Raw genomic sequence first — 57279 nt, forward strand, 5'->3', positions numbered from 1 at the left:
CTGACTCGCTCCGGGATCGGATTCGCCCGAAATTCCGCCGTCACCCGCGCGCAAATCCGCCTCGCGGCATGAAGTCGAGTTCTTGCCCTGCCTCGCTGCTCATCGCGCCGGGGTCGTCATTGGGCGGCGCCCGCCCGAAGGCGTCGGTGCGCGAGTCCGACGGCCATCTCGCGATCGCCAAGTTCGCGCATCGCGACGACAGCATCGACATCGTCCTGTGGGAAGCCGTGGCGCTCGGCCTCGCCGCGCGGGCCGGCGTGACCGTGCCGGGCTGGCGCGTCGTGCCCGTCGGCGACAAGGCCGCGCTCCTGCTCCGGCGGTTCGATCGGACAGCGGGCGGGCGCATCCCGTTCGTCTCCGCGATGAGCATGCTGGGCGCCGCCGACAACGAGCCGCACAGCTATCTCGAGATCGCCGAGGCGCTTCGCCGCAACGGCGCCGCGCCCAAGGCGGATCTCGTTCAGCTCTGGCGCCGGATCGTGCTCAATGTGCTGATCTCCAACACCGACGATCACCTTCGCAACCACGGCTTCCTCTACGAGGGGCCGAAGGGCTGGCGCTTGTCGCCCGCCTACGACATGAACCCGGTGCCCGTGGACATTCGTCCGCGCGTGCTCGCCACCTCCATCGATCCCGACGACCCGAGCGCCTCGCTTCAACTCGCCATGGACCATGCCGCGTATTTCGGGCTGAAGGCCGGGGAGGCGAGGACGATCGCCGCGGAGGTGGCCGCGGCGGTTCGTGAATGGCGGCAGGTCGCCGAGCGTATGGGGCTGGCGCAGGCGGCCATCGACCGGATGGCGTCCGCTTTCGATCACGACGACCTCCGTCTCGCGAAGGCCGGCGGATAGCCCGTGTGCATCCTCACGGGACGACGAAGCCCGTTCGTCCGCCGCGGCGCGCCGCGGGCGCGCTCCTCACCCGCCGCCCGCGGTGCCCCGGCGCAGGCGCTGGACCAGGGACATCACCAGCGGGCTTTCCTTGGCGCGGCGCCTGGCGGCGGCGGCGGACGACAGGGCGAGGGCGGCGGCGCGGCCGCGCCACGACACGCCGATCACGCTGTCGAACAGGTTCTCCGGCTCGCGGCAGAAGAAGCTCTTGTAGCCGGCGGCGCCGGGGCCGAGGTCGAAGCCGGCGAGGCCGCGCTCGGCGCAGTCGCGCAGGATGTGGGTGATCAGGATCAGGCCCGGGCTCCAGCGGCCGTTCTCGCTCGTCGTGTACGAGTTGAACATGCAGGAGAAGCGGTGGCCGTCGGCGACGCCGCCCATCACGGCGATCACCTCGTCGTCGCATTCGAGCGCGTGCAGGGCGACGGCGGGCCAGCCCTCGGCGAGGCCGGCCCGGCAGCTCTCGCGCAGGAAGGCGGCGACGCCCGGCGCGGCGAACACGTCGCGGATGCCCTGGGCGGCGAAATGCGCCGCCTTCTGGGCCAGGAAGGCGTCGAGCACCCGCTCGGCCTCGGCCTCGCTGGCGACCCGCCGGTAGCGGTAGCCGGCGAGCTTCTCCAGCTTGCGCTCCTTGGTGCGCAGCCGGCCGCGCATGTCGCGCGTCACCACCGCCTTCATGACGTCGTCGACGCCGCCGGTCGGGAAGGTCACGGCGGGCACGTCGTCGACCGAGGGCTGGTGCGGCAGCAGCGCGAACGGGTTGGCGAGGCCGCGCCAGCGCGGCGGCTGGCGGGTGAGGGCGAAGACGTCGATGCCGTGGCGCCGGCCGGTGCGCGAGAGCAGGTCGGACAGCGTCGCGGCCGTCATGGCGGCGGCGGCGTCGGGCCGCCACAGGCCGATGTTGAGCCCGGCATGGGCGCCGCCCGGGAAGCGGGCGACCGTGACGGCGCCGCGGGTCGCCACGAACGGCCACAGGAAGCAGGGCGCCCCGGCGCGGTCGCGGCCGATGGCGATCACCGGGCGGGCGCCCTCGCGGTCGCCGACATGGCGCTGCCAGGCGTCGATCCAGTCGGCGCGCTGGAACGCGGTGGCGACGGCGCCGCCGTCGGCGAGCGCCCGCCACGCCGGCAGGGCGGCGGCGATGCCGTCCGCGAAGGCGATCCCGGCCACCGGCCCGGCGGCGTCGCCGCACGGCTCGGCCAGGGCCGGCCCGGAGCCGGTCTCGTGGGCGGCGGACAGCGCGACGACGCTCATGCGGGACCCGTCCGGTTTTCTGGAACGTTGCTGCCGCGACCCTGGCAAAGAAAAATCAACAAAGCGTTGGTATAGCCGCAATGGGGGATCACGACGGTCGCACCTCTCGCCGGGGCGGGCGGCCGGTCGGCGCCCTCGGTGGTTTGATACCGCAGGACGGGCCTGCCGGCAGGAGGCCGGCCGGTCCGGCGGAGCGTCGTCGCTGGGTCGGTTCGCCGCACCCGCTTGGCGCCGCCCCGCACTCTCGCGCATCATGGTAACGCATGACGCGAAGCCTTGGCCTCGACGGACGCAGGACGTGCACCAGTTGAAGCGAGCCATCATACGGTCGGGTCTCGAGGCTCTGTACTTTTCCGGCGCGCATCGGCTGATGCGGCCGTTCCTCGGCGGCGTCGGCGCCATCCTGATGCTGCACCACGTGCGCCCGGCGCGGCCGGACGGCTTCCAGCCCAACCAGCTGCTGGAGATCACGCCGGACTTCCTGGAGCGCGTCGTCGCCCGGCTCGCCCGCATGAACGTCGACTTCGTCAGCCTCGACGAGGTGCACCGGCGGCTGACCGCGCGCGACTTCGGCCGCCGCTTCGTCGCCTTCACGTTCGACGACGGCTACCGCGACAACAAGGAGTTCGCCTATCCGATCCTCCGGCGGCACGGCATCCCGTTCTGCATCTACGTGCCGACCAGCTTTCCGGACCGGCTCGGCGAACTGTGGTGGGCCGCGCTCGAGGCGGTGATCGCGCAGAACGACGCCATCGTGCTCGAGATGGACGGCCGCGACTGCAAGGTCGACTGCGCCGGCACGGCGGCGAAGACCGGGGCGTTCCGGCTGCTCTACGCCTGGCTGCGGGCGATGCCGAGCGACGCGCAGATGCTCGACGCGGTGCGCGAGCTGACCACCCGCTACCGGGTCGACACCGCCGCGATCTGCGACTCCCTGTGCATGAGCTGGGACGAGATCCGCGCCATCGCGGCCGACCCGCTGGTCACCATCGGGGCCCACACGGTCAACCACGTGATGCTGGCCAAGGCCTGCGACACGGTCGCCCGCTCCGAGCTGAAGATGGGCTGCGCCGTGCTCGAGGCGGCGCTCGGCGTGATGCCGCGCCATCTCGCCTATCCGTACGGCGACCCGACCGCGGCGGGCCCGCGCGAGTTCGCCATCGCGGCCGAGCTCGGCTTCGCCACCGCGGTGACGACCCGGCCGGGCGTGCTGTTCCCCGAGCACGCCGAGACGCTGACGGCGCTGCCGCGCATCTCGATCAACGGCGAGTTCCAGCGCGGCCGCTATGTCGACGTGCTCGTCTCCGGCGCCGGCACGGCGCTGTGGAACGGCCTGCGCAAGCTGCGGGCGGCGTAGCGGGCGGCGTAGCCGCCGGCGGCCTCAGTCCGGCTTCGCCATGAAGGTGACGATCGGCAGCGCGAAGGGCAGCCAGCCGGCGCCGGCGATGGCGTAATAGGCCATCCTCACCCCCCAGCTGTCCGAGCCGAGAAAGAAGTACCCGGCGCCGACGGCGAAGAAGCCCCAGACCAGGAGCAGGGTGACGAGGCCGAACAGCCCGAGGATGCGGCGCGTGCGGCGTTTCATGGCGGTCCCTCGATCCATCGCGCGGGTCGCCGGTCGGTCGGACCGCGCCCCGGCCGCGAACCGTGTCGGCGCTCTCCGGCGCGCCCGGGCGCCGGCGGCGGGGAGCCCGACATTGGCCGCCCGCGACCGAGGGTCTATATGGTCGGTGCGGGCTCGCGCAAGCGGCCGTCCGGTTCGGACTCGCGTCATTCGCACCGACGTTCCGCCTCGGGGCGGTGAGCGGCCGCAGGCCGTCCCGGGACGAGGCGGGCGCGGTCACGGGCGCGGTCCGATCCGCCGGCCTGCCGTGGCGTGACCGTTGTGCCGTCTCCAACCCCCGGGATCCCGACGTGCCGTATCGCTCCTCTGCTGCGCTCCGTCTGTGGCTGTTCGCCGTCGCGGGGCTCGTGTTTCTCACCGTGATCGTCGGCGGGGCGACCCGGCTGACCGAGTCCGGCCTGTCGATCGTCGAGTGGAAGCCGGTCACCGGCGCGCTGCCGCCGCTCTCGGAGGCCGCGTGGCAGGCCGAGTTCGACAAGTACAAGACCATCCCGCAATACGAGATCCTCAACCGCGGCATGGGCCTGCACGACTTCAAGGTGATCTACTGGTGGGAGTGGGGCCACCGCAACGTCGCGCGGCTGACCGGCTTCGTCTTCCTGCTGCCGTTCCTCTGGTTCCTGTGGCGCGGCGCGCTGAGCCGCGGCCTCAAGCTCGGCCTCGCCGGCATCTTCGGGCTCGGCGCCGTGCAGGCCGGGGTGGGGTGGTGGATGGTGTCGTCCGGGCTCGCCGACCGCATCTTCGTCTCGCACTACCGGCTCGCCTTCCATCTGACGCTCGCCTGCGTGATCTTTTCCGCGCTGGTGTTCACCGCGGCCCGGCTGGGGGCCCGGCCCGGAGAGGCGGCGCCCTGGCGGCTGCGCGCCGGCGCGATCGTGCTGGTCGGCCTGGTGCTGGTGCAGATCTATTTCGGCGCGCTGGTCGCCGGCATGCGGGCCGGGCTCGTCCACAACACCTGGCCGCTGATCGACGGCGCGCTGATCCCGAGCGCCCGCGACCTGTTCTTCGCCGACCCGCTGTGGATCAACTTCTTCGAGAACACGCTGACCATCCAGTTCACCCACCGCATGGTCGGCTACACGCTGGCCCTGGTCGCGGTGCTGCATCTCGCCGACGCGCTGCTCTCGGCCGGAGCGCAGCGCGGCGTGCGGGCCGGCGCGCTGGCGCTCGCCGCCGCGATCGTCGTCCAGATCGCGATCGGCGTGATGACGCTGCTCGCCCGCGTGCCGCTCGACCTCGCGATCCTGCACCAGGGCACGGCGCTGGTCGTGCTGGGGCTCGCGACCCTGCACGCCGAACGCCTCACCCGTCCGGGAACCGCCACAGCCCCGGCGCCGGACCTGGTGCTGGCGGCGCGGTGAGGGTGGCGCGCGCGGAGCCTGCTACCGCGCCCGCTCCGACAGCACCGACAGCTTGGAGATCGCCGTGTCGGTGTAGCGGGTGCCGCGATAGGTGCGGTCGATGACGAACTGCACCCAGTGGGCCCGGACCGGGCGGTCGAGCGTCACGGTCTGCGGGCCGAGGCGGTCCTGCAGGGTCACGCTGCGCGTCTCGCCGCCGGAGAACACCAGCCGCAGGGTCTGCACGCGGCCGTTCTTGACGTAGAGGTCGGCGCTCTTCTCGTAGCCGTTGTTGACGACGAGGCCGCGCACCAGCCGCTCGGCGTCGAACGCCACCGTCACCCACTCGCCGGTGCCGTCGCCGCTCGCGCCTTCGACCCAGGCGGCGCCGGGATCGCCGGCGAACAGGTTGCGCACCTCGTAGCTGCTGCCGAACTGCGGGGCGAGCACCGAGCTGGCGCAGTAGAGGTCGGTGCCCGCCGGTGCCGTCAGGCTGGCGCAGCTCTCCCGCGGCGAGCGGGGGCGGGGCGGCACGCCGGCGCCGGGGTCGAGCGCCGTCACCTTGGTGCGGCCGTCGTCGGCCGGCCGGCCGGCGCGGCTCTCGATCTCGCGGATGCGCAGATGCGCCAGCGCCACGAAGGTGCCGTCGGGGAAGGCGGCGACGTAGCTCTTCAGCTGGGCGATGTCGCCGGTGTCCTTCACCGAGGTCCAGTAGGCGATGTCGGCGTCGCGGCCGCGCTCGGCGCCGGGCGACGGCGTCGCGGCCGGGCCGGGCGACGGGGGTGGCGGCGGCGCCACCACCGGCGTGGACGTGGCGACCGGGCCGGGACCGGCGGCGGGTGGCGTCGCCGCCGGCACCAGCACGACGTCGCCGATCAGCGAGGAGTGGTCCCACGGCACCTGGCGCGAGCGGGTCGCGGCGACGACGTCGGAGCGGATGCGCCGCATCGTCACCGCGATGTCGAGGCCCGGCGTCGGCAGGTGCTTGAGCAGCGCCGTCGTGAACGGGCTGTTGCGGCCGTCGCCGTCGAGCGCGACGTTGTCGGGCTGGGTGGCGTAGGCGATCATGGTGCCGACCGCGCTCTGGATCGAGGCGAGGCCGGTGCCGACCGAGGCGGAGCGGGTGCCGAGCGAGCGCGCCAGCGTGCGGGCCAGCGGATTGTCCCGGCAGGCGTCGAGGAAGACGAGGTTCACCCGCGCCTCGGCCTCCATCTGGCCGAGCACCTGGCCGACCTCGACGGTCTCGAAGGAGAGGTCGCCGGGGCGCTCCAGCTTGGCGTCGACCGGCACCAGATAGTTCTTGCCGGCGACCTGGAGGCCGTGCCCCGCATAGAAGAACAACGCCGTCGAGGCGCGGTCGAGCGCCCGGCCGAAGGCGCGGATCCGGTCCTCCAGGCCGTGCTTGTCGAGGTCGCGGCCCTCGATCACGGTGAAGCCGATCCGCCGCAGCGCCGCGGCGACGTCGGCGGCGTCGTTCGGCGGGTTGGGGAGCGGGGTGGCATGGCGATAGGCGCCGTTGCCGACCACCAGGGCGACGCGCTCCTGCGCCGAGGCATGGCAGGGCGGCAGCACGAGCATGGCGGCGGCGAGGAGCGCGAGGAGCAGGAATCGCATGGGCACCCCCGGACGAGAAGCCGGGGCAGAATAGAGCATGAAGCGCGAAAGGGGATCCCGGTTCGCGCCCGGCCCGGGCGCGCGCCGGACGGCCGCCGCGGTTTCCCTCCGGAGACCGGAAAAGCTCGAAAGTGCTGGCGAAAATGCGTTAAACTTGCTCGTGTTCTCGCGACGTTTCGATAAGGGAAGCGAAATCATCGGCGCCTAGAACACCGCGATGATGTCGTGGAATTCCCTGTCTGCGCGGATTCGTTCGGTGTTGTCCCGTCCGGCGCTGCGCTGCCTGCTCCAGCCGGCGACCGCGCTCGGGGTCTTGACCATCGCCCTGCTGTGGCTCGGCATCGGCTACCAGCTCGCGCTCGAGCGCGACAAGCTGCAGGCCGTCGCGGTGCAGACCACCCGCAATCTCGCCCGCGTGGTGGAGGAGCACGTGGTGCGGGCGTTCACCGGGTCGGACCAGATCCTGCGGCTCGCCCGCGCCGAGATCCTGCGAAACCCCGACACGTTCGATCTCGTCGCCTTCGCCCGCGAGGCGGTGCCGCCCGGCGGCGTGGCGGTGCAGCTCTCGGTGATCGGTGCCGACGGCCGGCTGCGGATGAACAGCCGCGCCTCACCGGCGGCGCCGGTCGACCTCTCCGACCGCCGTCACTTCCAGATCCACCGCGATCGGGCCGGCGATGCGCTCGACATCAGCCCGCCGGTGTTCGGGCGGGTCTCGGGCCGCTGGACGCTACAGCTGTCGCGGCCGCTGCGCGGTCCCGACGGCGCCTTCCTGGGGGTCGTCGTCGCCTCGCTGGACGCCGACTACTTCTCGCAGTTCTACGCCTCGATCGACGTCGGCAAGGGCGGCTCGATCATCCTGGTCGGCACCGACGGGGTGGTGCGGGCCGGCGCCGGGGCGGCCGCCCCGCTGATCGGCCGCAAGGGCGACCGGCCGTGGCCGACGATCGAGAACATCGGCCGGGTGCCGGTCGGCAGCGTGGTCGGGCCGAGCCTGATCGACGGGGTCGTCCGTTTCATCTCGTTCCGCCGCGTCGAGGGCCTGCCGCTGGTCGTCTACGCCTCGATCTCGGCGGCCGACGCGCTCGCCGACAACGCCCGGTACGTCAAGGTCTACTCGGCGCTCGCCGCGATGCTGACCCTGGTGGTGCTGGCGGCGGTCGCCTTCGCGGTGCGCCAGCGCATGGCGCTCGAGCGCACCGCCGCGGCCCTGCACGCCAGCGAGGCGGTGGCGCGGCGCACCTCGCAGGAGCTCGCCGCCACGCTCGACAACATCTCGCAGGGCATCGTCATGGTCGACCCGGCCGGCCGCCTCGCGGTGGTCAACCGGCGTGCCGCCGACCTGCTCGGCGTGCCGGAGGAGACGCTGGCGGGCCGCCCGCCCTTCGCCGACGTGGTCGCCGAGATGGCGCGCCGCGGCGAGCTCGGCTCGGCGCGCGAGTGCAGCCACCGGCTGGTGAGCGGCAGCGCCGCCGAGGTATCGGACGCCGGACCGGTGGTGTTCGAGCGCACCCGGCCGAACGGCCAGACCATCGAGGTGTCCTGCGTGCCGATGCCGGACGGCGGCATGGTGCGGACCTACACGGACGTCACCGAGCGGCGCGCCAGCGAGCGGCGCATAGCCTACATGGCGCTGCACGATCCGCTCACCGGCCTCGCCAACCGCACCCTGTTCCGCACCCGCCTGGAGGAGGGGGTCCGCGCCCTGCGCGAGCGCGGCGCGCCGTTCGCCGTGGTCAGCATCGACCTCGACCGGTTCAAGGAGGTCAACGACGCGTTCGGCCATCCGGCCGGCGACGCGCTGCTGCAGCGGGTGGCGCACCGGCTGCGGCGCTGCCTGCGCGACGGCGACCTGGCGGCCCGCCTCGGCGGCGACGAGCTCGCCGTGCTGGCGGTGCGCGACGGCCACGCCGACGGCCGCGAGTCGCTCGCTGCCATGATCCTGGAGGCGCTCACCGCGCCGTACCGGATCGACGGGCAGGTCGTGGAGATCGGCGCCAGCCTCGGCCTCGCGCTGGCGCCCGAGGACGGCGACGGCATGGAGGCGCTGCTGCGCGCCGCCGACCAGGCCATGTACCGGGTGAAGGGCCACGGCCGCAACGGCGTCTGCTGGGCCGGCCGTGCTCCGCGCTTCGCCGGCCCGTCGCGCCGGGAGCCGGGCGCGACCTGTACCGACGCGGCGTGAGGCCGTCCGCTCGCCGCGCTCAGGCTGCGGCCGCGCCGGCACGGTCCGCCAGTGCCGCCCGCACCGCGGCGAGAACCTCGCTCCAGTCGCCCGGCCGGTGCTGCCGGACGAGCCGCAGGCTCGGATACCACGGGCTGTCGGCGCGGTGGCGGAACCAGCGCCAGTCGGCGGCGAACGGCAGCATCACCAGGGTCGGCCGTGCGAGCGCGCCGGCGAGATGCGCGGTCGAGTTGTCGATCGTCACCACGAGGTCCATGGCGGCGACCTGGGCCGCGAAGCCGTCGAGATCGGCGCGCTGGTCGAGGTCGCGGTCGACGACCGCGAGCCCGCCCGTCTCGGCCTCGAGGGTCGCCGGATCGCCGTACTGGAGCGAGACGAAGCGGACGTCCGGCGTATCGAGGAGGCTCCGCAGCTGCGCCGGGTCGAGCGACCGCTGCCGACCGGTGCGCTGGTTCGAGGTCCGCCACGCGATGCCGACCAGCGGCCGGCCGTCGCCGTAGCGCCGCCGCAGCGTCTCGCGGGCCGCCGGATCCGCCGTCAGGAACCCGGCCGGCAGCCACGGGCCCGGCCGGCGGTCGGGCCGCAGCAGGCCGGGCAGGTCGCCGCACGGCACCAGGGCGACCAGGTCGTCCGGCACCTGCGTCACCCCGGTCCGCGGCAGCAGCGCGACGTCCGCGAAGGAGCGCGCGAACAGCGGGATCAGCCGGCGGTCGCATTGCAGGGCGCAGCGGATGCCGCCGTCGCGCAGCCGCGGCACCAGCCCGGCGAACATGATCTCGTCGCCGATGCCCTGCTCGCCGAGCACCAGCACGCGGCCCGGCGTCGGCCCGCCGTCCCAGGCCGGCAGCTTGTGGTCGCTCGGCGTCCAGCCGAGGCCGGTGGTCTGCCAGCGCGACCGGTAGCCGGACCAGCCGGCGTCGAGGTCGCCGAGGCTGATTCGGATGAGGGCGAGGTTCAGCCGGGTCGCCGGATCGTCGGGATCGAGCGCCAGCGCCTCCTCCAGCACGGCGAGGCTCGCCGGGTCGTCGCCCGTCGCCTGCAGCGTGACGGCGAGATTGGCGCGGGCCGTGGCCGAGGCCGGGGCGAGCGCGACGGCGCGGCGGTGGACGGTCAGCGCCTCGTCGAGCGCGCCGAGGTCCTTCAGGGCGCTGCCGAGATGGCCGAGCGCCGGGACGTGGCCGGGATCCACGGCGAGCGCCGCGCGGGCCGCCGCCACGGCCTCCTCGAAGCGGCCGAGCCGGCACAGGATCGCGGCCTGGAGGGTGCGGACGGTGACGTGGCCGGGGCGCAGCGCGACGGCGCGCTCGACCTCGGCGAGGGCGTCGGCGGCACGGCCGCGGGCGTCGAGCAGCCGGGCCCGGTCGTAGGCGGCATCGACATCGGCGGGGGCCGCGGCGACCGCCCGGTCGTAGGCGGCGAGCGCCTCGTCGGCGCGGCCGAGATCGGCGAGGGCGTTGCCGAGATTGACCAGCGCCGGGCCGTGCCCGGGCTGCCGCTCGAGGGCCGCCCGGGCCGCCGCGGCGGCCTCCTCGAAGCGGCCCGTGGCGTGCAGGAGGGCGCTGCGCAGGGTGAGGGCCGGCACGTGCCGCGGATCGGCCGCGAGGGCGCGGTCGACGCCGGCGAGGGCGTCGTCGGAGCGGCCGAGGCCGGCCAGCAGCCGGGCCCGGTTGAACTGGTCGTCGGCGCTCCGGGCACCCGCGGCGACGGCGCGGTCGAAGGCCGAAAGCGCCTGTTCGGGATCCGTCTCGGCGAGCGCGGCGGCGAGCAGCGCCCAGGCGCGGCCGTGGTTCGGGGCGCGCGCCACGGCGGCCCGGAAGGCGGCGACGGCCTCGTCGCGCCGGCCGAGGGCGGCGAGCGTGAGGCCGAGATCGGCCAGCAGGTCGGCGCCCCCGGCGCCGGCGGCGAGCGCCGCCCGGTAGGCCTCGACCGCCTCGGCGAGGTGCCCGGCGCGGGCCAGCGCCACCGCCTGCTTGGCCCGCAGCCGGCCGTCGCCGGGGCGCAGGCGCGCCGCCCGGTCGAAGGTCGCGGCCGCCGCGGCGTCGCGGCTCAGCGCCGTCTGGGCGTCGCCCTGCACCTCGAGGGCCTGCAGGTTGTCGGGCTTCACCGACAGCACCCGGGACGTCAGGGCGAGGCCGTCCTCGATCCGCCCGGTCCGGCAGCACAGCACGGCGAGCAGGTTCAGCGCGTCGACGTGCTTCGGCTGCCGGCCGACGACGCGCCGGCACAGCGTTTCCGCCTGCGCGAGCCGCCCGGCCGAATAGTGCCCGACCGCGGCGCGCAGATCCGTCTCGATGCTCATCCCGTCCGATCCCCCGATGGTCCCGATGGTTTGAACGGCCGGGGAGGTGGGTTCGGGCCGAAGAGAAGCGTCGATGCGCCGCGAAGCAGAGCAGCGCGTTCGGCACTTGTGTCGTCAGGTGGCTTGCAACCGAACGGGGTTGTTTCTACAGTTCTGTAGACTTCAACAGTTGTGTCGAGTGCGCTACCGTCGTGAACGCACAGGAGCTCAAGAAGTGGCTGGCGGCCCAAGGCTGCACCTTCGAGACCAAGAAAGGCGGCTCCGGTCACATCATCGTCAGGCGCGGTGACCGGAAATCCGAGCTCCCGATGCACGGCGGCCGCAAGGAGCTCGGCACGGGCCTCGTGAACGCCATCAAGAAACAGCTCGGGCTGAAGTGATGCTCGCCTACCGGATCGAACTGACTCCCGACGACAACGGTACGGTTCTCGTCTCGTGTCCGCAGCTTCCGATCGTCGCGACCTTCGGCGACACCGAGGAGGAGGCGCGTCGCCACGCCGTCGACGCGATCGAGACGGCGCTCGCCAGCATGATCGGAGACAACGAGAACATCCCGGCGCCCGACGACGCGACCGGGCCGACGGTACGGCTGCCGATGATGACCTCGCTCAAGGTGCATCTGTACTGGGCCCTGAGGGCCGCCGGCATCACCCGGGCCGAGCTGGCGCGGCGGCTCGGCTGGAACCGCGAGTCGGTCGACCGGCTGTTCCGGCTTGATCACCGCTCCCGGCTCGAGCAGATCGAGGCCGCGTTCGCGGCGCTCGGCGTCGAGATCGACATCGCCGTGCACCGGGCGGCGTGACGGGCGACGAGGACTTCGGATCGCCCGGCCTCGTCCTGGCCGCGCTCGTCGCCGCCATCCACGACCTCGATCATTGCGACGTAAGGGCGTGGATGGCCGGGACGAGCCGGGCCAGGACGTGTTCAGTCCAGACCTCTCGACGAAACGCGGCTCACTCCGCCAGGGCCTGCTCCAGGTCGGCGATGATGTCGGCCTTGTCCTCGATGCCGATGGAGAGGCGGACCACGTCGGGGCCGGCGCCGGCCTGCACCTTCTGGGCGTCGGAGAGCTGGCGGTGGGTGGTCGAGGCCGGGTGGATGATCAGCGAGCGGGTGTCGCCGATGTTGGCGAGATGCGAGAACAGCTTCACGTTCGAGACGAGCTTCACGCCCTCGTCGTAGCCGCCCTTCAGGCCGAACGTGAACACGGCGCCGGCGCCCTTCGGCACGTATTTCTGGGCGAGGTTGTGATAGCGGTCGCCCGGCAGGCCCGGATAGCTGACCCAGGCGACGCGCGGATGGTTCGACAGCCATTCGGCGACGGCGAGCGCGTTGTCGCAGTGGCGCTGCATGCGCAGCGGCAGCGTCTCGATCCCGGTGAGGATCAGGAAGGCGTTGAACGGGGAGAGCGCCGGCCCGAGGTCGCGCAGGCCCAGCACCCGGCAGGCGATGGCGAAGGCGAAGTTGCCGAAGGTCTCATGCAGGACGATGCCGTTGTACTCGGGGCGCGGCTCGCACAGCATCGGGTAGCGGCGCTCGCGCGACCAGTTGAAGCTGCCGCCGTCGACGATGATGCCGCCGATCGAGTTGCCGTGGCCGCCGAGGAACTTGGTCAGCGAGTGCACGACCACGTCGGCGCCGTGCTCGATCGGCCGGCACAGATAGGGCGTCGCCAGCGTGTTGTCGACGATCAGCGGCACGCCGGCCCGGCGCGCGATCTGGGCGATCGCCGCGATGTCGGTGATCACGCCGCCCGGATTGGCGATCGACTCGATGAAGATCGCCTTGGTCTTCGGCGTCACGGCGCGCTCGAAGCTCGCGAGGTCGTCCGGGTCGGCCCACACCACGTTCCAGCCGAAGCTCTTGAACGAGTGGTTGAACTGGTTGATCGAGCCGCCGTAGAGCTTCTTCGAGGCGACGAACTCGTCGCCGGGGGTGAGCAGCGCGTGCATCACCAGCACCTGCGCGGCGTGACCGGAGGCGACCGCGAGCGCCGCGGTGCCGCCCTCGAGCGCGGCGACGCGCTCCTCCAGCACGGCGTTGGTCGGGTTGGTGATGCGCGTGTAGATGTTGCCGAAGGCCTGCAGCCCGAACAGCGAGGCGGCGTGGTCGACGCTGTCGAACACGTAGGACGTGGTCTGGTAGATCGGCGTGGCGCGCGCGCCCGTGGTCGGATCGGGCTGGGCGCCGGCATGGATGGCGAGCGTGGAAAAGCCGGGCTGGCGGTCGGTCATGATGGCTCCGTGGGGCCAGGGGGGCGGAAATCGACGGGTCCCGGTGTAGCCCACCGTCGGGGGGCGTCAAGGCGCGCGGGTGAAACGCGACGATCGGCACGTCGGGGCGGCGCGACGCAAAACGATCTTCTCCGTGCGGCCCTCGCGGACGTCGTTTCTCCTCCCGACGTGTGCCGCACCGCCGAGGCGCCGGGTGCGGCGCACCGCTGCGCCGCATGTCCGGCGCTGACACGACCGGGCCGATCTTTCACCGGATTGTCACGCGACCTTTATAGAGCTAGTAAAAAAGTTATAGAGTCTCGAGCTTTTCGAGAATGCCCCATGCGATGCTTTTTTCGTTTGACGATCGTGGCCTTTCTCTGCGGTGCGCTCGCCGCCTGCGCGACGTTCGGCACCGAGACGACCGCGCTCGAGCCGCAGAACCGATCGCTGTCCGCCGGGAAGGGCCGCATCTACGTCCTCCGTCAGCGCATGTGGGCCGGGACGATCGTGTTGATTCCGGTGCGCGTCGACGGGACCGAGATCGGCCAAGTCGCCAGCGGATCGCATCTCGCAGCCGATCGTCCGCCGGGACGGCACATGCTCTCCGTCGGAAACGAGTCCTGGCCGGTAACGCACGAGGTGGAGGTGGTCGCCGGCAAGACCTACTACTTCGTCATCAACTCGAAGCCGGTCGTCACGACGTATGGCGCGGTGCCGATCGTGATCCCGATGCCGTCGCCAGGTAAACCGGTCGGAAAGAAAAACATCTGGTCAGGCCTGTATTTGGCCGAGCTGGAGCCGAGCGCCGGAGAGGAAATGCTCGCGGGGCTGAAGGCCGGCGCCCGGCCGCCGCCCGAGGCCGTTCCTGACCGCAACTAAGTCGAGGGCCCAATTTGCCGAGATGTTCCTCGCCATCTGGTGACGCGGAGCGTCACATCCGGACTCCGTCACATCCCGACCTCACCAGGTGACGCGCAGCGTTCCGGTTCCGGCGAGGGTGCGGCTGGTGTCGCCGAACGCGCCGTCGACCTTGGCGATGACGGCGACGCCACCGGCGAGGCGCCATTCGGCGGCGGCCGAGACGAGGGCGAGGTCGGCGTCGGCCGTGGCGCCGGTGACGACGAAGCTCGCGCCCGGCAACGTCTGGAAGGTCGGCGTCAGGCGGCGGTCGGTCTGGAAGTCGTGCGCCCAGGCGGCGCGGCCGCGCAGGATCAGCTCGCCCCAGCCGGTGAGGAAGCGGGTGTCGGCCCAGGCGCCGATCTCGCTGCGGGGCGCCGTGACGGTCTCCTCCGCGTAGGCGAGCGCGAAGGTGCCGGGCCCGAAGGTCGCGGTCTCGGCGAAGCCCGGCATCCGGAACGCCTGCACCTGTCCGGCCGCGTAGGGGGTGAGGCCGAGCGTCGGGCCGCCGAAGCGCCAGCCGGTCTCCAGCCGGGCGGCGAGCACCTGCGGATGGAGGCGGCCCTCCAGCGTCTCCGGGCCGACCGCCGTGATGCTGCGGGTCGTGGTGGCGTCGTGCCAGGCATAGGCGAGCGCCGCCGAGACGAAGCCGGGGCCGAAGCGATGCGAGCCGTAGAGGCCAGCCTGGAAGACGTCGGAGGCGCCGCTCCCGAGGCCGCCCGTGGACCACTTGGTCTGGCCACCGGCGAGCGCGAAGCCGAGCAGCGTCTCGGCGGACAGGCGATAATCGGCGCCGGCCGCGACGCCCCAGACGCGGCTGTCGAGATCGTGGCTGCCGACCGCGGCGTCGCCGTCGATCGTGGCGCGGCCGCCGAAGGCGGAGGCCCAGACGGTCCAGCGCGGGGCTGCGAGCGCCGCCGGCGGGGCCTTGGTGTAGACCCCCGGCATCGCGGCGGCGTAGGCGCGGGCCGCCTGGGCGGGCAGGGCAGAGGTGTCGCCCGCGAAGGCGAGCGCCGGTCCGCCCGGGACCGCGCCGTCGGCGGCGCCGCGGCCGGCCACGAACGGGTCGAGCATCAGGCCGAGGAACGAGCCGGTCGCCTGCAGGCCGGCCTGGATGGCGCCGGTCGCCGGCTCGCCGGAGAGCTGGGACAGCGCAGCGCCCAGCGGCGCCCCGGTCAGGCCATAGAGCGGCAGGAAGGCGGCCGGCAGGGCGGCGCCGGCGTTGAAGGCGTTGTTCAGCCCGGTCGCGACGGCCTGCTGGTTGCCGTTCAGGTCCTGGCCGAGCCCGAGCGTCGCCGAGAGAGTCAGCAGCACGTCGGTCGTGGTGTAGCTCAGGCTGGAGACGAAGCCGGCCGGCAGGTCGGTGGTCGCGAGGCCGGCGAAGGTGGTGCCGCCGAGCCCGCCGGCGGCGGACAGGATCACGTAGTTGCGGGTGACGTAGGTGCCGGCCTGGAACAGCGCCGACACGGTGCCGGCGAGCGTCGCCGTGCCCGTGACATTGGTGAGGTCGGCCGACGCCGGCGAGACGTCGACCCGGTAGGTGCTGCCGGCGGCGAAGCTCAGATCGCCGGCGACCGCGAGCGTGCCGATGCCGGTTCCGGTGCCGGGCGACAGCGTTCCGGACACGGTGGCGCTCGGCAGCGTGCCGCTGCCGCCGACCAGCGCGCCGGCATCGACGGTCAGGCTGCTCGACGGGGCGATCGAGCCGTCGACGATCAGCGCCCCGGCCGAGACGGTCGTCGCGCCCACATAGGTGTTGGTGCCCGACAGCGTCAGCGTGCCGGTGCCGATCTTGGTGAGGCCGCCGGCGAGGCCGCCGCTGCCCAGCTGACTGCCGAGGTTCTGGATCACGCCGGAGAACGTCGTGGAGAGATCGTTGGCGCCGACCGTGAGGATCTTGCCGCCGACCGCCACCACACCGGCGCCTTCGAGCGAGCCGATGGTCACGCCGGCCGCCGCGGCGGTGATGTCCAAGAGGCCGCCGGCGTTGACGATCTGCCGCGACGTGCCGCCGCTGGCGCTCCCGCCGAAGATCGTGCCGGCGCCGTCCAGCACGCCGCCGGGCGCGCCCGAATTGGTCGTGATGGTGGCGTCGCCGGCGGTCGAATTCCCGCGGAATTGCAGAAGGCCGCTGCCGTTGTTGGTGATCTGGGCAGAGGCGGCGGTCGCCGTATCGGTGAAGTCGACGATTCCGGTGTTGGTGATGGTGGCCGTGCCGGCGCTGCCGGCAAACTGGAACGCGGTGTTGCCGCTGTTGAGGATCGTCGCGCTGCCGGCGGTCGCGGTGGTCCCCGAGGCGCCGACCACGAGGCCGGCGCCCGAGCTGATGGTGATCGTGCCGGTCCCGAGCGAGCCGTTGACGAGGGCGAGACCGGCCCCGCTGGCCACCGTCGCGTCGCCCGGCAACGTGACGGAATGGGTGGCGTCGCCCAGCACCAGCTCTCCGCTCGATACGGTGGTGAGGCCGGTGTAGGTGAGCGCGCCGGTGAGCGTGGTGGTGCCGGTGCCGAGCTGCTGCAAGGTGCCGCTGCCGCTGATCGCATTGGCGACGGAGAGGTCGCCGGAGGCGTTGAAGACCAGTGCGGCGTCGTCGACGACGGCGCCGGTCCCCAGCGTGCCGCCGGTCCCGACCTCCAGCGTGCCGGCGCTGATCACGGTGCCGCCCGAATAGGTGTTGGCGCCCGACAGCACCAGCGTGCCGTCGCCGATCTTCTCGACGACGCCGGGCGTGCCACCGTCGGAGATCACGCCCGAGATGGTCTGGGTGGTGCCGGTCGGGGTGTCGAAGATTGGATCGCCGTTGATGACGAAATTGTTGGCGATCGTGTAGTTGCCCGTGTTGGCGAAGGCCAGCGTGGTGCCTTCCGCCATCGTCACGGTGCCGGTGCCGAATGCGGAATTGTTGGCGACCGTGACGGTGCCGGCGCTGATCGTCGTGCCTTGGTCGTAGGTGTTGGTGCCGGAGAGGGTGAGGTTGCCGGCGCCGCGCTTGGTGAGCGAGCCCAAGGACGACGTCAGATTACTGGCCCAGGTGACGTTCTGACCGTTGGTGTCGACGGAGTAAAATTGACCGTCATTGGTGGCGAAGCGCGACGAGTAGTCGGTCTGGTTGGCGGCGCTGTATTGCAGCGTGCCTCCGAAGAAGAAGAAGATGGTCCCCGTCGTGCCGATCGCGCCGGCGCTGCCGAGGTTGAGCGTGCCGCTGAGACTGGTCGCTCCGGTGTAGGTGTTGTTGCCGGTCAGCGTCAGGGTTCCCGTACCCCCTGCACCAACCGCGCCCTGCCCGCTGATATTGCCCGAAAACGTGTAATCGTCGGATCGGCTGAAATTGAGGTTCGTGGCCGTGCCCAGGACGACGTCGCCGAGAATGGATCCCGAGGTGCCGCCGTTGCCGATGTTCAGATTGCCCTGCGTCACCGTGGTGCCGCCCGTGTAGGTGCTGGCGCCGGTGAGGGTCAGCGTTCCGAAGCCGGACTTGGTCAAGGCGGCGCCGGCGACGTTTTCGCCGATGCCCTGCGCGATCGTCGTCGCCCCGTTGGTCTCGATGGTGCCGCCGCCCGTGCCCAGCGTGACGGTGCGGTTCGATGCCAGATCGAGGCTCGAGGCGAGCTGCAGCGTTCCGCCGGCCAGGATCAGCCCGCCCGTGGCGCCGAGATTGGCGTCGGAAGAGATGTTGAGCGTGCCGCCCGAGACCGTCGTTCCGCCCGAATAGGTGTTGGTGCCCGAGAGCACCAGCGTGCCGGTGCCGGTCTTGGTCAGCCCGCCGTCGCCCGACAGGATCCCGCCGAGGGTCAGCGTGCCGGTCGTGTCGACCGTGCCGCCGCCCGTGCCGAGGGTCACGCCGCGTGCCGACGTCATCGACGCGGTCGTCTGCAGCGTGCCGCCGTCCAGGGTCAGCGTGCCGGCGGCGGCGCCGAGATTGGCGTCGGACGAGATCGACAGCGTGCCCTGGTCGATCTGCCAGGAGGTCGTCGCCGAAGTCGAGCCGGTCAGGGTCCAGGTGCTGCTGCCGGTCTTCTGGTAGCTCGTGAAGCCCTGGAAGCCGTTCGAGGCGGCGCCGATGGCGGAGACGTCGAACGTGCTGTTCGTCGTGCCGCCGAGCTGCAACGTGCCGGTGCCGCCCGCCACCACGACATTGCCCGTGGTCGTCCCGCCGGCCTGGAGCTGATAGGTGTTGGTGCCGCCCGTGAAGGTGATGGCATTGGCGCGGACGCCGTCGCCCGACAGCCCGCCGGAGATGCTGCCGCTGTTGACGATGGTGAGATCGGCACCGACCACGCCGGCGCCGCCGGCGCCCGCGGCGCCTTCCAGCCCCGGGGCACCGGCACCGCCTGTGCCGCCGGCGCCGCCCGTGATGGTGCCGCTGTTGGTGAGCAGGATGCCGGAGGCCGAGACGCCGACCCCGCCGGCGCCGCCGGAGCCGCCCGCGGCCGGCGGCGGGAACCCGAAATTGACGCTGTCGCCGCCGTTGCCACCGGCGCCGCCGCTGATGGTGGCGGTGTTGCTGAAGCTGGTTGCGGAGCCGTGGATCAGGAGGCCGAGGCCGCCACTGCCGCCTCCGCCGCCGTTACTCCCGGTGCCGCCCGCGCCGCCATTGCCGCCGGTGACGTCGACCCCCAGCGTGCCCAGGGCGCCGGCGCCGGTGATCACCGCGCCGTAGCCGCCGGCGCCGCCACCGCCACCGTCATAACTGCCGGAATTGCCGCCGCCGCCGCCGCTGCCGCCCTGCACCGCCAGCGTCGGCAACACCGCATCGACGAACCCATGCGCGCCGCCGCCGCCGCCGCCGCCGCCGCCGCTGCTGCCGCCGCCGTTTCCGCCGTTTGCGCCGGCGGAAGCACCGCCGGCACCTCCGGCGCCGCCTCCGCTTCCACCCGCTCCGCCCGTGACGCCGGCACCGCCGCCGCCACCGCCCACGTAAATGTCGTCGCCGTCGCCCGCTCCGACTCCGCCCGGCCCAGTCGCGCTGTCGGTGCCGCCGGGGCCGGCCGTGCCTTGCCCACCGTCGGCCAGCGCCGGCGTCGCGGCGAGAAGCGCGAACAGGGCGGCCGCCGGCAACAGAGCGACGAGCGCGCTGGTGCCGAGCAGCGCCGGGCGGAGACGACGGTGCGGCCGCTTGCCGCCCGGCCGACCAACGACGGGGCTGGTCGCCCCGGCTGCGGATGCCGCTGTCCCGTCCGCCGGACCCGACGGGGCAGCCGCGCGCGCCGATGCTGCGCCACGCGTCCGGTGGCGAGCGGAGTCCGGGCCGAGAGCGTGTCTCGACGGCGGCTGCCCGGAGAGCTCCCGTGCCGAACCAGGTCCCTTGCGCATGTCGCCACCACGTTCTTCGACCAGGCCGCGCTCCCGATGCTCCCAGCATCGCGCCCGTACCCCGGAGAGATGCTGAAAAATCATCGTATGCGTGCGCGCGGCATTCGATGCTCTCGCGTCGGGATGGTATCGAGGCGCCGGGATTAGTCAAAATTTAAGGAAATTGGGCTCGGTCGGGTGAGTGCCCGGCAGGTTATGGGAAATAAAGAAGAAAAGCGGGCCGGGCCGCGGAGCCTGCATACGGCCGCCCGCCGTAGCCTTCCCAAATGTTGCGTTATTTTTCCGATTGTTGCCGTTCGGCAACTCCGGCTCAGCTCCGTCCCGTCTCGTCGGGCCCGGGGCCGCGCGCGACGTCGCCGCCCGCCGTGGTCACCCGGCCGAGCGACAGGCGCTGGACGCCTTTCTGCGGCATCGGGGCCCGCTTCGAGGACAGGGTGCGCGAGTTCACGCCCAGCCAGCCGATCTCGGAGGAGAGGCGGCCGTACTCGATCTTCGGGCAGCGGTCCATCACCACCTTGATGCCGTGGCTCTCCGCGCGGGCCGCGGTGGCGTCGTCGCGCACGCCGAGCTGCAGCCACAGCACGCCGGGGCGGGGCGTCATCGCCAGCATCTCGTCGAGGGTCTGCGCCGCGTAGGAGGCGTTGCGGAACAGGTCGACCATGTCGACCGGCTCGGGAATGTCGGCGAGCCGCGCATGGACGGTCTGGCCGAGGATCTGCTGGCCGGCCAGGCCCGGATTCACCGGGATCATCCGGTAGCCGCGCTCGAGCATGTACTTGAAGGCGAAGAAGCTCGGCCGGTTGTCCTTGGCCGAGGCGCCGACCATGGCGATGGTCCGGCAGGTCGTGAGAATGCCGCGGACATAGGCGTCCGGATAATCGTCGTGGGTCATGCGCCGTCTCGTGACGGAGTCCCGGCCCCGGCGCAAGATGCAGGAGGGATGTCTTGATTGTTTTGTCAGATTTGACAATATGGGCCGGCAGGACGGTCGATGGCGCGGCGTATTTCCTGGGTGAAGGCGGCGCTCGCCGCGTTCGGGGCCTTTCCGGTCGAGGTGCAGCGGCGAATGACGCGTGCGCTGGAGATCGCCGCCGAGGGCGAGACGGCAGACCTCGCCCGGCCGATGAAGGGGCTCGGGGCCGGGCGTCTTCGAGATCGCCGTTCCGTATCGGCGCGATGCGTTCCGGGCCGTCTGCGCCGTCCGGATCGGCACCGACCTCTGGGTCGTTCATGCCTTCCAGAAGAAGTCGACGCAGGGCATCGAGACGCCGAAGCACGAGATCGACGTCGTCCGTGAACGCTTGAAGCGACTTCGGGAGCAGGAGACATGACCACGAAGCACCCGCGTGCCGAGCCTCTGGAGGTGGTGCGTGGCTCGGGCAACGCTTTCGCGGATGTCGGCCTGCCGAATGCCGACGCGGAGCTGATCAAGTCCCGCCTCGCGGCGGAGCTGATCCAGGTCATGCGGGAGAAGAAGCTCACGGCTGCGGCCGTCCACCGGGCGACCGGGGTGACGGTCGCCGACATCTCCCGCATCCGCAACGCCGACCTCGGACGCTTCTCGATCGATCGTCTCGTCCGGCTGCTCAACGGGCTCGGCCGCCGTGTGGGCGTGACGGTCGAACCGGCGCAAGGCCGGTCCGGTGCCGTTCAGGCGCTGCCGTGACGGCCGCGCTTCAGTAGGGCGTTCCGGGCCGGTTGCGACGGGGGGCCTTGCTCTTGCTGATCGCCGCCCGGCAGGCGGGGCTGATCTTGCGGGCGTTGCGCTTGAGGCAGCGATAGACCTTGCCGTGGTCCGGGATCGCCTCCTGACAGAACTGCTGGGCGTCGAACTGGCAGGCCTGCTGGTCCTGGGCCGACTGGGCGTGGGCGCCCGGCACGGCGGCGGGCGCGAGCAGGAGGGCGAGGCCGAACGCGGTCGTGAGAACGAAACTCCGCATGGGTCGTCGTCTCCTCGTGTTGGTCGTCGTCACGTCTTCGCCGTTATCACGTCCGGACACGTTCGGACGAACGGCGCAGGCAGGCGAGGGGCCCGATCGTCACGGTGCCGATCGCGGCCGTCACCAGGACGTCGAATGCGGCAGCATCGAGACACACGGTGCCGCAGCTCCAGGCCCGCATCGCCGTGAGCCCGAGCGATACCGTCATGCCCCAGGCGGCGCCGGCGACCAGCATGCGGCGGAGGGTTCGCGCGTCGAGCCGGCTCGTGAGGATGCGCAGCGGTACGGTGTACGGAACGGCGTCGGTCATCGATCCTCCCAGCGCGGCGTGCGCTTCTCCACGAAGGCGCCGATCCCTTCCTCGGCGTCGCGTGACAGCATGTTCTCGGTCATCACTTCGGCAGCATATTGGTAGGCCTCGGCGAGCGGAAGCTCGCGCTGGCGGTAGAACGCCGCCTTGCCGAAGCGGATCGCCACGGCGGACCTGTCGGCGATGCGCCCGGCCAGCGCCAGCGCTTCGTCGCGCTCGGCGCCCGGTGCCACGATCCGGTTGATCAGGCCGAAGCGCAGCGCGTCCTCGGCGCCGATCAGGTCGCCGGTCAGCAGCATCTCCATGGCGTGCTTGGACGCGACCGCGCGCGACAGCGCCACCATCGGGGTCGAGCAGAACAGGCCGATGCTGACGCCCGGCGTGCAGAAGCGGGCGTCGGCGGCCGCGATCGCGAGGTCGCAGCTGGCGACCAGCTGGCAGCCGGCCGCCGTCGCGGTGCCCTGGACCGCGGCGATCACGGGCTGCGGCAGCCGCACGATCGCCTGCATCACGCCGGCGCAGCGGCCGAGCAGGTCGGCGAAATAGGCGCGGCCGCGGTCCGGGTCGGCGCGGTGCGCCGTCATCTCCTTGAGGTCGTGGCCGGCGCAGAACACCGGCCCCTCGGCCGCCAGCACCACGGCCCGCACGCTGCGGTCCTGCGCGATCGCCGCCAGCGCCTCGGAGAGCGCGGCCAGCATCGCGTCGGAGAGCGCGTTGCGGGACTTCGGCCGGTCGAGCACCAGCAGGGCGACGCCGTTCCGGTCGTCGCGGCGCAGCGGGGCGGCGAGGGGCGGGGCAGGGGTGGGAGCGAGGGTCTCGGTGGCCACGACGGGGCTCCTCATGTCGGATCGACGGGGCGGGGGCGAGGGTGCGACAGGCCCGGCCGCGCGGCACCGGCCGATGCGGGCGAAAGAACGCAGACGCTTGCTCCGCCGGGCCGCCTGCGGCGATCATTCCGTCGTCCCGGCGCGTCGACGCCGGGACAAATCCCTCCTGCCGCCCCCGGACCGTTCCTGCCATGCACGACCATGCGCCGCCGTCCCCTGTCGAGGCCGAGCCCCCCGCGGCGATGTCGGTCGCCGAGCTGGAGGTGTTCCTGGCCGCCGAGTTCCCGCAGATGTTCAACGCGCGGAGCGGCATGAGGATCGAGGCGGCATGGTATCACGGCGCCCGGGTGCGTCAGGCCTTCCGGCCCGAGATGCTGCGGCCGGGCGGCACCGTCTCGGGCCCCGTGATGATGGCGCTCGCCGACGTCGCCCTCTACGTCGCCGTGCTGGCCTCGATCGGCCCGGTGCCGCTCGCGGTCACCACCAGCTTCAACATCAACTTTTTGCGCCGGCCGGCCCAGCGCGACCTGCTGGCCGAGGCCAAGCTGATGAAGCTCGGCAAGCGGCTGGCGGTCGGCGAGGTGGCGATTCTCTCGGAGGGGCACCCCGATCCGGTCGCCCATGTGACCGCCACCTACTCCATCCCGGCAAGGCATTCCGTCTAGGTATTAAAATACCATATTTTCAAGTCACTGATTTCAATGCCCTATTTCTGACATCTGTGGATTGACGCCGGCCGCCCCGGACGGTAGACACGCCGCCACGGTGGAGGCCTTCCGGCGCCCGCCGACGGCGTGCCCGCAGGCAGGGCTCCGGCTCGACCCGGGCGCGCCACCGAGACATCCAACCATCGGATCAGGACGCCATGAAGAGCTATTCGGCCAAGCCTGCCGAGGTCGACAAGAAGTGGGTGATGATCGACGCCACCGGCCTCGTGGTGGGGCGGCTGGCGGCGATCGTGGCGATGCGGCTGCGCGGCAAGCACAAGCCGACCTTCACGCCCCATGTCGACTGCGGCGACAACGTCATCATCGTCAACGCCGAGAAGGTCGTGTTCACCGGCCGCAAGGTGCAGCAGAAGGTGTACTACCACCACACCGGCTTCATCGGCGGCATCAAGGAGCGCTCGGCCAAGTCGATCCTCGAGGGCCGCTTCCCCGAGCGCATCGTCGAGAAGGCCGTGCAGCGCATGCTGCCGCGCGGCCCGCTCGGCCGCCAGCAGCTCGGCAATCTGCGCGTCTATCGCGGCCCCGAGCATCCGCACGCCGCCCAGACGCCCGAGCCGCTCGACGTCGCGGCCCTGAACCGCAAGAACGCAAGGAGCGCGTGATCATGGCCGAGACCATGCAGTCGCTGGAAGAGCTCTCGGCCCTGAAGACGGGCGCCGTCGCCGAGGCGCCGAAGTACGAGCAGAAGCTCGACAAGCAGGGTCGCGCCTATGCGACCGGCAAGCGCAAGGACGCGGTCGCCCGCGTGTGGATCAAGCCGGGCTCCGGCAAGGTCGTCATCAACGACCGGGACATCGAGGTCTACTTCGCCCGGCCGGTGCTGCGCATGCTGATCCAGCAGCCGCTCGTCACCTCCAACCGCAACGGCCAGTACGACATCACCTGCACGGTGTCGGGCGGCGGTCTGTCGGGCCAGGCGGGTGCGGTGCGCCACGGCATCTCCAAGGCGCTGACCCATTTCGAGCCGGATCTGCGCGGCGTGCTCAAGCGCGGCGGCTTCCTGACCCGCGACTCGCGCGTCGTCGAGCGCAAGAAGTACGGCCGCGCCAAGGCGCGCCGGTCGTTCCAGTTCTCGAAGCGCTGACCGGTCCCGGGCGCCCGCGCCCGGACCCGCCGCTCCGACCTGGATCAGGAACGATCTGGAAGGCCGCCGGCGACGGCGGCCTTTTTCGTGCCCGCGGCGCGGCACGCGGCCCATGGGCACCCGAGACGATACCGAAGGCACGGCCTCTCGATCGGCGTCGTCCGCGCAGGCGAGGGCCTTGCAGAATTCGTCGTTCCGGGGCGCGGACTCCTCGGGTCCGGCCCGCGGCCGGCCCGAGTACGCCGCCCCGGGATGACGGGAACACTCTGCAAAGCGCCTCCGCAGGCGGACGAACCAGAATCCACCGAGCTCCGTTTCTCCAGTCGAGAGGCTGCGGCGTACTGGGTGCTCCGCCTTCGCGGAGCACGACGAACTCCGCCGTCGCGGAGCACGACGGAGGACAGGCCTGCGCGCCGCTCCGCCCCCATGCGAGGACCCGCCGATGCTCGGCCTGCCGGGATGGTGGCGGAGGCGCCGGACGACCGCCCCGGGCGAGGCCACGCCCGCGGCGGCGGGCGACGCTGCGGCTGTCGATGGACCGGTGGCCGAGGGGCCGGCGGTCCCGCCCGTGCCGCCGGCCGGGTTCGAGACCGGCGTGCCGGTGTCGCTCGACGCGATGGCCGAGGCGATCGCCGCCTTCGACTTCGAGCGGCCGACCGCCGAGGCGCTGGCCCGCATCTCGACCCTGCGGCTGGTGCTGCCGCCGGCGCTGTCGGTCGCCGGCCTCGACCCGCTATCGGACGCGTACCGGGAGCGCATGCTGGCGATCTACGCGCATGTGCGGTTCGGCGGCGAGGGCGCCGCGCGCCGCTACGATCCGGCCGTCGACGAGCTGACCGGCCGCGAGGTCGGCAACGCCTTCACCGAGCTGTCGCCGTGGAGCATCGACGGCAGCGCCCTGATGGCCGAGCACTTCTACGCCTGGGGCCACGTCCTGAAGGTCCTCGACGTGCGCCGGCGCGACAGCGTGCTGGAATACGGCCCCGGCGGCGGCGGGCTGCTGCTGGCGCTGGCGCGGCTCGGGGTCGCCGCCTGCGGGGTCGACATCGATGCCACCTGGCTCGGCCACATCGAGGCGCAGGCGCGCGCCATGGGCATCACGGTGCGCACCGAGCCGAACCGCTTCGGCCGGGGCTTCGACGGGGAGCGGTTCGACCGGATCGTCTTCTACGAGGCCTTCCACCACGCCTTCGACTTCATGGCGGTGCTGGCCGAGGTGCGGGCGAAGCTGAAGCCGGGCGGCTTCGTCGTCTTCTGCGGCGAGCCGGTGGTCGGCCACGCGGTCGACTTCCTGCCCTATCCGTGGGGCCTCCGGCTCGACGGCGACGCGGTGCGCTGCATCCGCCGGCACGGCTGGATGGAGCTCGGCTTCACCCGCGACTTCTTCGTCCGGGCCCTCGGCACCGCCGGCTTCGACGTCGAGATGATCCCGTTCCCGGGCTGCGGCCGCGCCGACATCTACAAGGCGACGCCGCCGGCCTGATGCGCCGCAGCGCCGGAACCCAGGGCCCCTCGGCGAGCGTCTCGATGGCGTCTCGGCGACCGTGTCGTGCGATCGCTCCGGGGCCCGGATCCCGGGTCCGGGATCCCGGGTCGCGGCGCGTCGCGCCGCGCCCGGGCCACGAGGCTCTCGCTCGCGATCGTGCCGGGGCCGGCGCGCGCGATCGGGCTACGCGGCGGCCGCCAGCGTGCTCGCGGTCGTGGTGCTGCCCGACGTCGCGGCCGTGCCGGAGGCCTCCTCGGGCGGTGCGCCGGGCGGCGGCGGCGGGGCGCCACCGGCCGTCGCCTCGGGCGGCGCGTGCTTGGCGTCGTAGGCGGCCTGCTCGGCGGCGCTCACCTCGCCGTCCTGATTGGTGTCGGCGACGTCGAACGGTCCGGTCTCCTCCTCGGTCGCGGCGGCACCGCCGCCACCACCGCCGCCGCTGTCGGAGTCCGACACGGCGTCGCTGCTCTCGCTGTCCTCCGATCCCGAGGCCGAGCCCGCGCCGCCGGCGCTGCCGGCCAGCGCCGTGATGGTGTCGGCCGCCGCGGTGTCGGACGACGTCTCCTGCTCGGCGAGGAGCGTGCTGCGCATCGAGGTGGAGAGGCTCTCGAAGGCCGACTTCACCTCGGTCTCGGAGAGCAGACCGTCGCCGTCGGCGTCGGTGCTCTCGAACAGCGCCGCGGCGTCGCTGCTCGACGTTCCGGCGAGATCCTCGGAGACCGAGGTCAGCTCCTCCAGCGTGACGCCGCCGCTCTGGTCGGTGTCGAGCTTCGCGTAGAGGGACTGCAGAAGCTCGGTCGAGGACGACGAAATCGAACCGATAGTCATGGACCCACGTCCTTGCTGACTGGGATGTCGCGCGCAGGGCGACACGCGCGGCGTGCGGCAGGCCAGTGTCGACGATACGGCCCGACCCTCGCGCAGCCCCGTTTCTGCGAGGTAAATCACTGAAGAAATTGTTGTTTCCGGAATGTTGCGGGAAACAGGGCGGGCCCCCGGAGGCCGGCCCGGCGCACGGGCGCGCATGCCGCCGGGCAATGTCCGGACCGCGCTGCCGGAAACAAAAAAAGGGGGGCTCGCGCCCCCCTCAGTGTGGTGTGCTGCGTCGTCTTTGCGGTCAGGCGCTGGTCAGGGTCCGCTCCTTGCTCTCGTCCGTGGTCTCGTCCTCGGCGGTGTCGTCGGTCACGGCCGCCGTTTCGATCGTGGTCGCGGTGGCGGCGGCGCCGGTCCCGGTGTCGCCGGTCTCGGACCCGTCCGTCTCGGACCCGTCCGTGCCGGACTCGTCCGTCGCCGTCACGGCTGCCGTCTCGGCAGCGGCTGCCGTGTCGGCCCCGTCGGCCGTGTCGGTCGCGGCGGCCGGCCGGGTGGCGTCGTACGCCTCCTGCTCGGCCGGGCTCACGGTGCCGTCGCCGTTGCTGTCGGCCGGATCCTCGATGGCGGCGACCCGCGGTCCCTCGGGTCCGCCCGGTCCGCCGGCTCCGCGCGGGCCGCCGGCCCCGCCCGGACCGCCGGGCTCGCCGCGGCTCTCGGGCGGCGGCGGAGGCGGCGGAGGCGCCGCGGCCGTGGCCGTCGCATCGCTGGCGCTCGTCTCGCCGGTGTCGTCGGCCGCATCGCTGTCGAGCAGGGCCTGCAGCGTGTCGGCCACCGCCGCGTCGTCGGCGGTCGCGTCGGCGGCCGGGTCGGCGGCCGGGTCGCTGGTCGCGCTCGTCGCCTCCTGAAGGCTCAGGAGCTGGCTGCGCATCTCCGACGACAGGCTCTCGAAGGCCGACTTCACCTCGGACTGCGACAGCAGGTCGTCGCGGTCCGTGTCGGCGCTGCGGAACAGCGCGGCGATGTCGCGCGGCGACGCCTCGTCGCGCAGCAGCGTGGTGGTCGCGCCCTGCAGCTCGTCGCGGGTGACGCCGCCGCTGCCGTCGCGGTCGATGCGGGCATAGAGCTGCTGCAGCAGATCGCTCGACGGGGTCGAGACCGAACTCACGCTCATGGGGATCGCGCCTTCGCTGCCTGGAGTGTCGCGCGCGCGGCGGGCGCGGGGCGCGGCAGGCCAGCCCGGAAAACCAAGCGCAGAATTACATGGACGGCTTGCCGTCCGGTGAAGCCGACCCCCCGGTTTTCCGCCGGTGCGGTAACGGCTCGGCAACGATGCGCGGGCGCCCGCCGGGCGCCGCGGATCGGACCTCCGGAGCGGGATTCGGGCGTGTTTCGGCGCGGAGAACGCGAACCATGGTGCTCCCACACCCCTGGTTGGGTTAATCCGATTCAGGGGGGCCGGACAGGTGCTGCGGCACGGTCCGCTTCGGAATTTCCATCGGATTTTCGTGCGGACTCGAACTGTTCCTGCAACTGGCAGAAACTCAAGGCGAAATCGGCGTCGCTAAGGTTTGTGCGGTGATTGCCGCGCATTCTCCCCATGTTGCGATCATTTTCACCGCGAAAACCCGTCTATCCCGTTCAGGTCCCCGCAAAGCGTCTCGCCAAGCTCCGCTCGCCGGCCCCCGCCGGCCCGCCTACAGTCGTGGCGTTCCAAGGGCCTGCGGAGATCGCCATGACCCCGTTCCATCCGACAGCGACGATCGCCCTCGACGTGTCGACGCTGTTCGTGATCGCCACCAGCATCTCGTCGCTGCTCGGCCTGTTCCTGCTGAGCGTCTGGCGGCAGGAGCGCATCCGGGCGCTCGCCTGGTGGGGCGCGGCCTATCTGCTCGGCGGCTTCTCGGTGGCGCTGTGGAGCCTGGACGGCAGCCATCTGCCGCTGCCGGCGAGCCTGCCGAACGCGCTGCTCTATCTCGCCTGCGGCCTGATGTGGAGCGCGGCCCGCGTGTTCCACGGCCGGCCGGTGCTGTGGTTCGGCATGGCGGCCGGCGCCTTCGCCTGGCTCGCCGCCGGCACGGTCCCGGCCCTGATGGAGCCGGTCTCGCACCGGGTGATCGGAAGCTCGCTGATCATCTCGGCCTATGCGTTCCTCACCGCCTTCGAGCTGTGGCGCGAGCGCCGCAAGGCGCTGATCCAGCGCTGGCCGGCCCTGTTCGTGCCGCTGCTGCACGGGCTCGTGTTCCTGGCGCCGGTGCCGCTCGCCTCGATGATGCCGGACGAGAACGGCCTGTTCAGCCTCGCCACCGGCTGGTTCGCCGTGTTCGCGCTGGAGGCGATCCTCTACGTGGTCGGCACCGCCTTCATCGTGATGACGCTGAGCAAGGACCAGATGGTGCGGCTGCAGCGCAACGCCGCCTCCACGGATCCGCTCACCGGCCTGTTCAACCGCCGCGCCTTCTTCGAGGGGGCGCCGCAGCTGAAGGCCGCGCAGATCCGCAAGCGCGAGCCGATCGGCGCGCTGGTGTTCGACCTCGACCACTTCAAGTCGATCAACGACCGCCACGGCCACTTCGTCGGCGACGAGGTGCTGAAGCTGTTCGCCACGGTGATCTCCGGCAATCTGCGGGCGACCGACCTGGTGGCGCGGTTCGGCGGCGAGGAGTTCGTGGTGCTGCTGCCGGGCGGCCCCGACGAGGCGGCGATCGCGGCGGAGCGCGTGCGCAACGCCTTCGAGGAGGCGGGCCGGGTGGTCGGCACCCACGTGATCGGCGCCACGGTCAGCGTCGGCCTCGCCGCCGGCGATCCGACCACCGACGTGTCGGTGCTGCTGATGGAGGCGGATGCCGCGCTCTACCGGGCCAAGGCGCTCGGCCGCAACCGGGTGGTGCGGGCGCTGCCCGGCGAGGCCGCGCTGGCCGCCGCCGAGACGGCGCCCGAGCTGCCGCCCGTCGTCGTCGCCGGGCTCGGCACCTCGCGGAGCGACTCCGGAGCCTGGGAGGAGGCGCAGGCCGTCATCTCCTGGAGCGCCCATCCCGAAGGCACCGCGCCGCTCGCCCGCGCGTAGGAGCACACGGTTTCACGGTTCTGGCTTTCTCGTTCCGCGTCTCCTCCGGAACGAGGTCCAGGGGACGAATGCCGGCCCGGGCAGGGGGCCGGCATTCGGCTTTTCGGGGCGGTTTGGCAGAAGTCGATCCACACTCCGCTCATTCGCGCGAAAGCGGGAATCCAGAGCCGCTCGTCGTGACGGCCCTGGGTCCCCGCCTTCGCGGGGACGAGCGGAGGCCGGTCGCGATTCATCACAACCGAAGACCGCTCCGGAGAGAGGCGCGTCGCGATCGCGCCGGCGTTCGGTGCCGTTACGTGCCGATCCTGCCGCCGCCGCGGCGCGTGACGGCGACGACCGACGGGCGCGGCGGCATGCCGGCGGAGAAGTCGGGCCAGCGGGTCGCCGGAGCCTCGAAGGTGGCGGGCGGGGCGTTCGGATCGCCCTCGTCGGACTCGCCCGGATGCTGGACGGCGACGAACAGGGTCTCGTCGTCGGGGCCGAACACCGGGCCGCACATCTCGGCGCCGACCGGGCAGCGGAAGAACAGCTTCGAGGCGCCGCGCAGCGGCCCCTCGGTCTCCAGCCCCCAGACGCCGTCGGTGCGGCCGGTGCGGCGCGCCGCGTTGCCGTCGGTGGCGATCCACAGCCGGCCCATGTGGTCGACGGCGCAGTTGTCCGGCATGCCGAACCAGCCGTCGCGGCTGGTCGCCGGATGGAAGGTGGCGCCGACCGCGGCGATCGCCGGGTCGCCGCAGCGCACCAGGACGTCCCACGTGTAGCGCGCCGCCGCGTGGTCGCCGTCCGGCGGCGTCATCTCGACGATGTGGCCGAACGGGTTGGCGCCGCGCGGATTGGCGGCGTCGGTGTCGTCCGCCCGGCGCTTCGTGTTGTTGGTCAGCATCACGTAGACCTTGCCGGTCCGCGGGTCGGCCTCGACGTCCTCGGGCCGGTCCATCCGGGTGGCGCCGAGCAGGTCGGCGGCGCGGCGCGCCTCGATCACCACGTCGGCCTGGCTGTGGAACCCGTTGGCGGCGGTCAGCGGTCCTTCGCCGTGGACGAGCGGCAGCCAGTCGACCGTCCCGTCGGCATTGTAGCGGGCGACCGACAGCGTGCCCTCGTCGAGCAGGTCGCGGCTGGCGGCGGCATCGCCCGGCCCGAAGGGGCGGGCCGTGACGAAGCGGTAGACGCGCTCGAACACCTCGTCGTCGCCCGTGTAGACGACGACGCGGCCGTCGCGATTGACCAGCACATAGGCGCCCTAGTGCTTGAAGCGGCCGAGCGCGGTGCGCTTCTTGGGCGTCGAGGCGGGATCGAACGGATCGATCTCGACGATCCAGCCGAAGCGGTTCGCCTCGTTCGGCTCGCGGCCGACGTCGAAGCGCTCGTGGAAGCGGGCCCAGCCGACCCAGTTGCCGGGCACGCCGACGCGCGCGTGGCTCTTCGCCTCGGGATGGCCCTCGGGCAGGGTGCCGCCGAAGTAGCCGTGGAAATTCTCCTCGCAGGTGAGCCAGGTGCCCCACGGCGTGATGCCGCCGGCGCAGTTGTTGATGGTGCCGAGGACGCGCCGGCCGGTCGGGTCGGCGGTCGTCTGCAGGCGCGGGTGGCCGGCGGCCGGGCCGAAGACGTCGATCGGGGTGGTCGCGTCGATGCGGCGGGCGAAGCGCGAGCCGTCGACGACGCGCCATTTGCCGTCGTCGCCGCGGCGGATCTCCAGCACCGAGCCGCCATGCGCCGCCATCTCGATGTCGACGAGCGCGCGCGTCATGCCCTCGAAGCCGACGCTGCGCAGGTCCTGCCGGCCGAGGCCGGGGAACATCAGCTCCTCGTTGGTGTACTCGTGATTGACGACGAGCAGCCCGTGGCGCGCCGGGTTCTCGGCGCCCGGCATCGGGATGTAGCCGAGATAGTCGTTGTTGTAGCCGAACTGCCGGCGCTGGGCGTCGGCGCTCTGGTTCATGGGATCGAAGGGCGGGGCGCCGGGCAGCACCGGGTCGCCCCAGCGGATCAGCACGTCGGCGTCGTGGCCGTCGGCGACGTGGTGGCGCTCGTCGACGCCGGCCGGAACCTCGGCGAAGGCGAAGCGGGAGACCGGGGCAGGGGCGGCGTCCGCGGCGGCCGGTGCGGCGCCGGGCGCGGCCGGCCCGGCGGGCGCCTCGCCCTGCGCCGCGGCCAGGCCGGGCAGCGCCATGATGGCGGTGACGCCGAGCGCACCTTTCAGCAGGTCGCGGCGGCCGAAGCGGGCGGCGATCACGTCGCCGAGCGTCGGCAGGTCGGTCGGGCTGCGCCCGACATCGTCGGATGCCTCGTAGGCCTGGGCACGGGTCTGCGGCATGGCGGCGGCTCGTCTCGCAGTGGACCGGATGAGCCGCATCGTACCGGGAGAATGCCGCAGCCGGGTGACGACGCGCCGTCGCAGGCCGGCCGGGCCGGGCCCGGTCAGCCCGGGCGGGCCCAGGCGAAGCAGCCGGCCACGATCGTGCCGCCGACATAGCGGGCGCCGTGGCCGTAGAGGCGCAGGGCCTGCAGCCGGTCGTCCATCGCGAAGGCCCACAGCTCGCCCGAGCGGTCCGACCAGACGAGCCGCGCGTCGACGGCGGCGGCCGCCTGCGCCACGGTCTGCGGCGTGGCGCCTGGCCCGAACCAGACCATCACCGGGGCGAGATCGGGCGGCGGGCGGGCCGCCACGGCGCCGGCGCCGAGCACGGCCGCCGCCAGCACGGCCGCGGCGGCGCGTCCGTGCGGCGCGCCGGGCCCGGGCGCCGCGCCGGGCGCGGGCGGGCGGCGCCGCAGCAGCAGCCCGGCGGCGATCGGCAGCAGCCCGAAGGCGACCAGCCAGCCGATGTCCCAGGGGAGCGGCTCGGCGACGTCCATGCGCAGCCGGTGGATCGCCAGCACCCAGTGGAACAGCACCGCGTCGACCACGTGCCAGGCGCCGAAGCCGATCAGCAGGTCGGCGACCAGGCCGCGGCCGGCCCCGGCCGCGTCGAGCGCCGCGCGGCCGCGCCACAGCAGCCAGCCGCCGGCGAGGGCGATCGCGTACATCAGCGCGTGGAAGAGGCCGTCGGCCAGCACCTGCACCCGGACGTCGCGGAACGGCGCGGCATCCACGCCGAGCAGCAGATGATGCCACTGCAGGATCTGGTGCAGCAGGATGCCGTCGTAGAAGCCGCCCAGCGCGAAGCCGAGCAGCCAGCCGGACCAGCGGAGACGACGGGACGGTGCGGCGATGGCGGTCATGCGGGGCGAACGCCGAGCCGTCCGCCGACGTTCCGGCCGGCGGTCGGCGCGACCGTCGGCGACCGGACCTCCCGGACGGGCCCGGGTGGAGCGCCGGTGCCGCCCGGTCAGCGCCGCAGATGGCGGTCGAGGGCGTCGCGCAGGCTGGTGATCTCGGCCTTCAGGCGGTGGGCGTCGGCAGCCGTCAGGCCGGACGCCTGGGCGATGCAGCCCGGGATGTGGGCCGCCTTGTCGCGAAGCGCCCGCCCGGCGGCGGTGAGCGTCACCCGCACCTGCCGCTCGTCCTCGGGGTCGCGGCTGCGCGCCACATGGCCCGACGCCTCCAGCCGCTTGAGCAGCGGCGTCAGGGTCGAGGAGTCGAGGAACACCGCCTCGCCGAGCTGCCCGACCGTCTGGCCGTCGCGCTCCCACAGCAGCACGAGCACCAGGTATTGCGGGTAGGTGAGGCCGAGCGGATCGAGCAGGGACTTGTAGACGCGGCCGAAGGCGTGGCTCGTCGAGTGGAGCGCGAAGCACAGGAACTCGTCCCGCCCCAGCGCATGGCTGACGGCCGCGGTCGGATCCGGGGTCGGGGCGGGGGGCGTGTCGGGGGACTGGTGTCGGGGCGGCATCGCGGGCTCACTCGATCGTAACAATATAGATCGCGCGCGATCTGATCGCAAGCGCTTGACTCGGTCGCGGCGTCCGGACATATAGATCGCACGCGATTAGATCGCGCGATATATAAATCGATCCGAGAGGACGTCATGACCCCCGACACCCCCGACACCCCCGACACCCCCGACCCTGCCGATCCCGAAAGCGACGGCGACCCCCGTCTGTCCCGTCGCGGTGCCCTGCTGGCCGGGACGGGCGCCGCCCTCCTGGCCGCAGGAACGGCCGCCGCCGGCGCCGCCCCGTCCGCCACCCCCGTGCAAGCCCCCGTGAACGCCACCCCCCGAAAGCCGCAAGGAGCCCAGAGCATGACCACCCGGACCGCGAGCACCATCACCACCCGCGACGGCGTCGAGATCTACTTCAAGGACTGGGGCCGCGGCCCGGCGGTCGTGCTCAGCCACGGCTGGCCGCTGTCGTCGGACTCCTGGGAGGCCCAGGCGTTCCACCTCGCCGCCAACGGCTTCCGGGTGGTCACCCACGACCGCCGCGGCCACGGCCGCTCCAGCCAGCCGTGGGACGGCAACGACATGGACCACTACGCCGACGATCTCGCCCAGGTGATCGAGGCGCTGGATCTGCGCGACGTCTCGCTGTTCGGCTTCTCCACCGGCGGGGGCGAGGTCGCCCGCTATGTCGGCCGCCACGGCACCGGCCGGGTGGCACGGCTCGGCCTGATCTCGGCGGTGCCGCCGCTGATGCTGAAGACCGACGCGAACCCGGGCGGGCTGCCGATCGCGGTGTTCGACGGGCTGCGCGCGGCGAGCGTCGCCGACCGCTCCAAGCTCTACCGCGACATCGCGAGCGGGCCGTTCTTCGGCTTCAATCGGCCGGGCGCCGCGGTGTCGCAGGGGATGATCGACTCGTTCTGGCTGCAGGGCATGCAGGCCGGCCACAAGAACGCCTACGACTCCATCGCGGCCTTCTCGGCGACCGACTTCACCGAGGACTTGAAGAGGTTCGACCGGCCGACCCTGATCGTCCACGGCGACGACGACCAGATCGTGCCGATCGACGCCTCGGCGCGCGCCGCCAAGGCGCTGGTGCCGCACGCGGTGCTGAAGGTCTATCCGGGCGCCCCGCACGGCCTCGCCGACACCCACAAGGAGCAGCTCAACGCCGACATCCTGGCGTTCCTGAAGAGCTGATCACGACACGAAAAAGGGGCGCCCCGGAGGGCGCCCCTGACTCGTCGTTCGACTTGGATCGTTCGACGCGGATCGTGACCGACGATCGCGCCAGCCGCGGGCGTCAGCCCGAGTAGTACATCTCGAACTCGACCGGGTGCGGGGTGTGCTCGAACTTGATCACCTCGGTCATCTTCAGCTCGATATAGGCGTCGATGAAGTCGTCGTCGAAGACGCCGCCGGCCTTCAGGAACGCGCGGTCCTTGTCGAGGGCCTCGAGGGCCTCGCGCAGCGAGCCGCAGACGGTCGGGATCTGCTTGAGCTCCGCCTTCGGCAGGTCGTACAGGTCCTTGTCCATCGCCGGGCCGGGATCGAGCTTGTTCTTCACGCCGTCGAGGCCGGCCATCAGCAGCGCCGCGAAGGCCAGGTACGGGTTCGCCATCGGATCCGGGAAGCGGACCTCGACGCGCTTGGCCTTCGGGTTGGTGGTGTAGGGGATGCGGCACGAGGCCGAGCGGTTGCGCGCCGAGTAGGCGAGCAGCACCGGCGCCTCGAAGCCCGGCACCAGACGCTTGTAGGAGTTGGTGGTCGGGTTGGTGAAGGCGTTGATCGCCTTGGCGTGCTTGATCACGCCGGCGATGTAGGACAGGCAGGTCTCCGAGAGGTCGGCGTACTTGTTGCCGGCGAACACCGGCTTGCCGTCCTTCCAGATCGACTGGTGGCAGTGCATGCCCGAGCCATTGTCGCCGTAGATCGGCTTCGGCATGAAGGTCGCCGTCTTGCCGTAGATGTTGGCGACCATGTGGATGCAGTACTTGTAGACCATCAGCTGGTCGGCCATGTACGTCATCGGCGCGAACTTCATGCCGAGCTCATGCTGGGCCGACGCCACCTCGTGGTGGTGCTTCTCGACCTTGACGCCCATCTTGGCCATGGCCGCGAGCATCTCGGAGCGCATGTCCTGCGCCGAGTCCTGCGGCGGCACCGGGAAGTAGCCCTTCTTGAAGCCGATGCGGTGGCCGAGATTGCCGCCCTCGTAGTCGGTGGCGCCGTTGATCGGCAGCTCGATCGAGTCGAGCTTGAAGCCGCAGGCGTACGGGTCGGCCTGGAACTTGACGTCGTCGAAGATGAAGAACTCGGCCTCGGGGCCGAAGAAGATGGTGTCGCCCACGCCCATCGACTTCACCAGCGCCTCGGCCTTCTTGGCCATGCCGCGCGGGTCGCGGTTGTAGGGCTCGCCGGTGGTCGGCTCGAGCACGTCGCAGACCAGCACCAGGGTGGTCTCGGCGAAGAAGGGATCGATCACGGCGGTCGCCGGATCCGGCATCAGGCACATGTCGGACTCGTGGATCGCCTTCCAGCCGGCGATGGAGGAGCCGTCGAACATGACGCCTTCGGAGAACGTCTCCTCCTCGATCTGGGAGATGTCCATCGTGACGTGCTGCCACTTGCCGCGCGGATCGGTGAAGCGCAGATCGCAGTACTTTACGTCGTTGTCCTTGATCAGCTTCAGCACGTCTTTGGCCGTCGTCATAGATGCGTCCTTTGCTTTGCGAGCGTTACGAAAGACCCAGGGGTTCGGCCAACCCCGGGTTCAGATGGCGTCCAGTCCGGTCTCTCCGGTTCGGATCCGGATGACCTCCTCGACATTGGAGACGAAGATCTTGCCGTCGCCGATGCGCCCGGTCTGTGCGGCGCGACGGATCGCGTCGATGGCCTTCTCGACCATATCGTCGGCCAGGACAACCTCGATCTTCACCTTGGGAAGGAAGTCGACGACGTACTCGGCCCCGCGATACAGCTCGGTGTGTCCCTTCTGCCGTCCGAAGCCCTTGGCCTCGGTCACGGTGATTCCCTGGAGGCCGACTTCCTGCAAGCCCTCCTTCACCTCGTCGAGCTTGAAGGGCTTAATGATCGCCTCGATCTTCTTCATCTCACCTCGTCTCCCCCGGCCCGCCGGAGGCCGATGCCAGCCGGCCCGCTCCCCCGTTAGCAGGGTCTATGCCAACCGCACCCGGCGACGTTTTCCGCGCCCTCCGCAAGCAATTGACGGCGCCGACCCGGGGTCCGGCCGTGTCGACCCCGGGGTGCGCGCCCAATTCCTGGGCGATCTGCTTATAGAATGTGCAGGTACTGCCCGCCAAGCGTCTCCGACGGGGCCCGGGCGGGGGTCGGACGGTGCCATGGTAGCCTGGCGGCGGCGGTTCGACTCCGTTTCGGGCGGCGTGCTGAAATCTCGCCCATCGACGCTGTCCCGTCATGACGGCGGGCTAAGCCGAAGCTATGATGCGATACCTCCGACGTGTGACGGTCCCGCCATGCCTGCCGCTGCGAGCGCGCTGCTGACCACGGTCGAGATGGGCGAGGCGGATCGCCTGACGATCGCGTCGGGCACGCCCGGCATCGTGCTGATGGAGAACGCCGGCCGGGCCGTCGCCGACGCGGTGGCGCGGCGCGATCCGCCGGGCAGTCGGGTGGCGGTCGTCGCCGGCCCCGGCAACAACGGCGGCGACGGCTTCGTCGCGGCGCGGCTGCTCGCCGAGCGCGGCTTCCGGGTGACGCTGCTGCTGGTCGGGTCCCCCGACAGGCTGAAGGGCGACGCCGCCGCGGCGGCGGCGCGCTGGACCGGGCCGGTCGTGCCGGCCGCGCCGGAGGCTCTCGCCGGCGCCCATGTCGTGGTCGACGCGCTGTTCGGCGCCGGCCTCGACCGGCCCGTGGAGGGCCTGCCCCGGGCGATGATCGAGGCGATGAACGCCGCGGCCGGGCAGGGCGCCCGCGTGGTCGCCGTCGACCTGCCGAGCGGCATCAACGGCACCACCGGCGCCGTGATGGGCGTCGCCGTCACGGCCGAGGAGAGCGTCACGTTCTTCCGCGGCAAGCCGGGCCACTGGCTGCTGCCGGGCCGGCTGCATCGCGGCCGGCTGACCGTCGCCGACATCGGCATCCCGGATGCCGTGCTGGCGACGGTGCGGCCGCGCTGCGTCCTGGTCGACGCGGATTTCGCGCGCGAGGCCGTGCCGGTGCCGCGGCTCGCCGGCCACAAGTACAGCCGCGGCCATGCCGTCGTGGTGTCGGGCGGCGCCTCGACCACCGGCGCGGCGCGGCTGGCGGCCCGGGCGGCGCTGCGGGCCGGGGCGGGGCTGGTCACGCTGGCGTCGCCGCCGGACGCCATGGCCGTCGTCGCCGCCGCGAGCCTCGCCGTGATGGTGCGGGCCGTGGACGGCGCCGCGGCGCTGGCCGACCTCCTCGCCGATGCGCGATTCAACGCCGTGGCGCTCGGCCCGGGACTCGGGGTGGGGGCCGCGACTCGCGACCTGGTGCTCGCGGCGCTCGCGGGGCCGCGCGCCGTGGTGCTCGACGCCGACGCGCTGACCAGCTTTTCGGGCGCTCCCGAGGATTTGTTCGCTGCGCTGCGCAAGCGTGCCGGCCAGGCCACGGTCCTGACTCCGCACGACGGGGAGTTCTCCAGGCTGTTCGGGCACTTGGACGCGGTTCGTGAGGCCCCGTCGAAGCTCGACCGGACGCGGGCCGCGGCCCGCGCCGCGGCGGCCGTGGTGCTGTGCAAGGGGGCCGACACGGTGATCGCGGACCTTGACGGGCGGGCCGCGATCAACACCAATGCGCCGGCCCATCTCGCGACTGCGGGAGCCGGCGATGTGCTCACGGGGATCATCGCCGGCCTGTGCGCCCAGGGGGCCGGCGCCTTCGAGGCGGCCGCGGCCGCCGCATGGCTCCACGGAGCGGCGGCGACCGAGGTCGGACCGGGGCTGATCGCAGAGGATCTTTCCGAAGCCATGCCGAGTGTTTACGCGCGTCTGTTCGACCCGCTCGCGGCCCCTCGGGCCGCCCGCGCGGGAGGGCTCCGATGAGGGGCGCTCGCCCCCGCGGCCCGGCCGCCGCTCCTGTCCGGAGCGTCGGGACGGACCCCGGTCCGGAGCAGAAATCGGTGGCGACACGGACCGTTGGCTCATCCTTGCCATAATTGGTCGGTGGATTCCCTGGTGCGAGGTCTGGGGACCCTCGCCACCGGGGCAAGTCCGGACGTCGTCGGGGGCGACGACCGTTCGGGGGGTAGCTGGGTTTCGGGAGGCGGTGGATGGCCATTCTGCAAACATTGTTGGAGACGGGGGACCAGGTCCCGCACGGCGCCTGCATGGGATGGCGGCCCGAGCTGATCTCGCTCCACGTCGTGTCCGACGTGATCATCGCGGTGTCCTATCTCTCGATACCGATCGTGCTCGCCGTCTTCGTATCGCGACGGCCGGACATGATGTTCGGCTGGGTCGCCTGGGCCTTCGCCATCTTCCTGGTCGCCTGCGGTCTCTCCCATCTCCTCGACATCTGGACGGTCTGGTACCCGCACTTCGCCGCCGAAGGTCTCGTCAAAGCCCTCACCGCCGTCACCTCGCTGGCCACCGCCATCGTCCTCTGGCCGCTCCTCCCCAAGGCCCTGAAGCTTCCCTCCTCCGACGAGCTGCGCCGCGCCGTCGAGGCGCTCCGCCTGCAGATCCGCGAGCGTGATCTCGCCCTCAAGGCGCTGGAGCGCGAGCGCGAGGAGCGCCGCCGCGCCGAGGACATGCTGCGCCAGGCCCAGAAGATGGAGGCGATCGGCCAGCTCACCGCCGGCATCGCCCACGACTTCAACAACCTGATGACCGCCGTGATCGGCAACCTGGAGCGCGCCCGCCGGCTGCTGCCCCAGGACGGCTCCCGCCAGCTCGCCCGGGCGATCCGCGGCGCCGCGCTCGGCGCCGAGCGGGCCGGCGTGCTGACCCACCGCCTGCTCGCCTTCGGCTGCCGCCAGCCGCTCGCCCCCAGCGTCATGAACGTCAACGACGTGCTCGAGCACCTCGCCGACACGCTGCGCCGCACCCTCGGCGGCACCATCCGGGTGGTCTCGAACTTCACCTTCGACCTGTGGCCGACCCGGGTCGACGCCGACGCCCTGGAGAGCGCGATCCTCAATCTCGCGGTCAACGCGCGCGACGCGATGCCGGAGGGAGGCAACCTCGTGATCACCACCCGCAACGTCGCCGCCGGCGACGGCCTGATCGCCGAGCTCGGCCTCGCCGCCGGCGACTACATCGAGATCGGGCTCGCCGACACCGGCATCGGCATGGCCGAGGAGGTGGCGAGCCGCGCCTTCGAGCCGTTCTTCACCACCAAGCCGGTGGGCGAGGGCTCCGGCCTCGGGCTCAGCCAGGCCTACGGCTTCGCCGTGCAGTCGAACGGCACCGCGGTGCTCGACAGCACCCCGGGCGAGGGCACCACGGTCCGGCTCTACCTGCCCCGGGCCCAGGTCCCGGCGGCGTCGGTGGCGACCCGCAGCTTCGCGTCCGGACTTCTGACGAACGCCGCGGCGTGTCCATGAGCCAGCAGCAAGCCATCGGCGGCGTCACCGTCCTGATCGTCGAGGACGAGCCGCTCGTCCTCGACATGATCTCCCAGGAGCTGACCGACCAGGGGTTCGCGGTGCTGGAGGCCGACACCGCCGAGGCGGCGCTGTCGATCATCGAGAGCGGCCAGACCGTCGACGTGCTGTTCACCGACATCCGCCTGCCCGGCGAGATGGACGGCTGGCGGCTCGCCGCCACGGTGCGCGAGCAGAAGCCCGAGCTGCCCGTCATCTACGCCACCGGCTACACGGTCGAGCGCGCCTCCCAGGTGCCCGGCAGCGTGTTCCTCAAGAAGCCCTATCGGCCCTCCGCCATCGCCGAGACGATTCGCAGCCTGATGGGCGGCAACGGCAGCGCCGGCGCCGCCTGACCGGCCGGCCGGGACCGCCGGGCGGCCGCGACGGCCGGGGGCGGGGAGAGCCCCGGGCGCCCCGTGCCGGGCCCCGCATCCCGGGCGCCCCAGGCCGGGCGCCCCGTATCGGGCACCCATGTCGGGCTCCCGCATGGCCCGCGACCGTGCCCTGCGGCACCGCCGGGCAGCCGGTGCCCATTTTTTGTGATGCGCCGGCGGGGGAGCGTGATATAAGCCCGCCCGCTCGGAGGATCGGCAGGCCGAGCGGCCCCAGGCGGGCGTGGCGGAACTGGTAGACGCGACGGATTTAGGTTCCGTTGACGAAAGTCGTGGGGGTTCAAGTCCCTCCGCCCGCACCACGCCGAGGCTCGCTGCCGCCGGACCGACCGGGCGACCGCGCGTGGCGCGCGACCGCCCTTGATTATCACCATACGAGACTGACCCGACATGGATGTGACCCAGACCACCGCCGAAGGGCTGAAGCGCGAATTCAGGGTGGTCGTCCCGGCCGCCGATCTCGAGACCCGGCTGAACGACAGGCTGGTCCGCCTCAAGGACCAGGTCCGGCTGAACGGCTTCCGCCCCGGCAAGGTGCCGGTCGGTCACCTGCGCAAGCTCTACGGCCGCGCCGTGATGGCCGAGGCGATCGAGGAGCTGGTCCGCGAGACCAACGCCAAGATCGTCACCGACAACGGGTTCAAGCTCGCCATGGACCCGCAGGTGAAGATGCCGGAGGACAAGACCGAGCTCGAGGGCGTGGTCGAGGGCAAGTCCGACCTCTCCTACACGGTGGCGCTCGAGGTCGTGCCGGCGATCGATCTCGCCGACTTCAAGGGCATCACCCTGGAGCGCCTGGTCGCCGAGGTGGGCAGCGACGAGATCCAGGAGGCGCTGAAGCGGCTCGCCGACCAGAACCGTCCGTTCACGGCGAAGCCCGAGGGCGCCGCCGCCGAGACCGGCGACCGGGTGACCATCTCGTTCGTCGGCCGCATCGGCGGCGAGCCGTTCGAGGGCGGCACCGGCGAGGACATCCCGCTGACCATCGGCTCCGGCCAGTTCATTCCCGGCTTCGAGGACCAGCTGATCGGCGTCAAGGCGGGCGAGACCCGCACCGTGTCGGTGACGTTCCCGGAGAACTACCTGGCCGAGAAGCTGGCCGGCAAGGCGGCCGAGTTCGAGGTGACGGCCAAGTCCGTCGAGGCGCCCGGCGAGCTGACGCTCGACGACGACTTCGCCAAGAAGCTCGGGCTCGAATCGCTCGCCAAGCTGGAAGAGGCGATCGGCGAGCGGATCAAGGCCGACTTCACCGCCCAGAGCCGCCAGAAGCTCAAGCGCCAGCTGCTCGACAAGCTCGACACGCTGCACAAGTTCGAGCCGCCGCCGAGCCTCGTCGAGGAGGAGTTCAAGGCGGTGTGGGAGACAGTGCTGACCGACCTCAAGTCGCAGAACCGCAGCTTCGCCGACGAGGGCACCGACGAGGAGAAGGCCAAGGCCGAGTATCGCGACATCGCCGACCGGCGGGTCCGCCTCGGCCTGGTGCTGGCCGAGATCGGCGAGAAGAACGGCATCAAGGTCACCGACGACGAGATCTCCCGCGCCATCGTCGAGCGGGCCCGCCAGTACCCGGGCCAGGAGCAGCAGGTGTGGGACTTCTACCGGAAGAATCCGGGCGCGCTCGCCTCGGTGCGGGCGCCGATCTTCGAGGAGAAGGTCGTCGACTACATCCTGGAGCTCGCCACCGTCACCGACCGCACCGTGGCGAAGGACGAGCTGTTCAAGGACGACGAGGCGGCTGCCGCCTGACGCGTCCGGCCGCCGGGGGGCGGACGCCGTCCGCCGGCGCGCCATGCCCGCCCGCGCGGGCCTGTTCGGAGTGGGGGCCGGTCCCGGGCAGGGTCCGGCCTCCGTCGTCCCGCGCCGGGCCTCCGCCGGCCGCCGGGCGGCGTCGCCGGCGGCTCGGCCGCCGGGGCGCGACGCCCCGTAAAGCAAGCCCGCCGACGGTGGCTTGTCGCCGGCGCAACAGGATATATCTGTGACCTGTGCGTCGCACCCGGCGCGCGGTCTCTCGGGCGGGCCTGAGGCGCCGGCCGGCGCCGGCCCGAATCACTGGCAAGGTTGAGCACATGCGCGATCCCGTCGACACCTACATGAACTACCTCGTGCCCATGGTGGTCGAGCAGACCAACCGGGGCGAGCGCGCCTACGACATCTATTCGCGCCTCCTCAAGGAGCGCATCATCTTCGTCACCGGCGTGGTCGAGGACGGGATGGCGACCCTGATCGTCGCCCAGCTGCTCTTCCTGGAGGCCGAGAACCCCAAGAAAGAGATCGCCATGTACATCAACTCGCCGGGCGGGGTGGTGACGGCGGGTCTCGCCATCTACGACACGATGCAGTTCATCCGTCCGGCGGTGTCGACCCTGTGCACCGGCCAGGCCGCGTCGATGGGCTCGCTGCTGCTCTGCGCCGGCCGCAAGGACATGCGCTTCGCCCTGCCGAACGCCCGCATCATGGTCCACCAGCCGTCCGGCGGCTTCCAGGGCCAGGCCACCGACATCATGATCCACGCCCAGGAGATCCTGAACCTCCGCAAGCGGCTGAACGAGATCTACGTCAAGCACACCGGCCAGCCGATCAAGAAGATCGAGGAGGCGCTGGAGCGCGACCAGTTCTTCACCGCCGAGGGCGCCAAGGAGTTCGGGCTGATCGACACGGTGATCGAGCGCCGCCCCGAGGAGGGCGACAAGATCTGACCGCCGCGGCCCGCCGGCGCGAGGCCGGCGGCGGCCCGGAGGAGGCCACGACTCGCGAGGCCCGGCGGCGCCCGCCGCCGGGGACGGCACGACGGCACGGACCGGCTTCGCTGCGGTGCAGCGCGGGCCGGAGGAAAGGCCCGGCCGGACGCTTCGATTTCGCCACGATTCGGCTTCACGGTCGGTTCCGTGACGCCATGCACAACTGGAATACGTCTTGCATGGAATACCGCCGGAAGGCGGAACCAAGCCCCGGGCGCCCGGCTTCGTATCGTTAGTGGAATCTTGATTGTGCGGGCCGTAGCGTGCTTCGTTAGGTTTACGGGCAGATCGGTCCCTCGATCCTCTGGCGGAAGGTGACGAGTTTGCTAGGTTTCAGGCACGACGGGTCCTCAACGTTACACTCGCTCGTCACCGCGTGCGCGCGGCGGCGGCGGACCTGTGGAGAGTGAAGAATGAGCAAGGTTGGCGGAAGCGACTCCAAGAACACGCTGTACTGCTCGTTCTGCGGCAAGAGCCAGCACGAAGTTCGCAAGCTGATCGCAGGACCGACCGTCTTCATCTGCGACGAGTGCGTCGAGCTGTGCATGGACATCATCCGCGAGGAGAACAAGTCCTCGCTGGTGAAGTCGCGTGACGGCATCCCGACCCCGCGCGAGATCCGCAAGGTGCTGGACGACTACGTCATCGGCCAGGACCACGCCAAGAAGGTCCTGTCGGTCGCCGTCCACAACCACTACAAGCGGCTCAACCACCAGACCAAGCACAACGACGTCGAGCTGGCGAAGTCGAACATCCTGCTGATCGGGCCGACCGGCTCGGGCAAGACGCTGCTCGCCCAGACGCTCGCCCGCATCCTCGACGTGCCGTTCACGATGGCCGACGCGACGACCCTCACCGAGGCCGGCTATGTCGGCGAGGACGTCGAGAACATCATCCTCAAGCTGCTGCAGGCCGCCGACTACAATGTCGAGCGGGCCCAGCGCGGCATCGTCTACATCGACGAGATCGACAAGATCAGCCGCAAGTCGGACAACCCCTCGATCACCCGCGACGTGTCGGGCGAGGGCGTCCAGCAGGCGCTCCTGAAGATCATGGAGGGCACCGTCGCGTCGGTGCCGCCGCAGGGGGGTCGCAAGCATCCGCAGCAGGAGTTCCTGCAGGTCGACACGACCAACATCCTGTTCGTCTGCGGCGGCGCCTTCGCGGGCCTGGAGAAGATCATCTCGGGCCGCGGCCGGACCACGTCGATCGGCTTCGCCGCCAAGGTGATGGCGCCCGAGGACCGCAAGACCGGCGAGATCTTCCGCGAGGTCGAGCCCGAGGATCTGCTCAAGTACGGTCTGATCCCCGAGTTCGTCGGCCGCCTGCCCGTGGTGGCGACGCTCGAGGATCTCGACGAGGCGGCGCTCAAGCGCATCCTGCTCGAGCCGAAGAACGCCCTGGTCAAGCAGTACCAGCGGCTGTTCGAGATGGAGAACATCGACCTCAGCCTCGCCGAGGAGGCGCTCGGCGCGATCGCCCGCAAGGCGATCGAGCGCAAGACCGGCGCCCGCGGCCTGCGCTCGATCATGGAGTCGATCCTGCTCGACACCATGTTCGACCTGCCGAGCCTGGAGGGCGTCGAGGAGGTGGTGATCTCCCGCGAGGTGGTGGAGGGCACCGCCCGGCCGCTCTACATCTACGCCGACCGGGCCGCCGGCGACGCCGGGGCGAGCGCCTGAGCGGCGTAGCCGCGACGAGATCGGGCGCCGGCGCGCGGGGAAGCGCCGGCGGGACGCCGCCGGGACGCATGGCTGGCGAGTGGTTCCCGGGGTCGTGTCGGTTCCTTGACACGCCCCTGCGGGCTCTCCACCTAAGGCGGGCGGGCGTCCGAAAAGTCGAGTGAGGCGTTCGAGCCGATGTCCGGGCAGGGGTCTCGTCCCCGCCGCGGCGCGCAGTCCGAGTCCTGATTACCTGCGCTCCCTTCCCGGTCCACGACACTCCGAAGCGATGCCGCCAGCCGGGTCGTTGCGGAGGGGTTTCCAGAACAACAAGGATCGGACCATGACCACACCTTCCAAGCCGCGCGTGCTGCCCCAGCCCGGGGAGGTCCGGGCCTATCCGGTTCTGCCGCTGCGCGACATCGTGGTGTTCCCGCACATGATCGTGCCGCTCTTCGTGGGGCGCGAGAAATCGATCCGCGCCCTCGAGGAGGTGATGCGGTCCGACTCGTACATCCTGCTCGCGACCCAGAAGAACGCCTCCGACGACGATCCGGCCGCCGACGCGATCTACGAGGTCGGGACGCTCGCCAGCGTGCTGCAGCTCCTCAAGCTCCCGGACGGCACCGTGAAGGTGCTGGTCGAGGGCACGGAGCGCGCCCATGTGGTCCGCTACACCGACCGCAGCGACTACTACGAGGCCGAGGCCGAGGTCCTGGTCGACCATGTCGGCGAGAAGGTCGAGGCCGAGGCGCTGGCCCGCTCGGTGGTGACCGAGTTCGAAGGCTACGTGAAGCTGAACAAGAAGGTGTCGCCCGAGGTGGTCGGCGTCGTCCAGCAGATCGACGACTACGCCAAGCTCGCCGACACGGTGGCCTCGCACCTCGCGGTCAAGATTCCCGACAAGCAGCTGATCCTCGAGACGACGGTGGTGACCGAGCGGCTCGAGAAGGTCCTCAGCCTGATGGAGAGCGAGATCTCCGTCCTGCAGGTGGAAAAGCGCATCCGCACCCGCGTCAAGCGGCAGATGGAGAAGACCCAGCGCGAGTACTACCTCAACGAGCAGATGAAGGCGATCCAGAAGGAGCTGGGCGACGAGGACGGCCGCGACGAGCTGCAGGAGCTCGAGGACAAGATCAAGAAGACCAAGCTCTCGAAGGAAGCGCGGGAGAAGGCGCAGCACGAGCTGAAGAAGCTGCGCCAGATGTCGCCGATGTCCGCCGAGGCGACGGTCGTGCGCAACTATCTCGACTGGCTGCTGTCGATCCCCTGGAACAAGAAGAGCAAGGTCCGCAAGGATCTCGGCGCCGCGCAGGAGGTCCTCGACACCGACCACTACGGCCTCGACAAGGTCAAGGAGCGCATCGTCGAGTACCTGGCCGTGCAGAGCCGCGCCAACAAGCTGACCGGCCCGATCCTGTGCCTCGTCGGCCCGCCCGGCGTCGGCAAGACCTCGCTCGGCAAGTCGATCGCCAAGGCCACGGGACGCGAGTTCGTCCGCGTGTCGCTCGGCGGCGTGCGTGACGAGGCCGAGATCCGCGGCCACCGGCGCACCTATATCGGCTCGATGCCCGGCAAGATCATCCAGTCGATGCGCAAGGCGAAGTCGTCCAACCCGCTGTTCCTCCTCGACGAGGTGGACAAGATGGGCTCGGACTTCCGCGGCGATCCGTCGTCGGCGCTGCTCGAGGTGCTCGACCCCGAGCAGAACGGCACCTTCAACGACCACTACCTGGAGGTCGACTACGATCTCTCCAACGTGATGTTCATCACCACGGCGAACACGCTGAACATCCCGGCGCCGCTGATGGACCGCATGGAGATCATCCGCATCGCCGGCTACACGGAGGACGAGAAGGTCCAGATCGCCCGTCGGCATCTGATCCCGAACGCGCTCTCCAAGCACGGCCTCGACGCGAAGGAATGGTCGATCGACGACGACGCGCTGCTGCTCCTGATCCGGCGCTACACCCGCGAGGCGGGCGTGCGCAACCTGGAGCGCGAGCTGTCGACGCTCGCCCGCAAGGCCGTCAAGGAGCTGATGACCTCGCCGAAGAAGTCGGTCGAGGTGACCACCGCGACGCTCGGCGACTATCTCGGCGTGCCGAAGCACCGTCACGGCGAGATCGAGGAGGAGGATCAGGTCGGCGTCGTCACCGGCCTCGCCTGGACCGACGCCGGCGGCGAGCTCCTCACCATCGAGGGCCTGATGATGCCCGGCCGCGGCAAGATGACCGTGACCGGCAACCTGCGCGACGTGATGAAGGAGTCGATCTCGGCGGCGGCGTCCTACGTCCGCTCGCGGGCGATCGCCTTCGGCATCGAGCCGCCGCTGTTCGAGAAGCGCGACATCCACGTCCACGTGCCGGAGGGGGCGACCCCGAAGGACGGGCCGTCGGCCGGCGTCGCCATGGTGACGGCCATCATCTCGGTGATGACCGGCATCCCGGTCCGCCGCGACGTCGCGATGACGGGCGAGATCACGCTGCGCGGTCGGGTGCTGCCGATCGGCGGCCTCAAGGAGAAGCTGCTCGCCGCGCTGCGCGGCGGCATCAAGACGGTGCTGATCCCGGAGGAGAACGCCAAGGATCTCGTCGACATTCCCGAGAACGTGAAGAGCGAGCTCGAGATCGTTCCGGTGACCCGGATGGACGAGGTGCTGGCGCGGGCGCTCACCCGCGTGCCGGAGCCGATCGAGTGGGACGACAAGGCCCACCCGCCGACCCCGGCGCCGGCCGACGCCGCCGCCGAGGACGAGGCCTCGGCCCTCACGGCGCACTGACCCGGGCGCCGGCCAGGCCGGCGATCGCGGTGCGGGCCTTCGACCCACCCAGACGAAAAGCGGCGCCCCCGGGCGCCGCTTTTTTTGTCGGCGGAGAGGGCGACATCGACGGGATCGGGCATCGACCCGTCATCCTGGGGCGCCCGGGCCCCGGCTTCGGTCGGCCCGAGCACATGTCGTCCGCCTGGGCGAGGGCTTCGCAGAATTCGTCATTCCGGGGCGCGCCACCCGGGTCGGCGCTTCGCGCCGCCCGAGTGCAGGCTCCGGCGCGAACCCGGAATCCAGCTCCGAACTCGGCATTCTGGGCTGGAGTCCGGGTCCGGCGCTCCGCGCCGGCCCGGAACGACCGGAATATGCAAAGCCCTCGCCTGCGCGGACGACGACGATCGAGAGGCTGGCCCCGCGATCGTCTCTTGCGCCCGAGGGGACGAGCCCGGCACGACGGACCGGGCGGGCGGGAGGCTGCCGGCGTCCGGTCACCCGTGGCGCTTGCCGCGCAGGTAGCGGTAGGCGCTGCGGACGTCGGCCCCGATCCATTCGGCGTAGCGCGGCAGCTTCTCGAAGCGGGGCAGGCGGACGTCGCGCGCCGCCTGCTCCTCCGAGGCGCCGGCCCGGATCGCCGTCGCCACCGCGTCGCGCAGGGCGGTGAGCAGGTCGCGGAAGCGGGCGAGGTCGCGCAGCGTGCCGGGCGGGCCGTGGCCCGGGATCACGGTCTCGATCTCGAACGAGAGCACGCAGTCGAGCACCCGGATCCAGCCGTCGAGGTCGCAGTCGCCGAGCCACGGGAAGCGGCCGTGGAAGAACAGGTCGCCGAGGAACACGACCCTGGCGTGCTCGAGATGCACGACCACGTCGCCGTCGCAGTGCGCCGGGCCGAAATAGCACAGCCGCACCACCTCCTCGGGCAGGTGGAAGGCGAAGCGGTCCGAGAAGGTGTGGGTCGGCGGCACGATGGTGATGCGCTCGTAGCCGGGCTCCGACAGCCGCCGCCCGGCCTCGGCGCGCGCCGGCGGATCGTCGGCGACCAGCTCGGAGAAGGTCTCGCCGTAGCACAGCGCCGACTTTGTCGGCAGGTCGGTCACGGTCCAGCCCTGGCCGCCATTGGCGCCGAGCAGGGCCGCGAAGGCCTCGGCGGTGCGCTCGTGCGCGACGATCGGCACGCTGCCGGCGAACACGCCGTTCCCGGCCACGTGATCGAGGTGGTAGTGCGTGTTGACCACGGCGCGCACCGGCTTGCCGAGCTGCTCGGCGAGCGCGGCCCGGAAGGCGCGGGCGAGGCTTTCGTTCTGCTGGGTGTCGACGACGAGCAGCGAGTCGCCGGTGTCGATGGCGCCGGCGTTGGATTCGCCGTCGGCGCCGAGCCACACATAGGCGCCGGCACCGACCGGCTGGAGCTGGGACTCTGGCGTGGGAGGCTTCATCGGGGATTTCGTCACATCGGGGGATCGTGGCGCCCGATCCGTCCGGCGCGCGGCCTGGACGGTCGGCGACAGCCCGAGTGTATGATCGGCGGGCGCGATTTGTCCAAGTCGGTTTACATACGGAGTGACCAGCGCGCCGACCAGTGTGCCCGGACGAGCACGGTTTTTGCATGCTGGCGGGCGCGCTGCTAAGCAGGGCCGAGGGGGCCGCCCGGCCGCCGTGTCTCGAGGCTGTTCACGATCATGTCCGTTTCGTCCGCCGAGGATCTCGCCCGGCTCGACGCCGTCGCGCTCGCCGCCGCCATCCGCTCCCGCAAGGTGTCGCCCCGCGAGGTCGTCGAGGCCGTCATCGACCGCATCGAGCGGCGCGACGGCCCGATCAATTCCGTCTGCACCATCGCGCGCGAGCAGGCCCGCCAGGCGGCGCTCGCCGCCGAGGCCGCCGTGATGCAGGGCGCGCCGCTGGGGCCGCTGCACGGCGTGCCGGTCGGCATCAAGGACGTCACCCCGACGGCCGGCATCCGCACCACCTTCGGGTCCAAGCTGTACGAGACCAACGTCCCGGCCGCCGACGCCGAGGTGGTCCGCCGCCTCAAGGCGGCCGGCGCCATCGTGGTCGCCAAGACCAACACGCCGGAGTTCGCGGCCGGCGCCAACACGTTCAACGAGGTGTTCGGCGTCACCCGCAATCCCTGGGACACGCGCCTCTCCGCCGGCGGCTCGACCGGCGGCGGCGCCGCGGCGCTCGCCGCCGGCCTGTTTCCGCTCGCCGAGGGCACCGACTTCGGCGGCTCGCTGCGGGTGCCGGCGTCGTTCTGCGGCGTCGTCGGCCTGCGCCCGACGCCGGGCCTGACGCCGATGCGGCCCTCCGCGCTGCCGTGGGATTCGCTGCGCGTCTCCGGCCCGATGGCGCGCTCCGCCGTCGAGGTCGCGATGATGATGGAGGCGATCGCCGGGCCCTGCGCCCAGTCGCCGGTCTCGCTGCCGGTGACGCTCGACGGCCTGGTCGACAAGGTCCGGTCCTTCTCGGTGAAGGGCCTCAGGGTCGGCTATGTCGACGACGTCTCGGGCGTCGGCATCGAGGACGGCATCGCCTCGCTGTGCCGCCGCACCGCCCAGAAGCTCGCCGAGGCGGGCGCCGTCGTCGAGGAGACGGTGCTGGATCTCGCCGAAGGCTGCGAGGCCTTCCCGGTGCTGCGCGGCGCCGCCGTGCTGCTCACCCACCGGTCGCGCATCGACCAGATCGAGCGGCTGGGCAAGAACCTCGCCGGCAACATCAAGTACGGCCAGTCGCTGACGCTCGCCCAGGTGGTGGAGGCCGAGGCGGCGCGGGCCCGGCTGTGGGAGCGCACCTGCGCCTTCTTCCAGCGCTTCGACGTGCTGCTGACGCCCTGCGTGCCGGTGCCGCCGTTCCCGGTCGAGCAGAACCATCCGACCCATATCGGCGGCCGGCCGATGCGGAGCTACATCGACTGGATCGCGCCGACCTACGTGCTCACCCTGGTCGGCGTGCCCACCGCCTCGGTGCCGGCCGGCCTCGACGGCCACGGCCTGCCGGTCGGCCTGCAGGTCGCCGCGCCGCGCCTCGCCGAGGCGACCGTGCTGGGCGTCGCCCGCGCCGTCCAGGAGCTCGTTCCGACCCCCACCATCGCGCCCGGATTCGCCGCATGACCGACGCCGCCTCGTTCTCGGATCCTCACAACGCGTTCTGTCACGACGTGTCGGTGCGCCTCGACGGCCGGCCCGGCGGCCCGCTCGACGGGCTGACCTTCGGGGCCAAGGACCTCTTCCACGTGAAGGGCGTCCGCACCGGCGGCGGCAATTTCGACTGGCGCGACAGCCACCCGCCGGCCGAGGAGACGGCGTGGGCGATCGAGACGCTGGTCGCCGCCGGCGCCACCATGATCGGCAAGACCATCACGGACGAGATCTCGCGCGGCATCTTCGGCGAGAGCGCGTTCTACGGCACGCCGACCAACCCGCGCGCGCCCGGCCGCATCCCGGGCGGCTCGTCGAGCGGCTCGGCCGCGGCGGTCGCCGGCGGCACCGTGCCGTTCGCCATCGGCACCGACACGGCCGGCTCGGTGCGGGTCCCGTCGTCGTTCTGCGGCCTCTACGGCATCCGCACCACCCACGGCCGCGTGCCGGTCGCCGGGATGCTGCCGCAGGCCCCGAGCTTCGACACGGTCGGCTGGATGGCCGACGACGCCGAGGTGTTCGCCCGCGTCTCCGCCGTGCTGCTGGAGTCGTCGATCGCGGCGGCGCGGCCGACGCGCATCTTCGTCGCCGAGGACGCGCTGGCGGTCGCCGAGCCGGCCACCGCCGCGGCCGTCGAGGCGGCGCTGATCAAGGCCTTCGGCGACGGCACCGCGATCGAGCGGGTGCGCCTGTCGCCGACCGGGCTCGCCGACTGGTCGTCGCACCAGGCGATGCTGCAGGGCCGCGAGGCCTGGACGACGTTCGGCGAGTGGATCGACGGCACCAATCCGCGCTTCAGCTTCGAGGTCGCCGACAATTTTTTGCGCGGCATCAAGGCGAGCCCCGAGGAGCTGGCGGTCGCGCGCGAGACGCGGGAGCAGGTGCGCGAGCGCGTCCACACGCTGCTCGCCGACGGCAGCCTGATCGCCCTGCCGACGACGCCGTTCCCGGCGCCGCCCGCCGGGCAGAAGCGCTCCACCATGTGGGGGCTGCGCACCGGCATCATCGCGCTCACCGCGGTCTCCGGCATGGCCGGCACGCCGCAGGTGACGATGCCGTTCGCGGCGGTCGACGGCCTGCCGGTCGGCCTGTCGCTGATCGGCGCGCCGGGCACCGACGAGCGCCTGGTCGGCGCCGCGCTCGACGCGGCGCGGCGGGGGGCTCGGGTCTGAGCCTCGTGGAGAGCGGGTGAGGACCTTGTTCCGGCACTCCGCTCGACTGCACGACCTCTCGATCGTCGTCGTCCGCGCAGGCGGACGACCCAGTATCCATCGGACTGCGCTGTTTCACTCGAAAAGCTGCGGCGTACTGGGTGCTCCGCCTTCGCGGAGCACGACGGAGGAGAGGCTTCGGATTTCATAGTGGCGCCTATGCGCCTGCGCGGGCACGAGCGGAGAAGTCGGGCGGCGTCCGCGAAACGGTCCGGGGCGTGAGGACATCGCGATGGAGCTCCGTCAGATCCGCTACGCGCTGAGCGTCGCCCGCGAGCGCAGCTTCACCCGCGCCGCCGAGCGGCTGAACGTGTCGCAGTCGGCGGTGAGCGAGCAGGTGCGGCTCCTGGAGGAGAGCATCGGATTCTCGCTGTTCCGCCGGACGCCGCGCGGCATCGAGGTGACCGAGGCCGGCCGCACCTTCTTCTACGAGGCCGAGCGCGTCGTCGGCGACTTCGACAGCCTCGGCGACATCGCCCGGCGGCTCAAGCGCGCGCCGTCGGAGACCTTCACGCTGGCCATGGGCTCCGGCATGGCCCAGATCGTGATCCCGAAGCTGTTCCGCGACGTGCCCGACCAGCTCCGCACCGTGCGGCTGGACATCCTCACGGCGCCGACCCGGACCATCTTCGAGCTGCTCGCCGAGGAGAAGATCGACGCCGGCCTCGCGATCGAGTCCGATCCCGAGCACGTGCCGCCCGGCATCGTGTTCGAGCCGCTCGCCGAGGCCGAGCTGACCCTGATCGCGCATCCCTCGCACCCGCTCGCCCGCGGCACCCGCGCCGTCGACCTCGGCCGGCTGGTGCTGGAGCCGATCGTGATGAGCGAGCTGTCGGTCGGCTACGGCCGCGTCGTCCACGCGATGTTCGCCGAGCTCGGCATCCGCCCCAACATCCTCGCCGTCGCCGACAACATCGAGACCATCAAGGTGATCGTGCAGTCGGGCAGGGGGCTCGCCATCGTGCCGCGCGCCTGCGTCGACGTCGAGGTGGCGCTCGGCGTGCTGCGCGCCCTGCCGATCGCCCCGCCCCGCAACATCCGCATGAACCTCTACCGCCGCCGCCAGGCCCTGTCGCGCCGCAAGGAGAGCCACTTCGCCGTGGTCAAGGCGGCGCTGGTGGGGTGAGGCCGCCCGTCATTCCGGGGCGCGCCGAAGGCGCGAACCCGGAATCCAGCGGCAACCGCGGTGCATGGCGCTGGATTCCGGGTCCACGCGCTGGCGCGCGCGGCCCGGAATGACGGAGGATGCGGTCACCACGGCCAATGTCACGTCAACACGCGCCATCGGTTTTTCCGATAATGGCTTCGCCAATCCCGCTTGGACAAGGACATCTGCGCTTCGCATAGTTTCGCTGTCGGACCTCGCGCCCGTGTTCGGGTGCGCGACACAGGAGACGGCCCGCGATGACGCACCGCGCGACTGAGCATGGCGCGACGCACCCACAGCTGCGGATCGGCATCGACACCGGCGGCACCTTCACGGACATCGTCGCGGTCGACGCCGCCTCTGGCGCCATGCGGGTCACCAAGGTCGCCTCGACGCCCAGGAATCCGGCGATCGGCCTGGTGCGCGGCGTGGTCGAGATCCTGAAGGCGGGCGACGCCGGGATCGAGGACGTGGCGGGCCTCGCCCACGGCACCACGGTGGCGACCAACGCGCTCCTGCAGGGCGCCATCGACTCGCTCGGCCTGATCGTCACCGCGGGCTTCCGGCACGTGCTGGAGATCGCCCGCCAGTCGGTGCCGGACGGCTACGGCAATTCGTATTTCTGGGTGAAGCCCGATCGCCTCGTGCCGCTGCACCGCGTGCGCGAGGTCGGCGGCCGCATGGACTTTCTCGGCCGCGAGCTGCGGCCGCTCGACGAGGAGAGCGTGCGCGCCGCGGCGCGCGCCTTCAGGGCCCAGGACGTCCAGGCGATCGGCATCTGCCTGATCCATGCCTATGCCAACCCGGATCACGAGCGCCGCGTCGCCGCGATCGTGGCGGAGGAATATCCCGAGGCGGTGCTGTCGCTCTCCTGCGAGGTGCTGCCGGAGTATCGCGAGTACGAGCGCACCGTCACGACGCTGGTCGACGCCTTCGTGAAGCCGCATGTCGGCCGCTACCTGCGCCGCATCGCCGACGAGCTCGGGCCCGAGCTGCGGCAGGTGCCGTTCCTGGTGATGCAGTCCTCGGGCGGCGTCGCCGGCGCCGAGCAGGTGATGAAGAAGCCGATCACCACGGCGCTCTCCGGCCCGGCCGCCGGCGCGCTCGGCTCCGCCGTGATCGCCGAGATCGCCGGCTTCCCGGATCTGGTGACGCTCGACGCCGGCGGCACCTCGACCGACCTCTGCCTGATCGAGGGCGGCCGGCCGAGCGTCACCAATGGCGGCTCGGTCGGCCCGTTCCCGGTGCGGCTGCCGATGATCGACATCAAGACCATCGGCACCGGCGGCGGCTCGATCGCGTGGATCTCGCGCGAGGGCCATCTGAAGGTCGGGCCGAAGTCGGCCGGCGCCGATCCGGGGCCGATGTGCTACCCGAACGGCGGCAGCGAGCCGACCATCACGGACGCCAATCTGGTGCTCGGCCGCATCCCGCCGGCGCTGATCGGCGGCGGCATTCCGCTCGACCGCGCGCGGGCGCGCGCCGGTCTCGCGGCCCTCGCCGCACGGTTGCCCGGCGACATGACGCCCGAGCGCCTCGCCGAGGGCATCGTCGAGATCGCCAACTGGAACCAGGCCAACGCCATCCGCCAGATGACCATCCAGCGCGGCATCGATCCGCGCGACTTCGCGCTGCTGTCGTTCGGCGGATCGGGGCCGGCGCAGTCGCCCGCCGTGATGGCGCTGATCGGCATGAAGGCCTGCATCGTGCCGCCGAACCCCGGCAACCTCTCGGCCTTCGGCCTGCTGGCGGTCGACTGGCGCACCGATCACCTCGTCACCCGGGTGATGCCCGAGCGCGCGATCGACGTCGCGGCGCTCGCCGCGATTTACGAGGGGCTCGATGAGGACGCGCGACGAACGCTGGAGCGCGACGGCATCCCGGCGGACCGCGTGCGGCTCGTGCGCGAGGCGGATCTCCGCTATGCCGGCCAGTCGATGGAGGTGCGCGTCGTCGCCCCCGCCGGTCCGGTGGACGAGGCCTTCGTGGCCGGCCTGATCGACGCCTTCCACGCCGCGCATCGAAAGACCTTCGGCTACGACTATCGGGGCCGCCAGACGATCGAGCTGGTCAATCTCACGGTGTCGGGCTTCGGCGTGATCGAGCGTCCGGCGATGCCGCGGCTCGCCGCGCGCAGCGGCGCCGCGCCGGCGCCGGCGCGCCGGCCGGTGTGGTTCGACGGCGCCTTCGTCGACACGCCGATCGTTTCCCGTGCCACGCTGGCGCCGGGCGAGACGATCTCCGGCCCGCTGGTGGTCGAGGAGTTCGGCTCCACCACGGTGGTGTTCCCGGGGCAGACGCTCACCGTCGACCCGCACGGGATCCTGATCATTCGCGCCGCGAGCGGGGAGGCCGGACGATGACCATGCAGCCGCGCGACGTGATCTCGAACAAGGCCGTCGTCGATCCGATCGTCCTGCAGATCGTCGAGGGGACCCTCAACTCGATCGAGGCGGAGATCGAGTATGCGATCGAGCGCACGGCGCGCTCGCCGATGATCCGCGAGGCGCACGACTACCGGGTCGGGCTGTTCGACCGGCGTTGCCGCAAGCTCACCGGCCGCTCCTATTCGGCTATGCCCAATGCCGTGGTGCGCGACTTCCCGGTCGAGACCATGCGGCCGGGCGACGTCTATCTGATGAACGACACCTATCTGACCGAGGGCTCGATCGGCCATCTGCCCGATCTGTGCTCGACCGTGCCGGTGTTCCACGACGGCGAGGTGGTGGCGTTCATCCAGGCCTTCGGCCACCACGACGACATCGGCGGCCGGGTGCCGGGCTCGATGCCGGGCACGGCGACCTCGGTGTTCGAGGAAGGCCTCGCCGTGCCGCCGATCAAGTTCTACTCCGAAGGCGTGCGCAACGAGGCGGCCTTCACCATCATCAAGCGCAACACCCGCGTGCCCGAGATGCTGGCGGCCGATCTCGACTCCGAGATGCAGGCCTGCCTGATGGGCGCGCGCCGCATGGCCGAGCTGTTCGAACGCTTCGGCCGCGACACCGTCGAGGCGTGCTTCCAGGCCATCCTGGACAAGTGCCGCGACGTGTTCGCCCGCGAGCTGCTGCCGAAGATCGCCGACGGCGAGTATCTTTGGGAGGACTATGTCGAGCACGACGGCCTGACCGATCCCAAGCTGCACAAGATCGCGCTCAAGCTGACCAAGCGCGGCGAGAAGATCACGCTCGACTTCACCGGCACGGATCCGCAGTCCACCGGGCCGATCAACTGGCCGGCCGACTACGCCGACGGCGCCTTCCTGATCAAGTGGATCGCGCCGATCCTGCGCAACCTCGCCGACACGCCGGAGCGCGCCGCCGAGATCGACGTGAACGAAGGCGTCTGCGAGGTCTTCGACGTGATCTTCCCGCCGAAGGGCACGCTGATCACGCCCGAATGGCCGGCGCCGACCAATGCGCGCAGCTTCGTGCTGCTGCGCTGCCTGTGCCTGCTCGCCGGCACGGTGGCGCAGGCCGTCGACGGCCGCATCCCGGCCGACCAGGAGACGATCAGATACACGGGCTTCTTCGGGCTCGATCGCGACGGCAAGCCGTTCCTGTCGCGCGAGGTGCTCGGCGGCGGCTCGGGCGGACGCTGGTACGCGGATGGAAACGACGCCATCCACATCGTGCCGGACTCGCGCAACCAGCCGGCGGAGTTCACCGAGACGCGCTTTCCACTCCTCGTCGAGAAGCTGGCGCTGCGCACCGACTCCGGCGGCGCCGGCTTCCGCCGCGGCGGGCTCGGCTACGAGAAGCATTATCGCGCGCTGGTCGACTGCCGGACCATCGTGACGGCCGACCGGGTGCGGCTCGGCTGCTGGGGCGTCAAGGGCGGCCAGGCCGGCCAGCCCTTCTGCGTCACGGTCGACATCGAGGGCGAGGCGAAGACGCTCGGCGGGCTGGTCGACGGCGAGCCGGTGAAGGCCGGGCAGGTGG

The 57279-nt window shown here is 71.6% G+C and carries 44 protein-coding genes, 1 tRNA gene and 1 pseudogene (1 of these 46 only partly in view); 28 read left to right on the forward strand and 18 right to left on the reverse strand.

Annotation, left to right across the window (positions count from 1 at the left end; translation table 11 throughout):
- Positions 1-68: 68 nt before the first annotated feature.
- The gene (locus tag J2S22_RS12190) at positions 69-851 is read left to right on the forward strand and encodes a type II toxin-antitoxin system HipA family toxin (RefSeq protein WP_307155830.1); all 783 of its coding nucleotides are present in this window, start codon (positions 69-71) and stop codon (positions 849-851) included.
- A gap of 66 nt (positions 852-917) precedes the next feature.
- Here J2S22_RS12190 and J2S22_RS12195 read toward each other — a convergent pair whose 3' ends face one another.
- A complete protein-coding gene (locus J2S22_RS12195) occupies positions 918-2141 on the reverse strand; it encodes a GNAT family N-acetyltransferase (RefSeq protein WP_272780108.1) in 1224 nt (407 codons plus the stop codon).
- Between the two features lie 298 nt (positions 2142-2439).
- On the opposite strand from J2S22_RS12195, the gene J2S22_RS12200 reads away from it, so the two are divergent.
- The gene (locus J2S22_RS12200; RefSeq protein ID WP_272780107.1) at positions 2440-3498 is read left to right on the forward strand and encodes a polysaccharide deacetylase family protein; all 1059 of its coding nucleotides are present in this window, start codon (positions 2440-2442) and stop codon (positions 3496-3498) included.
- A 24-nt stretch (positions 3499-3522) separates the two neighbouring features.
- On the opposite strand, the gene J2S22_RS12205 is transcribed toward J2S22_RS12200, so the two are convergent.
- Positions 3523-3726 carry a DUF2842 domain-containing protein gene (locus tag J2S22_RS12205; RefSeq protein WP_272780106.1) on the reverse strand — a complete coding sequence of 68 codons (204 nt, stop codon included), beginning with the start codon at positions 3724-3726 and terminating at the stop codon, positions 3523-3525.
- 329 nt (positions 3727-4055) lie between these two features.
- On the opposite strand from J2S22_RS12205, the gene J2S22_RS12210 reads away from it, so the two are divergent.
- Positions 4056-5126 carry a COX15/CtaA family protein gene (locus J2S22_RS12210; RefSeq protein WP_272780105.1) on the forward strand — a complete coding sequence of 357 codons (1071 nt, stop codon included), beginning with the start codon at positions 4056-4058 and terminating at the stop codon, positions 5124-5126.
- A gap of 21 nt (positions 5127-5147) precedes the next feature.
- Here J2S22_RS12210 and J2S22_RS12215 read toward each other — a convergent pair whose 3' ends face one another.
- Positions 5148-6719 carry an NADase-type glycan-binding domain-containing protein gene (locus tag J2S22_RS12215; RefSeq protein WP_272780104.1) on the reverse strand — a complete coding sequence of 524 codons (1572 nt, stop codon included), beginning with the start codon at positions 6717-6719 and terminating at the stop codon, positions 5148-5150.
- Between the two features lie 256 nt (positions 6720-6975).
- On the opposite strand from J2S22_RS12215, the gene J2S22_RS12220 reads away from it, so the two are divergent.
- Entirely contained in the window at positions 6976-8904 is a 1929-nt protein-coding gene (locus tag J2S22_RS12220) for a bifunctional diguanylate cyclase/phosphodiesterase (RefSeq protein ID WP_272780103.1), read from the forward strand.
- 19 nt (positions 8905-8923) lie between these two features.
- Here J2S22_RS12220 and J2S22_RS12225 read toward each other — a convergent pair whose 3' ends face one another.
- Complete coding sequence (locus tag J2S22_RS12225; protein ID WP_272780102.1) at positions 8924-11203, reverse strand: tetratricopeptide repeat protein; 2280 nt, start codon at positions 11201-11203, stop codon at positions 8924-8926.
- 191 nt (positions 11204-11394) lie between these two features.
- Here J2S22_RS12225 and J2S22_RS12230 point away from each other — a divergent pair, with 191 nt between their 5' ends.
- Both J2S22_RS12230 and J2S22_RS12235 read left to right on the forward strand, forming a co-directional pair.
- Positions 11395-11583, forward strand: a complete 189-nt coding sequence (locus tag J2S22_RS12230; RefSeq protein WP_272780101.1) for a type II toxin-antitoxin system HicA family toxin — start codon at positions 11395-11397, stop codon at positions 11581-11583.
- On the forward strand, positions 11583-12005 hold the full coding sequence (locus J2S22_RS12235) for a type II toxin-antitoxin system HicB family antitoxin (protein ID WP_272780100.1): 423 nt from the start codon (positions 11583-11585) through the stop codon (positions 12003-12005). Before J2S22_RS12230 ends, J2S22_RS12235 begins: the two co-directional genes overlap by 1 nt.
- A 151-nt stretch (positions 12006-12156) precedes the next feature.
- On the opposite strand, the gene J2S22_RS12240 is transcribed toward J2S22_RS12235, so the two are convergent.
- Positions 12157-13437, reverse strand: coding sequence for an O-acetylhomoserine aminocarboxypropyltransferase (locus J2S22_RS12240; RefSeq protein ID WP_272780099.1), 1281 nt, complete (start codon positions 13435-13437; stop codon positions 12157-12159).
- Positions 13438-13785: 348 nt separating this feature from the next.
- Here J2S22_RS12240 and J2S22_RS12245 point away from each other — a divergent pair, with 348 nt between their 5' ends.
- Complete coding sequence (locus J2S22_RS12245; RefSeq protein WP_272780112.1) at positions 13786-14298, forward strand: DUF2846 domain-containing protein; 513 nt, start codon at positions 13786-13788, stop codon at positions 14296-14298.
- 81 nt (positions 14299-14379) lie between these two features.
- Here the strand turns inward: J2S22_RS12245 and J2S22_RS12250 are convergent, their stop codons facing one another.
- Together J2S22_RS12250 and J2S22_RS12255 are read right to left on the reverse strand one after the other, a co-directional pair.
- Complete coding sequence (locus tag J2S22_RS12250; RefSeq protein WP_272780098.1) at positions 14380-19062, reverse strand: autotransporter domain-containing protein; 4683 nt, start codon at positions 19060-19062, stop codon at positions 14380-14382.
- An 877-nt stretch (positions 19063-19939) separates the two neighbouring features.
- Complete coding sequence (locus J2S22_RS12255; RefSeq protein WP_272780097.1) at positions 19940-20521, reverse strand: CoA-binding protein; 582 nt, start codon at positions 20519-20521, stop codon at positions 19940-19942.
- 262 nt (positions 20522-20783) lie between these two features.
- On the opposite strand from J2S22_RS12255, the gene J2S22_RS12260 reads away from it, so the two are divergent.
- Together J2S22_RS12260 and J2S22_RS12265 are read left to right on the forward strand one after the other, a co-directional pair.
- The gene (locus J2S22_RS12260; protein WP_272780111.1) at positions 20784-20960 is read left to right on the forward strand and encodes a type II toxin-antitoxin system RelE/ParE family toxin; all 177 of its coding nucleotides are present in this window, start codon (positions 20784-20786) and stop codon (positions 20958-20960) included.
- Positions 20957-21295 carry a helix-turn-helix domain-containing protein gene (locus tag J2S22_RS12265; RefSeq protein ID WP_272780096.1) on the forward strand — a complete coding sequence of 113 codons (339 nt, stop codon included), beginning with the start codon at positions 20957-20959 and terminating at the stop codon, positions 21293-21295. The genes J2S22_RS12260 and J2S22_RS12265 overlap by 4 nt, the downstream gene beginning before the upstream one ends.
- 10 nt (positions 21296-21305) lie before the next feature.
- Here J2S22_RS12265 and J2S22_RS12270 read toward each other — a convergent pair whose 3' ends face one another.
- Genes J2S22_RS12270 through J2S22_RS12280 form a run of 3 tightly spaced genes read right to left on the reverse strand, consistent with a single transcriptional unit; the run spans position 21306 to position 22721 of the window.
- A complete protein-coding gene (locus J2S22_RS12270) occupies positions 21306-21569 on the reverse strand; it encodes a cysteine rich repeat-containing protein (protein WP_272780095.1) in 264 nt (87 codons plus the stop codon).
- 46 nt (positions 21570-21615) lie between these two features.
- Complete coding sequence (locus J2S22_RS12275; RefSeq protein WP_272780094.1) at positions 21616-21879, reverse strand: hypothetical protein; 264 nt, start codon at positions 21877-21879, stop codon at positions 21616-21618.
- Positions 21876-22721: an enoyl-CoA hydratase gene (locus J2S22_RS12280; protein ID WP_370878205.1), complete on the reverse strand. Its 846-nt coding sequence runs from the start codon at positions 22719-22721 to the stop codon at positions 21876-21878. Before J2S22_RS12280 ends, J2S22_RS12275 begins: the two co-directional genes overlap by 4 nt.
- 176 nt (positions 22722-22897) lie before the next feature.
- Between J2S22_RS12280 and J2S22_RS12285 the strand changes: the two genes are divergently transcribed.
- The 4 genes from J2S22_RS12285 (at position 22898) to J2S22_RS12300 (ending at position 26001) form a co-directional block, all read left to right on the forward strand.
- A complete protein-coding gene (locus tag J2S22_RS12285; RefSeq protein ID WP_272780093.1) occupies positions 22898-23371 on the forward strand; it encodes a PaaI family thioesterase in 474 nt (157 codons plus the stop codon).
- Positions 23372-23571: 200 nt separating this feature from the next.
- The gene (gene rplM / locus J2S22_RS12290) at positions 23572-24036 is read left to right on the forward strand and encodes a 50S ribosomal protein L13 (RefSeq protein ID WP_272780092.1); all 465 of its coding nucleotides are present in this window, start codon (positions 23572-23574) and stop codon (positions 24034-24036) included.
- A 2-nt stretch (positions 24037-24038) separates the two neighbouring features.
- Positions 24039-24518 (forward strand): 30S ribosomal protein S9, encoded by a 480-nt coding sequence (gene rpsI / locus J2S22_RS12295; RefSeq protein WP_272780091.1) that lies wholly within the window; start codon positions 24039-24041, stop codon positions 24516-24518.
- Positions 24519-25059: 541 nt separating this feature from the next.
- Positions 25060-26001: a class I SAM-dependent methyltransferase gene (locus J2S22_RS12300; RefSeq protein WP_272780090.1), complete on the forward strand. Its 942-nt coding sequence runs from the start codon at positions 25060-25062 to the stop codon at positions 25999-26001.
- A gap of 186 nt (positions 26002-26187) precedes the next feature.
- Here J2S22_RS12300 and J2S22_RS12305 read toward each other — a convergent pair whose 3' ends face one another.
- Together J2S22_RS12305 and J2S22_RS12310 are read right to left on the reverse strand one after the other, a co-directional pair.
- Positions 26188-26829 (reverse strand): EF-hand domain-containing protein, encoded by a 642-nt coding sequence (locus J2S22_RS12305; RefSeq protein ID WP_272780089.1) that lies wholly within the window; start codon positions 26827-26829, stop codon positions 26188-26190.
- A 289-nt stretch (positions 26830-27118) separates the two neighbouring features.
- Positions 27119-27985: an EF-hand domain-containing protein gene (locus J2S22_RS12310; protein WP_272780088.1), complete on the reverse strand. Its 867-nt coding sequence runs from the start codon at positions 27983-27985 to the stop codon at positions 27119-27121.
- A 561-nt stretch (positions 27986-28546) separates the two neighbouring features.
- Between J2S22_RS12310 and J2S22_RS12315 the strand changes: the two genes are divergently transcribed.
- Positions 28547-29878, forward strand: a complete 1332-nt coding sequence (locus J2S22_RS12315) for a GGDEF domain-containing protein (RefSeq protein WP_272780087.1) — start codon at positions 28547-28549, stop codon at positions 29876-29878.
- 292 nt (positions 29879-30170) lie between these two features.
- Here J2S22_RS12315 and J2S22_RS12320 read toward each other — a convergent pair.
- The 3 genes and pseudogenes from J2S22_RS12320 to J2S22_RS12330 all read right to left on the reverse strand — a co-directional run bounded on the left by J2S22_RS12320 (position 30171) and on the right by J2S22_RS12330 (position 33633).
- Positions 30171-32192: pseudogene (locus J2S22_RS12320) on the reverse strand (PhoX family protein).
- Positions 32193-32296: 104 nt separating this feature from the next.
- A complete protein-coding gene (locus J2S22_RS12325; RefSeq protein ID WP_307155831.1) occupies positions 32297-33097 on the reverse strand; it encodes a DUF2243 domain-containing protein in 801 nt (266 codons plus the stop codon).
- A 107-nt stretch (positions 33098-33204) separates the two neighbouring features.
- The gene (locus J2S22_RS12330) at positions 33205-33633 is read right to left on the reverse strand and encodes a MarR family winged helix-turn-helix transcriptional regulator (protein ID WP_272780031.1); all 429 of its coding nucleotides are present in this window, start codon (positions 33631-33633) and stop codon (positions 33205-33207) included.
- Positions 33634-34059: 426 nt separating this feature from the next.
- Here J2S22_RS12330 and J2S22_RS12335 point away from each other — a divergent pair, with 426 nt between their 5' ends.
- Positions 34060-34899, forward strand: a complete 840-nt coding sequence (locus J2S22_RS12335; RefSeq protein ID WP_272780029.1) for an alpha/beta fold hydrolase — start codon at positions 34060-34062, stop codon at positions 34897-34899.
- 103 nt (positions 34900-35002) lie between these two features.
- On the opposite strand, the gene glnA is transcribed toward J2S22_RS12335, so the two are convergent.
- Together glnA and J2S22_RS12345 are read right to left on the reverse strand one after the other, a co-directional pair.
- A complete protein-coding gene (gene glnA, locus J2S22_RS12340; protein WP_272780028.1) occupies positions 35003-36412 on the reverse strand; it encodes a type I glutamate--ammonia ligase in 1410 nt (469 codons plus the stop codon).
- Positions 36413-36472: 60 nt separating this feature from the next.
- Positions 36473-36811 carry a P-II family nitrogen regulator gene (locus tag J2S22_RS12345; protein ID WP_111356758.1) on the reverse strand — a complete coding sequence of 113 codons (339 nt, stop codon included), beginning with the start codon at positions 36809-36811 and terminating at the stop codon, positions 36473-36475.
- Between the two features lie 385 nt (positions 36812-37196).
- Between J2S22_RS12345 and J2S22_RS12350 the strand changes: the two genes are divergently transcribed.
- From J2S22_RS12350 to lon, 8 genes are all read left to right on the forward strand, one after another.
- Positions 37197-38747, forward strand: a complete 1551-nt coding sequence (locus J2S22_RS12350) for an NAD(P)H-hydrate dehydratase (RefSeq protein ID WP_272780027.1) — start codon at positions 37197-37199, stop codon at positions 38745-38747.
- Positions 38748-38974: 227 nt separating this feature from the next.
- Positions 38975-40249 carry an ATP-binding protein gene (locus J2S22_RS12355; protein WP_272780026.1) on the forward strand — a complete coding sequence of 425 codons (1275 nt, stop codon included), beginning with the start codon at positions 38975-38977 and terminating at the stop codon, positions 40247-40249.
- Positions 40246-40644: a response regulator gene (locus J2S22_RS12360; RefSeq protein WP_272780025.1), complete on the forward strand. Its 399-nt coding sequence runs from the start codon at positions 40246-40248 to the stop codon at positions 40642-40644. Before J2S22_RS12355 ends, J2S22_RS12360 begins: the two co-directional genes overlap by 4 nt.
- Positions 40645-40900: 256 nt before the next feature.
- Positions 40901-40985: transfer RNA gene (locus J2S22_RS12365), tRNA-Leu, on the forward strand.
- An 88-nt stretch (positions 40986-41073) separates the two neighbouring features.
- Positions 41074-42429: a trigger factor gene (gene tig / locus J2S22_RS12370; protein WP_272780024.1), complete on the forward strand. Its 1356-nt coding sequence runs from the start codon at positions 41074-41076 to the stop codon at positions 42427-42429.
- 320 nt (positions 42430-42749) lie between these two features.
- Positions 42750-43379, forward strand: a complete 630-nt coding sequence (gene clpP, locus J2S22_RS12375; RefSeq protein ID WP_272780023.1) for an ATP-dependent Clp endopeptidase proteolytic subunit ClpP — start codon at positions 42750-42752, stop codon at positions 43377-43379.
- Positions 43380-43834: 455 nt separating this feature from the next.
- A complete protein-coding gene (clpX, locus tag J2S22_RS12380; RefSeq protein ID WP_272780022.1) occupies positions 43835-45103 on the forward strand; it encodes an ATP-dependent Clp protease ATP-binding subunit ClpX in 1269 nt (422 codons plus the stop codon).
- A 322-nt stretch (positions 45104-45425) separates the two neighbouring features.
- Entirely contained in the window at positions 45426-47864 is a 2439-nt protein-coding gene (lon, locus tag J2S22_RS12385) for an endopeptidase La (protein ID WP_272780021.1), read from the forward strand.
- Positions 47865-48340: 476 nt separating this feature from the next.
- Here the strand turns inward: lon and J2S22_RS12390 are convergent, their stop codons facing one another.
- Positions 48341-49285, reverse strand: coding sequence for an MBL fold metallo-hydrolase (locus J2S22_RS12390; protein ID WP_272780020.1), 945 nt, complete (start codon positions 49283-49285; stop codon positions 48341-48343).
- A 243-nt stretch (positions 49286-49528) separates the two neighbouring features.
- Here J2S22_RS12390 and J2S22_RS12395 point away from each other — a divergent pair, with 243 nt between their 5' ends.
- The 5 genes from J2S22_RS12395 to J2S22_RS12415 all read left to right on the forward strand — a co-directional run.
- Positions 49529-50956: an amidase gene (locus J2S22_RS12395; RefSeq protein WP_272780019.1), complete on the forward strand. Its 1428-nt coding sequence runs from the start codon at positions 49529-49531 to the stop codon at positions 50954-50956.
- The gene (locus J2S22_RS12400; protein WP_272780018.1) at positions 50953-52155 is read left to right on the forward strand and encodes an amidase; all 1203 of its coding nucleotides are present in this window, start codon (positions 50953-50955) and stop codon (positions 52153-52155) included. The genes J2S22_RS12395 and J2S22_RS12400 overlap by 4 nt, the downstream gene beginning before the upstream one ends.
- A gap of 271 nt (positions 52156-52426) precedes the next feature.
- Positions 52427-53320 (forward strand): LysR family transcriptional regulator, encoded by an 894-nt coding sequence (locus J2S22_RS12405; protein ID WP_272780017.1) that lies wholly within the window; start codon positions 52427-52429, stop codon positions 53318-53320.
- Positions 53321-53598: 278 nt separating this feature from the next.
- The gene (locus J2S22_RS12410) at positions 53599-55704 is read left to right on the forward strand and encodes a hydantoinase/oxoprolinase family protein (protein WP_272780016.1); all 2106 of its coding nucleotides are present in this window, start codon (positions 53599-53601) and stop codon (positions 55702-55704) included.
- Positions 55701-57279: the 5' portion of a hydantoinase B/oxoprolinase family protein gene (locus J2S22_RS12415; RefSeq protein ID WP_272780015.1), read on the forward strand. It continues 296 nt past the right edge of the window; only the first 1579 of its 1875 coding nucleotides appear in the window; the start codon lies at positions 55701-55703; its stop codon lies off the right edge, out of view. The genes J2S22_RS12410 and J2S22_RS12415 overlap by 4 nt, the downstream gene beginning before the upstream one ends.

This window comes from Rhodoplanes tepidamans (assembly GCF_030813915.1).
Lineage (GTDB): Bacteria > Pseudomonadota > Alphaproteobacteria > Rhizobiales > Xanthobacteraceae > Rhodoplanes > Rhodoplanes tepidamans.

Excerpts from the sequence above, each read along its gene's own strand:
- J2S22_RS12190 (WP_307155830.1), top strand. The coding sequence starts at position 69 with ATGAAGTCGAGTTCTTGCCCTGCCTCGCTGCTCATCGCGCCGGGGTCG.
- J2S22_RS12195 (WP_272780108.1), bottom strand. The coding sequence starts at position 2,141 with ATGAGCGTCGTCGCGCTGTCCGCCGCCCACGAGACCGGCTCCGGGCCG.
- J2S22_RS12205 (WP_272780106.1), bottom strand. The coding sequence starts at position 3,726 with ATGAAACGCCGCACGCGCCGCATCCTCGGGCTGTTCGGCCTCGTCACC.
- J2S22_RS12215 (WP_272780104.1), bottom strand. The coding sequence starts at position 6,719 with ATGCGATTCCTGCTCCTCGCGCTCCTCGCCGCCGCCATGCTCGTGCTG.
- J2S22_RS12225 (WP_272780102.1), bottom strand. The coding sequence starts at position 11,203 with ATGAGCATCGAGACGGATCTGCGCGCCGCGGTCGGGCACTATTCGGCC.
- J2S22_RS12235 (WP_272780100.1), top strand. The coding sequence starts at position 11,583 with ATGCTCGCCTACCGGATCGAACTGACTCCCGACGACAACGGTACGGTT.
- J2S22_RS12240 (WP_272780099.1), bottom strand. The coding sequence starts at position 13,437 with ATGACCGACCGCCAGCCCGGCTTTTCCACGCTCGCCATCCATGCCGGC.
- J2S22_RS12255 (WP_272780097.1), bottom strand. The coding sequence starts at position 20,521 with ATGACCCACGACGATTATCCGGACGCCTATGTCCGCGGCATTCTCACG.
- J2S22_RS12265 (WP_272780096.1), top strand. The coding sequence starts at position 20,957 with ATGACCACGAAGCACCCGCGTGCCGAGCCTCTGGAGGTGGTGCGTGGC.
- J2S22_RS12270 (WP_272780095.1), bottom strand. The coding sequence starts at position 21,569 with ATGCGGAGTTTCGTTCTCACGACCGCGTTCGGCCTCGCCCTCCTGCTC.
- J2S22_RS12275 (WP_272780094.1), bottom strand. The coding sequence starts at position 21,879 with ATGACCGACGCCGTTCCGTACACCGTACCGCTGCGCATCCTCACGAGC.
- J2S22_RS12280 (WP_370878205.1), bottom strand. The coding sequence starts at position 22,721 with ATGAGGAGCCCCGTCGTGGCCACCGAGACCCTCGCTCCCACCCCTGCC.
- J2S22_RS12285 (WP_272780093.1), top strand. The coding sequence starts at position 22,898 with ATGCACGACCATGCGCCGCCGTCCCCTGTCGAGGCCGAGCCCCCCGCG.
- rplM (WP_272780092.1), top strand. The coding sequence starts at position 23,572 with ATGAAGAGCTATTCGGCCAAGCCTGCCGAGGTCGACAAGAAGTGGGTG.
- rpsI (WP_272780091.1), top strand. The coding sequence starts at position 24,039 with ATGGCCGAGACCATGCAGTCGCTGGAAGAGCTCTCGGCCCTGAAGACG.
- J2S22_RS12305 (WP_272780089.1), bottom strand. The coding sequence starts at position 26,829 with ATGACTATCGGTTCGATTTCGTCGTCCTCGACCGAGCTTCTGCAGTCC.
- J2S22_RS12310 (WP_272780088.1), bottom strand. The coding sequence starts at position 27,985 with ATGAGCGTGAGTTCGGTCTCGACCCCGTCGAGCGATCTGCTGCAGCAG.
- J2S22_RS12315 (WP_272780087.1), top strand. The coding sequence starts at position 28,547 with ATGACCCCGTTCCATCCGACAGCGACGATCGCCCTCGACGTGTCGACG.
- J2S22_RS12325 (WP_307155831.1), bottom strand. The coding sequence starts at position 33,097 with ATGACCGCCATCGCCGCACCGTCCCGTCGTCTCCGCTGGTCCGGCTGG.
- J2S22_RS12335 (WP_272780029.1), top strand. The coding sequence starts at position 34,060 with ATGACCACCCGGACCGCGAGCACCATCACCACCCGCGACGGCGTCGAG.
- glnA (WP_272780028.1), bottom strand. The coding sequence starts at position 36,412 with ATGACGACGGCCAAAGACGTGCTGAAGCTGATCAAGGACAACGACGTA.
- J2S22_RS12345 (WP_111356758.1), bottom strand. The coding sequence starts at position 36,811 with ATGAAGAAGATCGAGGCGATCATTAAGCCCTTCAAGCTCGACGAGGTG.
- J2S22_RS12350 (WP_272780027.1), top strand. The coding sequence starts at position 37,197 with ATGCCTGCCGCTGCGAGCGCGCTGCTGACCACGGTCGAGATGGGCGAG.
- J2S22_RS12355 (WP_272780026.1), top strand. The coding sequence starts at position 38,975 with ATGGCCATTCTGCAAACATTGTTGGAGACGGGGGACCAGGTCCCGCAC.
- J2S22_RS12360 (WP_272780025.1), top strand. The coding sequence starts at position 40,246 with ATGAGCCAGCAGCAAGCCATCGGCGGCGTCACCGTCCTGATCGTCGAG.
- tig (WP_272780024.1), top strand. The coding sequence starts at position 41,074 with ATGGATGTGACCCAGACCACCGCCGAAGGGCTGAAGCGCGAATTCAGG.
- clpP (WP_272780023.1), top strand. The coding sequence starts at position 42,750 with ATGCGCGATCCCGTCGACACCTACATGAACTACCTCGTGCCCATGGTG.
- clpX (WP_272780022.1), top strand. The coding sequence starts at position 43,835 with ATGAGCAAGGTTGGCGGAAGCGACTCCAAGAACACGCTGTACTGCTCG.
- lon (WP_272780021.1), top strand. The coding sequence starts at position 45,426 with ATGACCACACCTTCCAAGCCGCGCGTGCTGCCCCAGCCCGGGGAGGTC.
- J2S22_RS12390 (WP_272780020.1), bottom strand. The coding sequence starts at position 49,285 with ATGAAGCCTCCCACGCCAGAGTCCCAGCTCCAGCCGGTCGGTGCCGGC.
- J2S22_RS12395 (WP_272780019.1), top strand. The coding sequence starts at position 49,529 with ATGTCCGTTTCGTCCGCCGAGGATCTCGCCCGGCTCGACGCCGTCGCG.
- J2S22_RS12400 (WP_272780018.1), top strand. The coding sequence starts at position 50,953 with ATGACCGACGCCGCCTCGTTCTCGGATCCTCACAACGCGTTCTGTCAC.
- J2S22_RS12405 (WP_272780017.1), top strand. The coding sequence starts at position 52,427 with ATGGAGCTCCGTCAGATCCGCTACGCGCTGAGCGTCGCCCGCGAGCGC.
- J2S22_RS12410 (WP_272780016.1), top strand. The coding sequence starts at position 53,599 with ATGACGCACCGCGCGACTGAGCATGGCGCGACGCACCCACAGCTGCGG.